Origin of the sequence: Microbacterium sp. NPDC079176 (assembly GCF_040686675.1) — a bacterium.
Classification (GTDB): Bacteria; Actinomycetota; Actinomycetes; order Actinomycetales; family Microbacteriaceae; genus Microbacterium.
This window is the reverse complement of the sequence record NZ_JBFBLM010000001.1, coordinates 332128-389262: the sequence shown is the minus strand read 5'-3', so window position 1 is coordinate 389262 and position 57135 is coordinate 332128. Positions and strand designations below refer to the sequence as shown.

Here is a 57135-nt window from a genome sequence, read left to right as displayed (position 1 = left end):
GCCGGGTCGACGATGCCCGCCACGCCACGAGAGACCAGGGACAGCGGGGTGTCGGCGAGGCCGCTGCGGCGCAGCTCCTCGGCGATGCCGGGCACCTCGCGGGTGATCACCCGACGGGTGCCCTCCGGCGTCTCATCGCGCGGACTGACGCCGGTCCCCCCGGTCGTCACGATCAGCCTCACGCCGCGGGCCACCGCTCGGCGCAGCGCATCCGCGACCGAGGTGGCGCCGTCGGCGATGACCTCGGCATCCGGGCAGTGCCACCCGGCATCCCGCAGCAGCCCGACCGCGATCGGCCCTCCCCTGTCTTCGCGTTCACCCGTGAAGGATCGATCCGAGACAGTGATCACGCAGGCGGGGAGCGACGTCATGGCTCCCACACTAGGGCGAGACCCGGGGTCACGCACCGGCATCAGGCGACTCGGATCAGCGACCGCTGCCACCCCGACGAACCGTTCGGCGCGATCGGCGCCCGCTCTTCGATCTGCAGGTCGCCGTTCTTGTTGATGGCTCGCACGGCCACGTAGTGCGTGCCCGGCGTGGCATCCCACTCCATGAACCACTGCACCCAGGTGTCCTCGTTGATCGGTGCCGACAGCGTCGCCGGCATCCAGTCGCCCTCATCGATGCGCACCTCGACCCGCTCGATGCCGACCGACTGCGCCCACGCGACGCCCGCGATCGGGATGCGGCCGGCCTTGACCGCCTCGCCGACCTTGGGAGTGTCGACGCGCGAGGCGAACTTGATCGGCGCCTCGGCGCTGTATCCACGCGGGGTCCAGTAGGCCTCGTCCTTGTCGAACGTCGTCACCTTGAGCTCGGTCAGCCACTTCGTCGCCGAGACGTAGCCGTAGAGACCGGGAACGACCATGCGCACCGGGAACCCGTGCTCGAGCGGCAGCGGCTCGCCGTTCATGCCCACCGCGAGGATCGCATCGAGGTTGTCGTCGGTCAGCGCCGACAGCGGCGTGCTCGCGGTGTATCCGTCGACGCTCTTCGACAGCACCATGTCGGCTCCGGACTTCACCCCTGCCTTCTTGAGAACATCGCGCAGCGGGACGCCGAGCCACTTCGCATTGCCGACGAGGTCGCCGCCCACCTCGTTCGAGACGCAGGTGAGGGTGATCGCATACTCGTCGAGCCCCATGTCGAGGAGGTCCTGGAAGCTCATCTCGACGCGCTGATCGACCATGCCGTCGATCACGAGACGCCAGGTGCTGGGGTCGATCGTGGGCACGGTCAGCGCGGTGTCGACGCGGTAGAAGTCCTTGTTCGGGGTGAACAGCTTGCTCAGGCCCGGGATGTCGAGCTCGGCGCCCTTCGGCACCGTGACCGTCGACTTCGGCGCCGGGAGCTTCAGCGCCTCCCGGATCGACGCCACGGAGGCGACCGTCATGCTCACCGTGCGCGACGCGATGCCGACGACGACCGCCGAGACGCTCGCGATCCCGGCGAGGATGAAGAACTGCCGACGCCCCAGATCCTTCGGCGGCTGCGCGGCATCCTGGCCCACCGTCCCGGTGCCGGTCGCGGCGAGACCCTCACCCTTGCGGTCGGTCATCACGGCGGGAACCGCCGAGGCCTTCCACGTCTTCAGACGGCGGATCAGGAGCACCATCAGGATCGACCCTGCGATGGTGCCGAGCACGGGTGGCAGGAAGGCGAGGGGCGTGACTCCCGCCCTCGTCACGATCGCCGCGGTGGAGAGCGCGCCCGCGACCACCAGGGCGATCACGCCGAGCGGGGGACGGAGCAGCTGAAGGATTCCGGCGATCGCCGACGCGATCACCACCGCGAGACCGAGACCGACCAGCAGCGCGATCTTGTCGTACTCGCCGAAGGTCGCGATCGCGAATTCCTTGAAGGGCTGCGGCACGATGTCGATCACGAAACCGCCGACCGCGAGGATCGGGCTCGCTGAGCGCGCGAAGATCAGCGCGAACAGCTCTGCGGTGGCGAGGAAGACGGCACCGCTGATCACACCCGAGAGTGCTGCCCAGAGGATGAATCGTCTGCCCTTGCTGCGCTGTGGGTCTTTGCTGCGCTGTGCCATGATCTGCTCCTTCGCACCGCCGACGGTGTGGTCAGCGGTTGTTCGGAGCGAAGGCGCGAACGGATGGTCGCGAGCGCCGGTGCGTCAGAGACGCCGCGCGGTGATGGTGTCGCGGTCCTGCAGCTGGCGCAGAGTGCGCAGGCACCGGGAGCACAGGATCTCGACGCGACGCGGGTGGTTCTCCCCGCAGACGCAGTCGACCGTGACGCGCCACTTGGCCTTGCGTCCGCAGGCGGCATAGGCCTCGTCGTCGCCGTGGTCGCACTCGCACAGCTGGCGTCCGCGGTCGAGACCGGGGAGCTCGACGAGGGTGCGCTCGAGGTCGGCGACCGGGGGCTGCTGCGTCTTCACCACCTGCCCATGCTCCCGGAGCCCGCCGCCGCGCGCAACACCGCGCCGCTCGCGTGCGCCGCGCACCGGAGACGACGAGCGTCGGGTCAGACCTGCACGACGTGCGGCGGGGGCGGCGGCGCGAGCTGGCGCTGCGGCACTCCGTGCGCCTCGCGATGCAGACGCTCCATGCGGCTGTCGAGCTCGGCGGCGGCCTCGGCCGCATCGGTCAGGCTGTCGACGAGGTGCGAGGGCACCTGGTTCGAGAACTTGTAATAGATCTTGTGCTCGAGGCTGGCCCAGAAGTCCATCGCGATGGTCCGGAACTGCACCTCGACCGGCACCGCGAGCGCCCCGGTCGACAGGAACACCGGCACCTCGATGATCGCGTGCAGGCTCTTGTAGCCGTTCTCCTTCGGCGTGGCGATGTAGTCCTTGACGGTGCGCACGGTGACGTCGTCCTGCGCGGTGAGCAGGTCGAACAGGCGGTACACATCGGCGACGAAGCTGCACGTGACTCGCACGCCGGCGATGTCGGTGATCTCGGAGCGGATGCGTTCGAAGTCAGGCTCGACGATGCCCTTGCGGGCGATCTTCTCGACGATGCTGTCGGGGGTCTTCAACCGGCTCTTGACGTGCTCGATCGGGTTGTACGCGTGGTGATGGGTGAACTCGTCACGCAGGATCGAGATCTTCGTCTCCACCTCCCGCATCCCGAACTCGTACTCGCGCAGGAACCGCTGGAACTCATCGCGGAGCTCCCGAGTCTGCTGGATCGCATCGTCGGTGAGCTGAAGGGACGTCATGCATCCGACGTTACGCGTTCGTGATCGGCGCAGGCTGTGCATCGCCGATGAGAAATTCGGTCCGGCGCGGTCTTGACGATGTCTGAGGCCGGGTCTACAACGGACGACATGGCTACCGCAGGCGAGAAGTGGACAGAGGCGTACGTCGAGGCGTGGCGATCGAACGACCCGCAGCAGATCGCGGCGCTCTTCAGCGAAGACGCGATCTACCTCACGAGCCCCGACGCCGAGCCGCGGGTCGGTCGGGCCGACATCGTCGCCGGCTGGCTCGAGGACCTCGACGATCCGGGCACGTGGTCGTTCGAGTGGTGGATCGTCCGCGAGGATGACGACTTCGTGGCGATCGAGGGGCGCACGCAGTACCCGTCTGAAAGGGACTATCTCAATCTCTGGATCGTCCGACTGGATGCCGAGGGCCGGGCGACCGCGTTCACCGAGTGGTACATGCCGCGCCCTCATTCCGAGTGACCGCCTCGGCCGCGTAAGGATTCCGTTAGGGACACCGGGGCACCCGTAGGGATTCCGTGAGGAACGCGTGAGGAAGCCGTTCGCGGGCGTAATGTCGCCCGACGTGTCAGATGAAACCCGGGACAACCTCGACGCTCCTCCTCGCGTGAAGCGCATCCTCATCGGCGACCCGCTGACGAGCGCACAGGTCGACGATCAGCTGCTCCCGAAGAAGATGGCGTTGCCGATCTTCGCGTCGGACGCCCTGAGCTCGGTCGCCTACGCGCCGCAGGAGCTCGTGATGATCCTCCTCATCGGCGGACTGACGTTCCTGTCGTTCACGCCGCTCGTCGCGGTCGCGGTCGTCGTGCTGCTGATCGTCGTCGTGCTCAGCTACCGGCAGCTCATCAAGGCCTACCCCTCGGGCGGCGGCGACTACGAGGTCGCCTCGAAGAACCTCGGCGAGATCCCCGGCGTCATCGTCGCGGCCGCGCTGCTGGTCGACTACGTGCTGACGGTCGCCGTGTCGGTGGCATCCGGCGTCGACAACATCATCTCGGCGGTGCCGGGCCTCGATCCGCTGCGCGTCGAGCTGGCGGTCGGATTCGTGATCCTCATCATCCTGGTGAACCTGCGAGGAGTGCGCGAGGCCTCGCTCGTCTTCGCGATCCCGACCTACGTGTTCATCGCCTCCGTCGGCTTCATGATCGTGACCGGGCTGTTCCGCACCTTCCTCGGCGATGCGCCGGTCGCCTCGAGCGCCGAGTTCGCCGTGCACTCCGAAGACCTCGGCCAGGCCGCGGTGATCCTTCTGATCCTGCGGGCGTTCTCGAGCGGATGCTCGGCCCTCACCGGCGTCGAGGCGGTGTCGAACGGCGTGCCCGCCTTCCGCACCCCGAAGGTCCGCAACGCCCAGACCACGCTCGTGCTGATGGGTTCCATCGCCGCGTGCCTGTTCGCCGGGCTCACCGCCCTGGCCCTGATCACCGGCGTGCACTACGCCGAGAACCCGTGCGACCTGATCGGCTTCGACTGCTCGAACCCGCAGCCGAGCCTGATGGCGCAGATCGCGTCTGCGACGTTCGGCGGCGGCAGCATCCTGTTCTTCATCATCCAGGCGGCGACCGCCTGCGTGCTGCTGCTGGCGGCCAACACCGCCTTCAACGGATTCCCGCTGCTCGGCTCGGTGCTCGCCCGTGACGGATACGCCCCCAAGTCACTGAACACCCGCGGCGACCGCCTCGTGTTCTCGAACGGCATGATCGTGCTGGGGATCGCGGCGATCATCGTGCTCGTGGTGTTCCAGGCGAAGCTCACCACGCTGATCCAGCTCTACATCATCGGCGTCTTCGTGTCGTTCTCGCTCGGGCAGATCGGCATGGTCCGGCACTGGCGCCGCGTGCTGCGCGGGCCGCTCGAGACGACTCCCGGGTCGGGCGTCGACGGCGCCTCGGCATCCGACCGCCGCTCTGCGAAGATCGGGCTGGTCATCAACTCGGTGGGCGCCGCGATGACGGTGGCGGTGCTGCTGATCGTGACGATCACGAAGTTCACGCACGGCGCCTACCTGGTGTTCTTCGCGATCCCGGTGCTGGCGTTCCTGATGATGGGTGTGAAGCGGTACTACCGCGACGTCGAGCATGAGATCGCGATCGACGACACGACGAAGTTCGGCGCGACCGGCGACCTGGCGATCGTGCTCGTCAACCGCCTGCAGAAGCCCGTGATCAAGGCCATCGACTATGCGATCGCCGCCAAGCACGGCAAGACTCTGGCGGTGCACGTCGCCGTCGCATCCGACGATGCCGCGCAGCTGCAGAAGGACTGGGCAGACCACCTGGTGCCGATCCCGCTGGTGATCGTCGAGTCGCCGTTCCGGTCGTTCGCACAGCCGGTGACGCAGTTCATCAAGCAGTACCGCGAGAAGCACGGCTCGTCCGTGGTCACGGTCTATCTGCCGCAGTACATCGTGGGGCACTGGTGGGAGACGTTCCTGCACAACCGCCGCTCCCGCCGCCTGGCCAACCAGCTGATGCTCGTGCACGGGGTCTCGATCACGCTCGTGCCGTGGCTGCTCGACTCGTCGGAGCTGATCTACGGCCGACGCTCGCGCCCGCTGCCGGGGCAGGAGCGCGCAGGGCGACCGGTCGTCGTGAACGGCCGCCGCGCGCACCGCCCCGAGGGTCCGCCCGAGAGCTGACGCCGGTCAGGATGCCGCGAGCACACCGCCGAGGATCTCCGCCGCCTCGGGGAATCGCGTCGGGTCGGCGTTCGCGTAGTTGAGTCGCACATAGGCTCCGGAGGGCTCCGCGGGGAACCATTCGGATCCGGGAGAGATGATGAGGCCGCGGGTCTCGCATCCTCGGACCACGCCGACGACATCGGTGCCCTCCGGAAGCCGCACCCAGAGGTTGAGGCCACCGGCCGGCACCGTCTCGACCGTCGCGGTCGGGGCGTGCTCGGCGAGGCTCGCGAGCAGCAGATCGCGTCGCGCCCTCAAGTGGTCGCGGAAGCCACGCAGGTGGCTCTTCCACGCCGGCTGGGTCACGACGTCGAGCGCGGCAGCCTGCAGCAGCCCGCTCACGTACATCGACTCGGCGGCACGGTCGGCGAGGATGCGCTCGCGCGCCGGGCCCCGCACGATCACCGCGGCGATCCGCAGTGCGGGCGAGACGCTCTTGGTCAGCGAACGGAGATAGACGACATGGCCGTCATCGTCCATCGCCGCGATCGGACGCGGATCGCCGTCGATGGCCAGATCGTGCGCCCAGTCGTCTTCGATGAGGAAGGCACCGTGCCGCCGCACGCTCTCGAGAACGGCGAGGCCGGTCGACGCGGGCCACCTGGCGCCCGTCGGGTTGGCGAACGTGGGCTGCGCGTAGAACGCACGAGCGCCGGTCTCGACGAACGCCCGCTCGACGGCATCCGGATCGGGCCCGTCCGGCCCCGACGGGATCGGCACCAGCACCACCCCGGCCTGCTCGGCGGCGAGAAGAGCACCCCAGTATGTGGGCGACTCGATCAGCAGAGGCTGCCCTGCCCCGACCACGGCTCGGAAGATGGAGCTCAGCCCGCTCTGGCTGCCCGCGATCACGAGCGCATCCCTGGCGGATGCCGGAGTGACGTCTGCGGGGGCGGATGCCGCGAGCTCAGCCGCGAACCAGGCCTGCAGCTCCGGCATCCCGGCGGCGGGCGAGCGAGTGAGCGCTGACGAGGTGCGTGCCGCACGGGTGATCGCCTGACGGACCAGCCGCTCGGGAAGCAGGTCGACCGCCGGATACCCGGAATGCATGCCGATCGCGTCGGGAGCGACAGTGCGCTGCGTCGAGGTGAGCCCGGCGAGTCGCGCGGGAGGAGCCCCGAGCGCGGATGTCTGCCAGCCGTAGTCGGCGGGGCGCGGCGTCTTCTGCGCGCGCACGAACGTCCCCGCGCCTGGTCGAGATTCGATCAGGCCCAGCCGGGCGAGGCGTCCCATCGCCTTCTGCACCGTCACAGGGCTCGCTCCGTACTGCGCGACGAGCGCTCGATTCGAGGGAACCCGAGACCCCGGAGGCGCCGCCTCGATCCACCGACGCAGTTCTCCTACGATCCGGTCACTGCTATCCTGACTCATGAAAGAACAGAGTAGCGTTATCGCTCCTGCTCGCACAGCGCTATCCCGTGCGGGCCTCTGGTGGGGGCTTCTCGGCGTCGCCGCCTTCTCGTTCACCCTCCCCTTCACCCGCATCGCGGTCGGCGGCCTCTCGCCTCTGTTCATCGGATCCGGTCGCGCGGTCGTCGCCGCAGCGCTCGCTGCCATCGCTCTGGCGGCCACCCGGCAGCATCCGCCGACCAGGGTGCAATGGTGGCGACTCGCGATCGTGGCCGGTGGTGTCGTCGCCGGGTTCCCCCTCTTGACGTCGTTTGCCATGACCGCCGCACCGGCGAGCCACGGCGCCGTGGTGATCGGCCTGCTCCCCGCAGCGACGGCCGTCATCGTCGTGCTCCGCACGCGCGAACGGCCGGGACGTGCGTTCTGGTGGTTCGCCGCACTCGGCGCCATCACGGCGGTGGTCTTCGCGTCACTGCAGAACGGGGATCTCGGCGCACTCCACTGGGCCGATCTGCTGCTGTTCGCCGCGGTGCTCGCTGCGGCTGTCGGCTATGCGGAGGGCGGCCTGCTGGCTCGGGAACTCGGAGCCTGGCAGACCGTGTCGTGGGCGCTCGTGCTCGCCGCGCCGCTGATGCTCGTGCTGACCCTGGCCTCGGCGGTCGCCGACCCGCCGACGGCATCGCCGGTGCAGTGGCTCGCCTTCGCCTACCTCGCCGTGGTGAGCATGTTCCTCGGATTCTTCGCCTGGTACCGCGGGCTCGCGATCGGGCCCATGGCCCCGGTGAGCCAGATCCAACTGGTCCAACCCGTGATGAGCATCGCGTGGGCCGCGCTGCTTCTTCATGAGCAGATCGGATGGCCCACCGCGCTCGGCGGCCTGGCCGTCATCGTGTGCGCCGCGCTCGCGGTGCGCACCCGACTGATCCATCCCCGACCCACCACCCGCCCCCTGAACGAGGAGTTCTGATGCGCCACACACCCCGTTACCTGATGACCGACCCGCTCGAGGTGAAGCGCCTGATCCGCGGCAACCCGTGGGCGACCTTCGTGTCCCCCGCGAGCACAGGGCTGGTCGCTTCGCATTACCCCGCGCTGCTGATCGAAGACGAACACGAGATCGTGATCGCGAGCCACTTCGGTCGCCCCGACGAGCAGCTGCATGAACTGGGCGCGCACGAGGTGCTCGTGATCATCCAGGGCCCCCACGACTACGTGTCGCCCAGCCTCTATGCGCCCGGCGACCTCGTGCCCACCTGGAACCACGTGACCGCTCATCTCCACGGCACTCCCGAGATCCTCACCGAGGAGGAGAACTACGCCATGCTCGCGCAGCTGACCGACCACTTCGAGAAGGGAACGCCGCACGGGCGCAGCCTGTCGGAGGACGAGGCCGGCACCCGGCGAGCGGCGAAGGGAACCGTCGGGCTGAGGATGCGTGTCGACCGGTTCGACGCGCGCGCCAAGCTGAGCCAGAACAAGTCTCCCGAGGTGCGAGACACCATCACCGGGCGGTTCGACGAGACGAACGCGGCACTCGCGGCCGAGATGCGTCGAGTGTCCGGCCACGCCCCTCAATAGGCTGGGGAGATGACCGATTCGCCGCACACCGACGTCTGGCCTGTCCGTACCGAGCGGCTGCAGATCCGGCCGATGACGGCACCCGACGTCGACGTCATGTGGGAGTGGCGTCGACGGCCGGAGGTGAACCGGTGGCTCGGACTCGCGCCGGCCACACTCAAGGAGTTCCGCGAGCGGTATCTCGACCCCGGCCGGCTCACGTCGATGTACCTCGTCGAGCTGATCACGGAGAACGACGGGCCCACGCCGATCGGCGACATCATGATCAGGATCGGTGACGGCTGGGCGCAGCTCGAGGTCGCCGATCAGGCGAGGGGCGTCGAGGCCGAGCTCGGCTGGGTGCTCGACCCCGCGCACACCGGTCGCGGCTATGCGACCGAGGCCATCCGCGCCGTGATCGACGTCTGCTTCGGTCCGCTGGGGCTGCGCCGGGTGCACGCCGGATGCTTCGCCGACAACGAGCCCTCGTCGCGTCTGATGGAGCGGCTCGGCATGCGCCGGGAGGAGTTCAGCCGCAAGACCGCTCTGCATCGGTCGGGCGAGTGGCTCGACGGGCTCAACTATGGCATCCTCGCGGAGGAGTGGACACCGACGCGTCAGAGTTCTGTGACCCCGTCGACCACGAACGTGTAGAGGTCTCTCACCAGATCCGTCGCTTCGAGGCGGTCGCGATCGCGCGCTGCGGCGACGAGCGCGTCGACGACCGATCGGAGCATGGCGGGGTTGCGGGGCCGGCTGAGCGAGCGGATGCCGAGCACCAGCGCCGTGCGCTTCGACGCGTGCAGGGCGCTGAGGTGTCGGTTGCGCGAGAACACCGCGAGCAGGTCGAGCAGTTCCCACAGCCCCTCCGCTCCGATGACCTGATCGCTCTCGTCCGACGCCCAGAGTTCGCGGACGGTCGCCGCCCGCTCGGCGAGATCGGCGATCTGCGCCTCGGTCGCCTCCGCGATGCCGAGGTCGGCCGCCGCGATCGACAGGCCGGAGCACTCAGCGGCGACAGCGACGAACCACGCGGGGGTCGGCGTCATGACGACCGACGCCCTGTTCAGACGGTGCTCGATCAGATGCATCGCTTCAAGGGTGCCGAGGGCTGATCGCACGGTCGCCGCGGCGACGGTGAGCCGCTGTGCGAGGGCGGTGACCGATAAGGGATCGCCGGGCGCCAGTTCGCCCGACTCGATCGAGTGCGCGAGCGAGTCGACGACGGCATCGGCTCGGGAGGTGATGACGGGCGGTGGCTGCTCGACCCCTCCCAGCAGTCGCGTGGAGTTCAGCCTGTCGATCCGCCGGTCGGGCATGTCAGTCCCCGGGTAAGAGGACGGCGGGCGTCGAGCCGGCGGAGACGGAGGCGGATGCCGCGGCGAGCGCCGCCGCCGCGCGGAGGGGTTCGATCGTCGATCTCAGGAACAGCGGTTCGATGAGGTCGCGTACCCCGACGCCGTCGCGTCGATCGAGCAGGGCACGCAGCTGATCGAGGGCCGCGCGCATGTAGTCGACGAGTTCGTCGGGCACGCGTTGCGCGGGCACTGTTCGGGTGAGGTGCAGCACCAGCTGACCGTCGAGGATGTCGATCATCGTCTGGTTGTGGGCGTTGAGCACGATCTCGCCCCACAGCGCGTACCAGAGGCTGAGCCCCTCGCGACTCGAGGTTCCTGTGAGCTCGGCGACCAGGAGTCCGTCGATCCTCTCGTGCAGAGAGGCGACCTGCTCGTCGGTGTAGGTCGGCACTGCTCTGACGGCGCAGTATCCGATCATGGCGACGGCGGTCTCGACACGTTCCGCCTGTGCCTCGAGGTCGACCGGCGCGACGCGTGTGAACCGGTTGGTGCTGACCTCGATGAGTCCGAGGTCGGCGAGACGGTTGAGAGCCTCGCGGATGGGCGTGCGGGAGACGCCGTATTCGGCCTGCAAGTCCTGGTCGCGAATCTCTTCGAGGGGTTGCATGCGGCCGGAGATGATCTCTTCGGCGAGCGTGGCGAAGACCTGGTCGCGGATCAGCTGCCGCGGCCGGATCGGCAGAGATGCGCTGATGTCGCCCACGGGCACACTTTATGCCGGTGTCATGCCGACGCACCATACATCAGGCACTGAAGTTTCACCGGATCCGACGGCATGTGCGTAGCGTTGTGGAGTAGGGCAGCGACCCTCACCCGGCACACACTCCCCATGTCGTGCCGCGGACCTCCCCCAGATCCCGTGACGCGAGTCGCTGCCCTTTTCCCTCCCCTGCGGCCGGGATCGGGATGCCGGATCTCAGCCTGCGACCAAGGCGAGCACGAGCGTGGCGACCAGCACCGTCGGCACGGCGACGATCGCTCCCCAGAGCATCAGGCTGCCCCAGCGGATCTCGACACCCAGCGACACCACCCTGTGATGCCAGAGAAGGGTGGCGAGCGATGCCCACGGGGTGATCAGGGGGCCGAGGTTCACGCCGATCAGCAGCGCCATGAGCGCGACCGGATCGCCGGCTGTGGGTTCGAGGATCAGGTAGGCGGGCAGGTTGTTGACCCCGTTCGCGGCGAGCGCGCCCGCCGCAGAGAGACGCAGCAGCTCTGCGGGCGCGTGGCCACTGGTCGCGAGGACCGACAGGAAGTCGAGGATGCCGTTCGCGTGCGCGGTCTCGACCACGACGAACAGGGCCGCCGCCAGGCCGATCGCCTGCCATGGCACGAGCGAGAGTCGCAGCACATGGCAACGCCGGATGCCGAACACGACGATGAGCACGAGCGCTGCGACCGTCGCGGGGATCCACACGTCATGGGTCACTGCGAGCAGCGGCATCAGGAGCAGCAGGATGGCGGACGCCGCCCAGAAGAGCATCCGGTCGGAAGGGGCACCGCCTGTCGGAGTGCGATACCCGCCGAAAAGCGTGCGCCGGTGTCGCAGCGTGAGGATCACGACGGGCACGAGCACCCCGACCAGAGTCGGCGCCCAGCTCAGCGCGAGGAACGCGAGCGGGTCGTCACCGATCGACCGTGCCGCGAGCAGGTTGGTGAGGTTCGACACGGGCAGGGCGAGGGACGCCGTGTTCGCCAGCCACACGGTGACGAGGGCGAACGGCAGCGGGGGGATGCCGACGCTCTGCGCGAGCACGACCACGACCGGCGTCACGATCACCGCCGTGGTGTCGAGCGACAGGAACACCGTGCTGATGACGGCGAGCACCACGACCGACAGCCACAGCAGGATGACCCGCCCGTGGCCCCATCGAGCAAGACGCTGCGCGACGACGTCGAACACCGCAGCGTCCCGGGCCAGCTCGGCGACGACCGTGATCGCGATGACGAACCCCAGCACCGGTGCGATGCGAGCGCCGAGCGCCCCGGCATCCGCGGGTGGAAGGATGCCCGTGACGATGCAGACGAGTGCGACGGCGATGAGCGCCAGGACGATGATCGTCCCCGCTCCCAGCCGCCGTCGCGTCGCACTCACTCGCTGAGTGTAGATCCGGTGGGGGTGTGTTCCTCAGTCCTCGTCCCAGGGGAGCTTCACCACCGGCAGGATGTAGACCCGCCCCATCACGGCGGTCGGATGCTTCGCCATGAAGCTCGCCGCCTCGTCGATCGACTCGGCGGTGACGATGTCGTAGCCGGCGAACCATTCCTTGAACTCCGGGAACGGGCCGTCGGTGACGAGCACCTTGCCGTCTCGCACCGCCACCGACTTGGCTTGGTCCGCCCCGGCGACGGGTGCGCCCTCGCCCAGGCTGCCGGCCGCCCTGCCCTCATCCGCCCAGTCTTCGAGAAGGCGCTGATCCTCTCCCTGCGGCATCGTGCCGCCGGTCGGGTCGGTCATGTGGATCACGAGGTACTTGTTGCTCATCTGCTCTCTCCATTCGTCGTGCGCCCGGACTCCCCGGGTGCGAGGGGCGCCGCGAGCTCGTCGCGGCGTCGGGTCAGGTGGATGATCTCCGCGGTGTTGTCGGCGAGGGCGATCGCGCGCTCGTAGGCAGCCCGAGCATCGTCCGGCCGGTCCGCAGCGCGCAGCAGCTCTGCACGCGTCACGTGGAAGGCATGGAACTGATCCAGCGCATCGCGCAGCGTCTCCACGATCAGCAGTGCTCGTTCGGGCGAGTCCCTCTCTGCGACGGCGACCGCCCTGCTGAGGGTCACGACCGGGCTGGAATCGATCCGCTCGAGCTGCTCGTAGAGTCCGACGATGCGCGCCCAATCGGTGTGCTCGGCATCCGTCGCCCGCACATGCACCGCGTTGATCTCGGCCAGCAGTCGGTGACGACCGGGGGCCGCGGTGGGTGGCTCGTCGAGCAGTGCGAGGCCTCGACCGATGAGCTCGTGGTCCCACGAGCCACGGTCCTGTTCATCTAGGCGCACCAGCTCGCCGCCGTCGGTGACGCGTGCCGCGGCGCGCGCCTCGCTGAGCAGCATCAACGCCAGCAGACCCGTGACCTCCTCGTCGGCGGGCAGCAGCTCGCGGAGCAGTCCGGTGAGCCGGATCGCCTCGCCCGTCAGTTCGCGACGCAGTGCGGGCACTCCGGCCCCGGACGCGAAATACCCTTCGTTGAAGATCAGATAGAGCACTGCGAGCACTCCGTCGATCCGGAGGCGGAGGTCGTCGGCAGCCGGCATCCGATACGGGATCCGTTCGGTCTTGATCTTCGCCTTGGCTCGGGTGATGCGCTGCCGCACCGTGGACTCCGGGATGAGGAATGCCCGCGCGATCTCTTCGACGGTGAGTCCGCCCACGATCCGCAGGGTCAGGGCAACGCGCGCTTCGAGCGACAGCGCCGGGTGGCAGCAGGTGAACAGCAGACGGAGGCGATCGTCGTCGATGACGCCCGTCGGCTCCGGTGGTTCGGGATCGTGCAGCATGAGAGCCTCCCGCTGCTTGGCGTCGCGGAACGACTCCCGGCGGAGCCGATCGATGGCCTTGCGGTAGGCCGTGGTGGTGATCCAGCCAGCAGGGTTGGGCGGCACTCCCTCGTCCGGCCACCGCTCAGCGGCCGAGGCGAACGCCTCAGCAGCCATCTCCTCGGCGAGGTCGAGATCACCGCACCGTCGGGTGAGTCCTCCCACGATGCGCGCCCACTCGTCGCGATAGACCTGCGTGACGTGCGCACCGGCGTCGGCGTTCACCGAGGCTCCTCGATTCGATTCCGGCGCTGCATCACTCAGACTCTCTCCGTCCGCTCGTTCGAGCAGGTCGCGCTCCGAGCCTGCCGTCAGGATGATCATCCCGGTTCCCCGCTTCCGCCGGAAGAGATGCGCGCCCAGAGGCGGCGAGCGCGCACACGGAGGGAAGGTCGCCGGATCAGACCAGGATGCTCGAGCGCCGTCCGACGTCGCACGATCTGCTCCTCGGCGTGCTCAGCCTCGAGCCGGTAGACGAGGTTCGCCACCATCGGGTCGTTGTACACAGTCACCACCGCACCTCTCGCGTCTGAGGCCCCCCCGGATCGGGGACCTCCTACCCGAACCACGAACGACGAACGACGGATGCGACAACGCGTCGCGAGATAGTCGGATCGACCCCGAGATGTGAGCAAGTCGCATGCATCCCGCACGGCCCCGTAGGCAAAGCGTGAGGATCGCCATATGCCGGTCCGCACGGGAGTTGTATCGAGTCTCGTGCTCGACATCATCTACATCGCGCTGACTCTCGCGCTGTTCGCCCTCGTCTCTCTTGTCGCGAAGGGGGTGGAACGACTGTGATCGTCTTCGAGATCATCGCCGCCGCCCTCGCCGTGGCCGCCGTCGTCTACCTCGTGGTGGCTCTCGTCGCCCCGGAGAAGTTCTGATGGGCGCGGGTGCCGACATCTGGTTCGGCGTCCTGCAGGCCGCCGTCCTCATCATCGCCCTCGTGCTGCTGTACCGCCCGGTGGGCGACTACATGGCCCACGTCTTCAGCACCCCGCGCGACCTGAAGGCCGAGCGCGGCCTGTACCGACTGATGGGCGTCGACCCGGCATCCGAGCAGACGTGGCGGGCCTATGCCCGCAGCGTGCTCGCGTTCTCGGTCGTCGGCCTGCTGCTCGTCTACGGGCTGCAGAGACTGCAGAGCTTCCTGCCCCAGTCGCTCGGACTCCCGGCCGTGCCCGAAGGGCTCGCGTTCAACACCGCGGCGTCATTCGTCGCGAACACCAACTGGCAGTCGTACTCGCCCGAGCAGACCATGGGCTACACCGTGCAGCTCGCCGGCCTCACGGTGCAGAACTTCGTCTCGGCCGCCGTCGGTCTGGCCGTCGCGGTCGCGCTGATCCGCGGCCTCGCGCGCCGCGGCTCGACCACGATCGGCAACTTCTGGGTCGACCTGATCCGCGGGCTCGGACGCATCCTGCTGCCGATCGCTCTGATCGCCGCCATCGCCCTGATCGCGGGCGGCGTGGTGCAGAACTTCGCCGGCTTCACCGACGTGACCACGGTCTCGGGCGGCACGCAGACCATTCCCGGCGGACCCGTCGCCTCACAGGAGGCCATCAAGCTGCTCGGCACGAACGGCGGCGGCTTCTTCAACGCCAACTCGGCGCATCCGTTCGAGAACCCGACCGGCTGGACCAGTCTGCTGCAGATCCTGCTGATCCTCGTGATCCCGTTCTCACTCCCCCGCACGTTCGGTCGCATGATCGGCGACAACCGCCAGGGCTATGCGATCGCCGCCGTGATGGGAACGATCTTCCTGATCTCGACTTTCGCGCTCTCGGCTCTCGAACTCGCCGGCCGCGGCAGCGCCCCCGAACTCGCCGGCGCGGCGATGGAGGGCAAGGAGGTGCGCTTCGGCATCCTCGGCTCGACCCTCTTCGGCAGCGCCAGCACCCTGACGTCGACGGGTGCGGTCAACTCGATGCACGACTCGTACACGGCGCTCGGCGGCATGATGCCGATGCTCAACATGATGCTCGGCGAGGTCGCCCCCGGCGGCGTCGGATCGGGTCTCTACGGGATGCTCGTGCTCGCGATCATCGCGGTGTTCGTCGGCGGACTGCTGGTGGGCCGCACCCCGGAATACCTCGGCAAGCGCATCGGCCCGAAGGAGATCAAGCTCGCGAGCCTCTACATCCTCGTGACGCCGACCCTCGTGCTGGCGGGCACCGCACTGAGCTTCGCGATTCCCGGCATCCGAGCGGATGTCGAAGCGACCAGCATCCTGAACCCGGGCGTGCACGGCATGAGCGAGGTGCTCTATGCCTTCACCTCGGCCTCGAACAACAACGGCTCGGCCTTCGCCGGCCTCACCGCGAACACCCCGTGGTTCAACACCGCACTGGGCATCGCGATGCTGCTCGGCCGGTTCCTTCCGATCGTCCTCGTGCTGGCCCTGGCCGGATCCTTCGCCGCACAGCAGCGCGTGCCGGAGAACACCGGAACCCTGCCCACGCACCGACCGCAGTTCGTCGGCCTCCTCACCGCCGTCACGGTCATCATCACGGCACTCACCTACTTCCCCGTGCTCGCACTGGGACCCCTCGCTGAAGGACTCGTCTGACATGACCCTCACCACCACGCCCTCGGAACAGCAGGATGCTCCGGCATCCGCCCCGACCGCACCGCCCCGCTCATTCGGCTGGGCACAGCTGACGCAGGCCCTGCCCGGCGCCCTGCGCAAGCTCAACCCCGCGTCGCTCGTGCGCAACCCCGTGATGCTCCTCGTCTGGGTCGGTGCCGCATTCACGACCGTGCTCGCGATCGCCGAGCCGTTCCTCGGCGGCCCGGCCGACTCCGGCGGAACACCCGTGCCCGCACCCTTCACCTGGGGCATCGCGATCTGGCTGTGGCTGACCGTGCTGTTCGCCAACGTCGCCGAGTCCGTGGCCGAGGGCCGCGGCAAGGCCCAGGCCGCGAGTCTGCGCAAGACCCGCACCAGCACGATGGCCCGCAAGGTCGTCCGCTATGACTCGGCGACGGATGCCACGGCCGAGCGCACCGAGGCGGTCGACGTCTCATCGGCCGAGCTGCAGCGCGACGACATCGTGATCGTCACGGCCGGCGAGCTGATCCCCGGCGATGGCGACATCGTGGCGGGCATCGCGACCGTCGACGAATCGGCCATCACCGGCGAGAGCGCCCCGGTCATCCGCGAGTCCGGCGGTGACCGCAGCGCCGTCACCGGAGGCACCCGCGTGCTGTCGGATCGCATCGTCGTGCGCATCACCTCGAAGCCCGGCGAGACGTTCGTCGACCGCATGATCGCGCTCGTCGAGGGCGCCAGCCGTCAGCGCACACCCAACGAGATCGCGCTCAACATCCTGCTCGCGAGCCTGTCGATCGTGTTCGTCGTAGTGGTTCTCGCGCTCAACCCGATCGCCTCGTATGCGGCCTCGCCCGTCAGCATCCCGGTGCTGATCGCCCTGCTCGTGTGCCTGATCCCGACCACGATCGGCGCCCTGCTCTCGGCCATCGGCATCGCCGGCATGGACCGTCTCGTGCAGCGCAACGTGCTCGCGATGTCGGGCCGCGCCGTCGAGGCCGCAGGCGACGTCACGACGCTGCTGCTCGACAAGACCGGCACCATCACCTACGGCAACCGCCGCGCCCACGAGGTGCTGCGCCTCGGCGGCGTCGACCCCGACGAGCTGCTTCGTGTCGCTGCCCTCTCATCCCTCGCCGACCCCACGCCCGAGGGCGCCTCGATCGTCGAGCTGGCGCTGAGCCGCGGCATCCGGGTCGACGAGCCCGCGGATGCCGTAGTCGTGCCGTTCACCGCGCAGACCCGCATGTCGGGACTGGACCTCGCCGACGGGACGCAGATCCGCAAGGGCGCAGGCTCGGCGATCGACGCCTGGCTCGGGCTCGACACGGATGCCGAACTCACCGGCCTCGTCGACGGCGTGGCCTCGAGCGGCGGCACCCCGCTGGTGGTCGCCGTGAAGCGTCCAGCGGGATCCGGCGAGGTGCTCGGCGTCGTGCACCTCAAGGACATCGTGAAAGACGGCCTGCGCGAGCGGTTCGAGGAACTGCGCAGCATGGGCATCCGCACGGTCATGATCACGGGCGACAACCCGCTGACCGCCGCCGCGATCGCGAAGGAGGCGGGCGTCGATGACTTCCTCGCCGAGGCCACTCCCGAGCAGAAGCTCGAGCTCATCAAGCGCGAGCAGGAGGGCGGCCGACTCGTCGCCATGACGGGCGACGGCACGAACGACGCCCCCGCTCTGGCCCAGGCCGACGTCGGCGTCGCGATGAACACGGGCACGTCGGCCGCGAAGGAGGCCGGCAACATGGTCGACCTCGACTCGGACCCGACCAAGCTCATCGACATCGTGCGCATCGGCAAGCAGCTGCTCATCACTCGCGGCGCGCTCACGACCTTCTCGCTCGCGAACGACATCGCCAAGTACTTCGCCATCATCCCGGCGATGTTCATGGGGGTGTTCCCGGGCCTCGCGGCGCTCAACATCATGCAGCTGCATTCGCCGGCGTCCGCGGTCACCAGCGCGATCATCTTCAACGCGATCGTGATCGTCTTCCTCATCCCGCTCGCGCTGCGCGGGGTGAAGTACCGGCCGGCGAGCGCCTCGCAGATCCTGCAGCGCAACCTGCTCATCTACGGCCTCGGCGGAGTGATCGCACCGTTCATCGGCATCAAGCTGATCGACCTCGTCATCACTCTCATCCCCGGCTTCTGACCGGCGTCCGTCTTCGTCCTTCTCGCATCGAAAGGCACTCCATGTCCTCCTCCCGCACCGTCGCCCGCACCACCGGCGTCGCCATCCGCGCGATGCTCGTGCTCACCCTCGTGCTCGGCGTCGGCTACACGCTCGTCGTCACCGGCATCGGTCAGCTGCTCCTGCCGTTCCAGGCGAACGGCTCGCCGCTGGGCGACGACAAGGACAGCTCGCTGATCGGTCAGTCCTTCACGGATGCCGACGGCGACGCGCTGCCCGAGTACTTCCAGTCGCGTCCGTCGGCCGCCGGTGACGGCTACGACGGGGCCGCGTCCAGCGGCAGCAACCTGGGCCCCGAGAACCCCGACCTCGTCGCGGCGATCGACGAGCGCCAGGCGGCCATCGCCGAGCGCGAGGGCGTGAGCACGGATGCCGTGCCGGCCGACGCTGTGACGGCATCCGGATCCGGCCTCGACCCGCATATCAGCGTCGCGTACGCGCTGCTGCAGGTGCCGCGGGTGGCGGCCGAGCGCGACCTGCCCGCGCAGCAGGTGCGCGACCTCGTGGAGTCTAGGATTCAAGGGCGGGATCTGGGATTCCTCGGCGAAGAACGCATCAACGTCGCCGAACTCAATCTCGCGCTCGATGAGCAGGAGGGCTGATGACGGCAGAGCGGATGCCGCGGCGCGGCCGACTCCGCGTGCTGCTCGGCGCAGCCCCCGGTGTCGGCAAGACCTTCGAGATGCTGGTCGAAGGGCGTCGGCTGCTCGACGAGGGCCGCGACGTCGTGATCGCGATCGTCGAGACGCATGAGCGCGCGGCGACCGCCGCGCAGACCATCGGCATCCCCGAGATCCCCCGTCGCACCGATCTGCACCGGGGTGTGCCGCTCAGCGAGATGGACCTGGATGCGGTGCTCGCACGCCGACCCGAGATCGCGCTGGTCGACGAACTCGCGCATACCAACACCCCCGGCTCGCAGAACCCGAAGCGCTGGCAGGACGTCGGTGCGCTGCTCGACGCGGGCATCGACGTCGTCACGACCGTGAACGTGCAGCACATCGAGTCGCTGAACGCGGTGGTCGAGAAGATCACCGGCATCGCGCAGCAGGAGACGATCCCGGATGCCGTGGTGCGCGCCGCCGACGAGATCGAGGTCGTCGACCTGGCACCGCAGTCGCTGCGCGACCGTCTCTCCGCCGGACTCGTCTATCCGGCGGAGCGGATCGACGCGGCCCTGTCCAACTACTTCCGGCTGGGCAACCTCACGGCTCTGCGTGAACTCGCGCTCCTGTGGCTCGCCGATGAGGTCGACAGCGCGCTGCGCAGCTACCGGGCCGACCACGGCATCGAGGGCACCTGGCAGGCGCGCGAGCGCGTGGTCGTCGCCCTCACCGGCGGACCCGAGGGCGAGACGCTGCTGCGCCGAGGGGCCCGCATCGCCGCACGCTCGGCCGGGGGCGAACTGCTCGCCGTGCACGTCGCCGCGCAGGACGGGCTGCGCGATGAGACCCCCGGCGCCCTCGCCGCGCAGCGGTCGCTCGTCGAATCTCTCGGCGGCAGCTTCCACCAGATCATCGGCGACGACATCCCCGGCACGCTCGTCGAGTTCGCCCACGGGGCGGATGCCACTCAGCTCGTGATCGGTGTCAGCCGGCGTGGGCGTCTCGCGGCGGCGCTGACGGGACCGGGCATCGGCTCGGAGGTCATCCGCCGCTCCGGCGACATCGACGTGCACATCGTCACCCACGCCGCCGCCGGCGGCCGCGTCGCACTCCCCCGCATCACCGGCGGCGCCCTCGGCTGGCGACGTCAAGCGCTCGGGTTCGCACTGGCGCTCGTCGTCGGCCCGCTGCTCTCGTGGGCGATGTTCGCGTTCCGCAGCCCCGAGTCCATCACGGTCGAAGTGCTCGCCTTCCAGCTGCTCGTCGTGATCGTGGCCCTGGTGGGAGGCGTGCGGCCTGCCGTCTTCGCGGCGGTGCTGTCGGGCATCACCCTCGACTTCCTGTTCGTCGCCCCGCTCTTCACCATCACGATCGCGCACCCGCTGCACGTGCTCGCCCTCGCGCTGTACGTGACCATCGCCATCCTCGTCAGCATCATCGTCGACCAGGCCGCCCGACGAGCCCGCACCGCCCAGCGCGCCGCCGCGGAGGCAGAGCTGCTCGCGGCCGTGGCCGGCAACGTGCTGCGCGGCGACAACGCGGTGCTCGCCCTCGTCAGCCGCACGCGCGAGGCGTTCGGACTCACCGGCGTCCGCCTGCTCACCGCCGACGGCGAGGTGCTCGCCAGCGACGGCGAACCCGTGCCCGACGGACGCGCCACGACCATCCCGGTCGGTGCCGGAGGATCGGCACCCGCCGTGCTCGAGCTGCACGGCGAACCCCTCGACACCCCCGCCCGACGCCTGCTCGACGCGATCGTCGCGCAGCTGACGGCGGCCATCGAGCACACCGACCTGCGTGCCACGGCGCGCGAGGTCGCTGCCCTCGCCGAGACCGACCAGGTGCGCAGCGCCCTGCTCTCGGCGGTCAGCCACGACCTGCGCCGCCCTCTGGCCTCGGCCGTCGCCGCGATCGGCGGACTCCGCGGGGCGCACGCGCTGTCGGCATCCGATCGGGAAGAGCTGCTCGCGACCGCCGACGAGAGCCTCGCGACCCTGTCGTCGCTCGTGACCGACCTGCTCGACGTCAGCCGGGTGCAGGCCGGAGTGCTCGCCGTCTCGACCATGCGGCTCGATGTCGCCGGCCCCGTGCTCGCGGCCGTCGACGAGCTCGGCCTCGGGCCGTCGGATGTCGAGCTCGCGCTCGATGCCCGGCTGCCCGCCGTGTCGGCCGACCCGGTGCTGCTGCAGCGAGTGCTCGTCAACGTCATCGCGAACGCCCACCGTCACGCGCCCGCCGAAAGCCGGGTGATCGTCTCGACGAGCACGATCGGCGACCACGCCGAGATCCGCATCATCGACCGCGGTGCCGGCGTTCCCGCCGAGAAGCGCGACGAGATCTTCCAGCCGTTCCAGCGCCTCGGCGACACCGACAACACCACCGGCCTCGGCCTCGGCCTCGCCCTCTCGCGCGGATTCGCCGAGGGCATGGGCGGTACCCTGACACCCGAGGACACCCCCGGCGGTGGACTCACCATGGTCATCTCGCTGCCCCTCGCAGCAGAGCCCGACATCATGCAGGAGGAGACGGAGTGAAGCTCCTCATCGCCGACGACGACCCGCAGATGGTGCGCGCACTGCGCATCACCCTCGCCGCCCACGGGTACGAGGTCGTGGTCGCCCCCGACGGCGCGGCCGCCGTAGCCGTCGCCGCACAGACTCACCCCGACCTCATCATGCTCGACCTCGGCATGCCGCGGCTCGACGGCATCGAGGTGATCCAGGCGCTGCGCGGCTGGACGACCGTGCCGATCATCGTCGTGTCGGGTCGCACCGGGTCCGCCGACAAGGTCGAGGCCCTGGATGCCGGAGCCGACGACTTCGTCACCAAGCCCTTCCAGGTCGACGAGCTGCTCGCGCGGCTGCGGGCGCTGTCTCGTCGGGCGGTGCCCGCGGGCGGGGAATCCACCGTCGGATTCGGCGATGTGGTGGTCGACCTCGCGACGAAGACGGTCACCCGGGCGGGTGCGCGCGTGCACCTGACACCGACCGAATGGCGCATGCTCGAGCACCTCGCCCGGCATCCCGGAGCCCTGGTCACCCGGCAGGACCTGCTCAAGGAGATCTGGGGCAGCGAACAGGTGTCCGACTCGGGCTACCTGCGGCTGTACATGTCGCAGTTGCGCAAGAAGCTCGAGGCCGAGCCGAGCGCACCGGTGCACCTGCTCACGGAGTCGGGCATGGGCTACCGTCTCGTGCTCTGAGCCAGGTCTGCCGTTCTCGTCATTCTCGGTTCACAACTCAGCATGAGCTGCTGTCAACCGACGGAATCGGCGGGTTCACCTCGTCGCACGCACGATCTGTGCTGAGTTGTGAACGCCGACCGAGCGCAGAATCAGAGGGCGATGTCGGCGCGAGGGCGGCGCAGCACTCCCCAGACACCCGCGGCGACGAGGGCGACCGCGACGACGATCGCGGCGATCGCGGTCACGGTGCTCTCGGGTTCGCCGGTCAGACGACCGACGGCGAGCCATCCGAGACCCCATGCGGTCGCGAGGGCAGGGGCGATGCGCTTGGTGACGAGGGCGCTGGCAACCCCGAGCACGAGCACGACGGCGAGCACGGCGACCGCCCAGATCTCGGCCTGATCAGCCCAGCTCTCGGGCGCGATCTGCGTGAGCCAGGCAGTGGTGTTCGCGACGGTCGCGATGGTGACCCAGCCGAAGTGCAGGCCGTTCGCGCCGTCGACGACGATGCGCTCGGGCCAGGTGCGGGCACGGCTGCGGCCGAGGATCACGATGACGCGAGCGAGGGTCGCGAGCAGCAGGGCGATCACGATGACCGTCAGCGGCAGGGAGAGGAACTGCGCCGTCACGAGCCAGAGCCCGTTGAGGATCATCGACGCGGCGATCCATCCGCCGACAGCTCGCTGGCGCTCATCCGCCCGCTGCGCCGGAAGCGCCTGCCACACCGTGTAGGCGATGAGGCCGATGTAGATCAGCGACCAGATCGAGAAGGCGGGGCCGGCCGGCGCGAGGTATGAGCCCTGCGCCGAGAGCGCTCCATCCTGCAGCTCGCTGACCGAGGTGCCACCGAAGGCACCGGATCCGACGGCCGCTGCGATGAGCATGAAGGTGGCCGAGGCGATGATGATCGTCTGGCGGGCGATGTCCTGCGTCCGGGAGTCCATGCTCGCAACATACGCGCGCGAGGGCGCAAACGCACCAGCCTTGACACCGGGATGCATAAACGCTAGCCAAGCTAGCTAAATCTGCTCTCCCGTTGCGGTCAGGCGGCGACGGCGGCGTCGATCAGCACTTCGGCGGCGTTGCGCGCCTGCACGGCGACCTGCGGGTCGGCGGCGATCGCCGCGGTGCTCTGCGCACCCTCGGCGAGGATCGACAGCTGCGCGGCGAGGGATGCCGGCGCTCCGGCCGCCACGACGAGGTCGGCCATGTACGCCTGGAACGACGCCTTGTGATCGCGCACGATCTCGGCCACCTCGGGGTTCGTGCCACCGAGCTCGCCGAACGCGTTGATGAACGCGCAGCCGCGGAAGTCGTCAGTGCAGAACCAGTCCTCGAGGTACCCGTAGACGGCGAGCAGGCGTTCGCGGGGGTCTGCCCCGGCATCCGCCACGGCTCCCGTGAGTCCCGACTCCCACTCCCGATGCTTGCGCGCGAGGACGGCCGTGACGATGTCGGTCTTGGATGGGAACAGGGCATAGAGGCGACGCAGCGACACGCCGGCCGCAGCCCGCAGCTCATCCATGCCGACGGCCGCGTATCCCTTGCGGTAGTAGAGCTCGTCGGCCGCCGCGAGGATCTGTTCACGCACTGTGTCGTCGGTCATCACCCCAGTGTACTTGACATGAGAACGAGCGTTCTCTACAGTGAAGACATCAGTGAGAACGACCGTTCTCACCGGACCGAAAAGGATCAGGACCATGGGCTACATCACCGTCGGAAACGAGAACAGCACCCCGATCGAGCTCTACTACGAAGACCAGGGATCGGGTCAGCCCGTCGTCCTGATCCACGGGTACCCGCTGAACGGCCACAGCTGGGAGCGCCAGACCCGTGAGCTGCTCGCTCAGGGCTACCGCGTCATCACCTACGACCGCCGCGGTTTCGGCCAGTCCTCGAAGGTCGGCACCGGATACGACTACGACACCTTCGCCGCAGACCTCAACACCGTGCTCGAGACCCTCGACCTGCGCGACGTCGTGCTCGTCGGGTTCTCGATGGGCACTGGAGAGCTCGCCCGCTATGTCGGCACCTACGGTCACGAGCGGGTCGCCAAGCTCGCCTTCCTCGCCTCGCTCGAGCCGTTCCTCGTGCAGCGCGATGACAACCCCGAGGGCGTGCCGCAGGAGGTCTTCGACGGCATCGAGGCTGCAGCCAAGGGCGACCGCTACGCGTGGTTCACCGACTTCTACAACAACTTCTACAACCTCGACGAGAACCTCGGCAGCCGCATCAGCCAGCAGGTCGTCGACGCCAACTGGAACCTCTCGGTCACCAGCGCCCCGGTCGCGGCCTACGCGGTCGTCCCGAGCTGGATCGAGGACTTCCGCGGCGACGTCGACGCCGTGCGCGACGCCGGCAAGCCCACCCTGATCCTGCACGGCACGAAGGACAACATCCTTCCGATCGACGCCACCGCCCGCCGGTTCCACCAGGCCGTGCCCGCCGCGACCTACGTCGAGGTCGAGGGCGCACCCCACGGTCTGCTCTGGACCCACGCCGACGAGGTCAACGCCGCGCTGAAGGACTTCCTCAGCAAGTAGTCCGCGAACGGCCCGAGAGCCCGGCATCCGCCTCAGGATGTCGGGCTCTCGGACGTGTTGACGTCAGCGCTTGACCGCCACCGTGAGCGTCTTGCTCCGGGTGCTCCCGGCCGCGTTCACGAACTCGACGCGGTAGGTGTGCTTCCCCACCGCGCGATCAACGACCGGCACCGTCACCCGTTGCGCGGCGGGGCTGTTCGCGACCATGTCGCCCTCGGAGATCAGCACGCCGTCCTCATACAGGCGATACGAGGTCGCATTGGTGCCCCACCACATGTCGGCGGTGAGAGTGTACGAGCCGTCGCCGTCCCAGTTGTCGGCCGAGAGCACGGGCGTGCCGGGCGCGGCATCCTTCACCGTCACCGTCACGGGCTTCACCGCCGTCACACCGCGCGAATTGACCAGCTCGCCACTGTAGACGTACGAGCCATTCGCCTTGCCGGTCACGGCGATCTGCGCGCTCTGCGCGGAGGTGCCCCCGAAGGCGAGGGGCACTGTCTTGATCAGCACACCGTTCTCGAACACCCGCAGCTTCGTGGCGTTCTGCCCCCACCACAGGTTCATGGTGAGCGTGAAGTCGCCGTCGAGCAGCCCCGTATCGTGACCGTTGTCGTGCGACAGCACTCCGCGAGCGGGCGCGGCGGTCGCCGCATCCTGAAGCAGCAGCGCGTCGACTGCGGCAGCCAGTGCGTCCAGCGCCCCCGTGACCGCTGACGCACTCGGGCTCGCGGCAGCCAGCACGATGTCGGCGCGAGCGATCGCACCGGACAACGCGACCGTCGACGACTCGACATAGGCATCGAGGTCGAGAGCCGCGGCCGCATCGCGCCGCTCTCGCAGCTGCGAGGTGTCGGCACCGGGCACCGGTGCGCGCACGAGTTCGAGATCGTCGATCGTCCCCCACGCCCCCGCCGGAAGCGCCGCGGAGACCCGCACGACAGCCGTGCCGTCAGCGCCCACCTGCAGCGCTTCGGTCGTCGGCGTCGACCACACGCGCCAGCCGTCGAAGCCGAACGCCGCAGCGGCGCCGGCGACCGACGCAGACGACAGCGACAGCGACGCACGCCCGTCGGGCCCCTCCCCGTCGCCCTGCAGCGATGCCCGTGCGACATACGACCCCGCGGGCAGTCCGGAGACCGTCTGCGAGAGGTCGAACGAGTATCCGGTACCCGCATAGAAGTGCGCCGAGTGCGTGCCGCTCCGAGGGTCGTCCCACGCGCGCAGCGTGAGTCCCGATCCGGTGACGCTCCACATGCTCGTGTCCGCGTCCTCGAATCCGGGGTTGCGCAGGTAGTTGCGCGCCGAGACGGTGACGGTGGCCGACGCCGCGAGGCCGGCATCCGTCGCGCCCGAGATCACGTACTCGCCGGCGCCCTCGATGAATTCGGCCGCCGATGACCAGGTGACGGGCTGCTGCTCCGACGACCCGTCGTTGTAGAGCACCGTGACCTCGTCGGGCAGCTCGACGGCATCGCCCTCGGTCACCTGCAGCGCGACCGCCTGCACCGACTCGACGGCCCGCGGGGCCTGGGCGCCGGTGCGCACGTACGAGAAGATGTTCAGCGCATCGGATGCCGTGCCGTCGAAGCCGAACAGCGCCTGGTTGTCCCACGCGGATCCGCCGAACCAGTGCCCCGCGTCCTCGGGCTCGTACTCGCCGGCGAAGCTCGACGCCCAGCCCGATCCGTCGCGCTCCCACAGCGTTCTGTTCTGCTCGAGCTGTGCGGGCGGACCCACCGGCAGCCATGCGGGCTCCCAGTAGTAGACGCCGAGCCCCGCCTCACCCACGTCGGCGACGGCCTGCACGACCGCGCGCACGGCATCGGCCTGACCCTGCACGCTCACCGGGTACTGCGTCGCCTCGGACGCCAGGTCGACGACGTTGCCGTGGCCGTCTCCGTCGTCGAGCGTGAACGCCCACGAGGTCTCGGCGACCATGACCTTCTTGCCGTAGGTCTCGGCGACGTGCGAGAGCACGGCCGTGAGGTTCTCGGGAGTCCCGTGCCAGAACGGGTAGTACGACGACGCGAACACGTCGTAGTCGACGTCGCGGCGATCGAGCTGCGCGGCGACGTCGGCGTAGAACCCGGCGCGCTCGGGGTTGGTGAAGTGCAGGGCGACGAGCGTGTCCGGCGCCTCGGCCCGCACGGCGGCGGAACCGGCCGAGAACACCTTCGCCATGTCATCCCAGCCGCGCACTCCGGCGACTCCGCCGTTCGTCTCATTGCCGACCTGCACCATGCGGAGGTCGACACCCGCATCGACCAGGCGACGCACCGCATCGCGCGTGAAGGCACCCACCTCGGTCGCCACCTGGTCGGCGGTCATCCCCTCCCACGCCTTGGGCGCCTGCTGCTTCGCGGGGTCGGCCCAGAAGTCGGAGTAGTGGAAGTCGACGAGCACGCCGAGGCCGGCATCCGTCGCTCGCTGCGAGATCTCGATCGCCCGATCGACGTCGACATCGCCCCCGCCGTAGCCGTTGCCGTTCGCGTCGAACGGGTCGTTCCAGACGCGCACGCGGACGTCGGTGACCCCGGCGTCCGCGAGGATCTCGAACAGGTCGCCCGGCGCGCCCTGGGCGTCGCGGAACACCACGCCCGACTCCTCGAGCGACAGCACCGACGAGACGTCGACGCCGCCGATGAAGTCGTCCGGCAGGTTCTCGACCCGGGGGACGGTGATGGTGGCCTCCACCGGCCCGTCGACCGAGACAGCCGCAGGAGCGAGAGCGGATGCGGCCGGCGAGACGGCCGACGCCGGCAGCGCGACGCCGATCAGGGCGACGGCGGTGACCGTGGCCAGGGCGGTGGAGAGAAGGGAACGCGTGCGACGGTGCATGACGGCCTTTCGAGCGGTGGAGGTGCGGATCAGCCCTTGACGGATCCCTGGGTGAGCCCGCCCACGATGTACTTCTGCAGCGAGAAGAACAGCGCGAGCACGGGCACGGCGGCGACCACGACGCCGGCGGCGAAGAGCCCCCAGCGTGAGGTCAGCTGGTTCGAGACCCACTGGTACATGCCGACGGCGAGGGTCCAGTTGTCCTCGGACGTGAGGATGATCTTCGACAGGATGAAGTCGCCGAACGCCGCGAGGAACGCGAGCAGGGCGACGACCGCGAGGATCGGCACGACCAGCGGCATGATGAGCCGCCAGAAGATCTGCGCGTGGCTGGCCCCGTCGATCTTCGCCGACTCGTCGATCTCGACCGGGATCGTGTTGAAGAACCCGTACATCAGGAAGGTGTTCGCGCCGAGCGCGCCACCGAGGTACACGCAGATCAGGGCGATCTTCGAGTTGATGCCGAGCGCCGGCACGACGTCGCCGATCGTCTGCAGCATCAGGAAGATCGCGATGAACGCGAGCGCCTGCGGGAACATCTGCAGCACGAGCAGGGTGGTGAGGCTGGCGCGTCGTCCGCTGAACCGGAACCGGGAGAACGCGTACGCGCCGCAGGCGCCCATGAGCACCGAGCCGACTGCGGTGACGCCGCCGATCAGCAGGGTGTTGCCGAACCAGACCCAGTAGCGGGATTCACCCAGAGCGATGTAGTTCGCCGGGTCGAACGCGCTGAACAGTGCACTGGATGCCGCAAGGCTGCCGTTCGGGTTGAGCGAGGCCGAGAGGACGTAGACGAGCGGGAACGCGGCGAAGAACAGCACGCCGGCGGCGAGGATGTACTTCCAGCCGACCTCGCCCCACCAGCGACGCCGACGTGCGCCCACGCGCGCGGCCTCGGCATCCTTCGATGAACCGGTCACGATGACTCTGGTCTCACTCATCACTGGTACTCCTCGAGCTTGCGGGTCTGTCGGAAGCTCAGCGCTGAGATGAGACCGACCACGATGAAGGCGATGATCGACAGCGCACTCGCGAGGCCGTAGTCGGCCGCACCACCCGAGACGCCTGAGACGTCGTAGATGGCCGAGACGAGGATGTCGGTCGAACCCAGTGCGTAGGGCGCTCCGGCGATCGCCGGCCCGCCGTTGTTGAAGGTGTAGATGACGGTGAAGTTGTTGAACGCCACCGCGAACGAGGCGATCAGCAGCGGAGCGGTCGAGACGAGCAGCAGCGGCAGCACGATGGCGCGGAAGCGCTGCAGCTTGTTGGCCCCGTCGATCTCGGCGGCCTCGAGCGTCTCGCCGGGGAGCGACTGCAGGGCTCCGGTGCAGACGAGGAACCAGTAGGGGTAGCTCAGCCAGACGTTGACGAAGATCACCGCCGCACGGGTCAGCCACGGGTCGCCGAGCCAGTTGATCTGCGACCCGAAGAAGAACAGGTCGTTGATGACGCCGAACTCGGCGTTGAACATGCCGCGGAACAGCAGCGCGGCCATGAACGCGGGGAACGCGTAGGGCAGGATGAACAGCGCTCGCAGGAACCGGCGACCCTTGACCCGCGGGTCGTTGTAGACGATCGCGAGGCCGAGCCCCACGGCGAAGCTGAGGACGACCGACAGGATCGCGAACGCGAAGGTCCAGACGGTCACGCTCAGCAGAGTGCCCGCGAGATTCGCGTCGGTGAAGAGCTTCAGGAAGTTGGCGAAGCCGACGTTGACCGACCAGCCCGTCGGCAGCGCCGTGCCGTCCTCGGCCACGAACGCGCCGAGTTCTGTGGCGGTGTAGACCGTGCCCGACTGCGTGTCCGTGATGGTCTGCGCCTCGGCATCCCACACCAGCGTCGGTTCGTACACCGAGCCGGTCGAGCCCTCCCGTGTGCGGATGGAGCCGTCGTTCGGGTCGTCCGACACGGGCACCCTGAGGTCCTTGATGGTCGCGCCGAGTGCCGGATCGGTCAGCACGGTCGCCCTCGGGACGACCTCCCACCCGGGCACCTCGCTGGGGGCGCCGGTCGCGCCGATCTCGGCACCGGATGCGGTGGTCAGCGGCTCGGTGGCCGAGCCGACCTGCACGTCGCCGTCGTCATCGACGATCGCGAAGCCGAGCTCTGCGCCGCGCTGCACGATCGACAGCGGGTAGTCGGACGAGCCCTCGATGCGGCGCTCGCCCTGGATCAGTGCGGCCTCGACCGCCTGCTCCTGGGTGCCGACGTGACCGGTGCCGTAGTTCGTGAAGGCGATGTAGGCCGTGTAGCCGAAGATGAAGATCTGGAAGACGAGCAGGAAGATCAGCCCGGGCAGCAGGTACTTCAGCGGCAGCGCCCTGCGGGTGAAGTACACCCAGTCGGCGATGATCACCAGCAGCACGACGACGCCGAGCACGATCCACGACTCGGCGCTCCAGGCCGAGATGGCCGTCATGATGCCGAAGGCGTTGACCAGCGCCATGAGCGCGAGCTTGATGAGGAAGCCCCAGCCGAGACCGCGGAAGCGGCGGGCGTGGGACTCGCGCGAGGGCTTCACCACGGGAGTGGGCGCCTCGGCGGGCGGTGCCTGGATCGTCATGTGTGCGTCCTGTCTGAGGATCGCAGGACGGGGAGGGGTTCGGGCCCCTCCCCGTCCGGCGGGGTCAGCCGGCGAGGGTCGTCTCGAGGTCGGCGACCATGGTGTTCCACGTCGACACCGGGTCGGCGCCGTTGATGATCTGCGCCTGCGCGGCGTTCCACAGGTCCCAGACGGAGCCCATCTCGGGGATCGACGGCATCGGGACGCCGGTCTGCGCCGAGGCCACGAATCCGGCCGTGATCGGGTCGGACGACACCTCTTCGGCGAGCGTGGTCCACGCCGGGATGCGCGGGTCGGCCTCGTACAGCGCGCGCTGCGCGTCTTCGGTGCCGAGGTAGTTCACGAGGAACTCCTGCGCGAGCAGCGCGTTCTTGCTCTTGCTGGAGAGGTAGAAGCCCTGCACGCCGACGAACGGCGCAGCGGTCTCGCCACCCGCAGACGGGATCGGGTTCACGGCGACGTTGACGCCCTCGAACGCGCTGATGGCCCACGGGCCCTGGATCGTGTACGGGGCCTTGCCCGACGCGAACAGCTCGTTGTTGATGTCGTAGTCGACCGTGGTCGAGATGTAGCCGGTGCCGTTCGACCCGTTGGCTCCGAGCCACGTGGCGAACGCCTCGCCGGGCGCGCCGCCCATGCCGACCTCGCTCGTGTACGAGCCGGTGTCGTCCTGCACGAAGACGGGGGCGCCGAACGAGGTCTGCAGTCCGTACATCGTGTATCCGTCGCCGGTCTCGCCACCCGTGTTGATGACGAACGGGCGCTCGGTGCCGGCGGCGACGCCCTTGGCGATCATGTCGTCCCAGCTGGCGGGAGCCTCCGCGCCGACCAGGTCGACGTTCTGCACGAGAGCGATGGTCTCGAGCGAGTACGGCATCGCATACAGCTGACCGTCGTACGTCATGGCGTCGAGCGCGACCTGCTCGAACTCCGACGCCTTGTCGCCCAGGTCGATCGTGTCGACGACACCGGCCGCGACGAGCGCGCCGAGCCAGTCGTGGGCGCCGACCGTGATGTCGGGGCCCTCTCCGGTCGGGACCTGTGCGATGAAGTCGTTGCGGAGGTCCTCGAAGTTCTTCTGCACGAGGGTGACCTTCGCGCCGGTCTCCTCCTCGAACGCCTCTGCGGCGGCGGTGATCGCGGCTTCGCGCTCGGCGTCCGTCCAGATGACGAGTTCCGCGCCGTCGCCGGATGCGGCGTCGTCGCCGCCTTCGGGTGCGCCGGCGGAGCAGCCCGCGAGGACCACGGCCGCGGCCAGAGCGAGTGCGCCGACTCCGATGTGCTTGCGCATGCGTTTTCCTATCTGTCGTGGCCGACGATGCGCTGCGCGTCATCGCGACCGGTGAGTGGGTGGTGCTGGGTGAAGCGGGTGGTGCGGGGTGAAGCGGTTCGTGCGGTTCGTGCGGTTCGTGCGGTCAGTGGGAGGTGCGGATGACGGCGACGCCGCCCGCCGCGATGGTCAGGGCGCCCGAGACCTCGGCGCCGCTGAGGAGCTCGATGCCCGAGGCATCGAGCTCGACGTCGTCGTCACGGTGGTTCACGGCGATCCGGTAGACAGCGTCGGCGCCGTGACGCGTGATGACCTCGAGGCCGTCGGCGACACCCGACGGGGTGATGTCGGCATCCGCGTAGACCTCGTGGAGAAGGGCGCGCATGCCCGCGGCATCCAGACGGGTGCCGACGTACCAGCCGGTCCCGGCGCCATGCGCGTTGCGGGTGATCGCCGGCTCGCCCTCGCCGGGTCCGCCCGAGAAGTTCGCGACGACCTCGGCGCCTTCGAGCGCGATGTCCTCCTGCCAGACGTCGGCGACGATGCCCTCGTGGTCGACCCAGTCGAGGCCGTGGCTCTCGCCCTCGCGCAGCGGCAGGAACTCCTCGACCGTGAGGCCGAGCGCCTCGCGCAACGGCGCGACGAAGCCACCGGCGTGCACGGCGTCGTTCTCGTCGACGATCGCCGAGAAGAACGACACGAGCAGGGTGCCGCCGTCGTTGACGTAGGCGGTGAGGTTGGCGGCATCCGCCGTGCTCAGCAGGTACTGCGCCGGAGCGACGACCAGGCGGTAGCCCGAGAGGTCCTGGCCGGGCAGGGCGAAGTCGACCGTGATGCCGTCACGCCAGAGCTGCTCGTAGAAGCGGCGCACCTGGGCGGCGTGCGTGACGTCTTCGGACGGGCGCCACTCGAGGTCCTGCGCCCAGAACGATTCGAAGTCCCAGAGGATCGCGACGTCGGCCTTCACGACGCTGCCCTGCACCTCGTCGAGGCGCCCGAGTGCTGCACCCAGATCGACGACCTCGCGGAAGACCCGCGACTCGGTGCCGGCGTGCGGCAGCATCGCCGAGTGGAACTTCTCCGCACCGGAGCGCCCGGCGCGCCACTGGAAGAACAGGATGCCGTCGGCCCCGCGACCGAGGTGCGTGAGCGAGTTGCGCTTCATCTCTCCCCGGCGCTTCGCGATGTTGCGGGGCTGCCAGTTCACGGCCGAGGTCGAGTGCTCCATGAGGATCCACGGCTTGCCGCCGCCCACCGAGCGGCTGAGGTCGGCGGCGATCGCCAGGCCGATGTGAGCGTCTTCATCGGCGGCCCACAGGTAGTGGTCGTCCGAGACGATGTCGACCTCGCGGCCCCACGCCCAGAGGTCCGTGGTCCAGCTCTGGTTCGCCATGAAGTTGGTCGTGATCGGCTGGTCGGCGTGCGCGCGGATCGCGTCGCGCTCGGCGATGAAGCACGCGCGCAGCTGGTGATCGGTGAAGCGCGCGAAGTCCAGGCGCTGGGCGGGGTTCACGACGCTCGGGGCGATGGCCGGGGCGCCGACGTGCTCCCATGCCGAGTAGTGCTGGCCCCAGAAGGCGGTGCCCCACGCGCTGTTCAGTGCGTCGAGCGAGCCGTACTTCTCCTGGAGCCAGAGCCGGAAGGCGGCGACCGCGTTCGGCGAATAGTCCTCGCCGACGGGAACGCCGTACTCGTTGTGCACGTGCCACAGCACGACGGCAGGATGCTGTGCGTAACGCGCCGCGAGAGCATCCGCGATCCGCACGATCGCCTCGCGGTAGGCCGGCGACGAGTGCGAGGCCATGCCGCGCGAGCCGAAGCCCATCGTGCGGCCCTCGCGGTCGATGACGTGCGCGTCGGGGTGGCTCGCGAAGAACCAGGCGGGCGGCGAGGCCGTCGGGGTGCCGAGGTCGACCCTGATGTCGTTCTCGTGCAGGAGGTCGAGCAGCTCGTCGAGCCAGGCGAAGTCGAACTCGCCCTCGGAGACCTCGATGAGCGCCCACGAGAAGATGCCGACACTGACCAGGTTCACCCCGGCCTCGCGCATCAGGATGACGTCTTCGCGCCACGTCTCGGGCGACCACTGCTCGGGGTTGTAGTCGCCGCCGTAGGCGATTCCGCGCAGGTCGGGCCAGGCGTGGGGCGAGGTCATCGGCACTCCATCGGGTCGGTGTGGTCGTGGTGCGGGTCCCGACGTGCTGTCGCTCATTCGACTGGGACCGGTCTCAGGTTGTCACGGGGACATGACTGGGACCGGTCTCAGTTCTACCCCAGGTTCGGCGTCGACCACAACCGCTGTTACCGAACTGAGACCGGTCCCAGGTTGGACTATCGCTGGACAGGATGCTGTGGGTAGAGTCACAGGCGATGAGTGATGTCAGCGCGAAGCGCAAGCCGACGATCCGCCAGATCGCGGCGCAGGCGGGGGTGTCCCGCAGCACGGTCTCGCGAGTGATCAACGGCGGGCACTGGGTGTCCCCCGACGCCAGGCAGGCCGTGGAAGAGGCGATCCTCGCCACCGGCTACACCGCCAACCACCATGCCCGCAGCCTCGCCACCGGCCGCGCCGGATCGCTCGCCTTCCTTCTGACCGAGCCGCAGCAGCTGCTGTTCGACGATCCGACCTTCGCGCTGCTGCTGCGCGGGGCCGCCGAAGCGCTCGCCCAGCGGGCCATGACCCTCGTGCTGCTCGTCGCCGGGACCCCCGCCGAGCGCGAGAGCGTCGCCCAGTTCCTCAGCGCGGGACACGTCGACGGCGTCATGCTGATCTCGTCGCACGAGTCCGACCCGCTGCTCGATCAGCTGATCGAGGTCGGCATCCCGACTGTGTGCTGCGGCGTGCCGCTCGGGCACGAACGCGAGCTCTCGACGATCTCCGTCGACGAGATCGCCTCCGCCCGCACCATGGCCGCGCACCTCGTGACCCAGGGACACCGCCGCATCGGCATGATCGCCGGCCCCGACGACACCCCCGGTGGCCGCTATCGCCTGGTCGGATTCCGCGAAGAGCTCGGCGACCTCTACGACGAATCGCTGGTCGAGCGCGGCGACTACTCGTACGAGTCAGGACTCGCCGCCATGACGCGGATGCTCGAGCACGACGTCGACGCGGTGTTCGCGGCATCCGACCGGATGGCGGCCGGAGCCATCGCCGCCGCCCGCCGCGCAGGGCGCCGCGTGCCCGAGGACATCGCGATCGCCGGCTTCGACGACTCAGGCCTCGCCGCCACCCATGAGCCCCCCATCACGACCATGCGCCAGCCGTGGGATCAGATCAGCGCGAAGATGGTCGCCGTGCTGCTCGAGGTCATCGCGGGAGCATCCCCCCGCTCGGTCATCCTCGACACCGAGCTCGTGGTGCGCGACAGCGCGTAGGCGGCATTCGCTCCCGCTGCCGCCCCCGCTCGTGCGCGCGCTGCGAAGGTGATCTCCCGCAGCGAAGGGCCGAAGGCCGCGTGAGGCCCTTCGCAGCGCGATATCTCCTTCGGTGCGTGCGATGGCTGATGACAGGACGCGTCGACGAGGTCTCGCTCGCCCCCTACGGCCGGTCGAGCACCTCGCGGAGCGTGGCGGCGAATGCCTCGGGCTGCCCGGCATAGCCGAACTCGCCACCCATGAAGCCGCCGTGGTGACTGGGGAAGACGGTCGCCTGCTGTCCGAGCTTCTCGGCCAGGGCGAGCGCGGTGCGGCCGGTGTAGCCCTTCAGCGACTCCTCCCCGACAGCGACGACGATCCGAGTCGGGGATGCCTTCAGCGCTTCGAGATCTGGCTCGTAGAGCGGCACCGCCCACGAGAGTTCGGACAGCAGTGGATCATTCCGCGAGCCGTCGTCCTCCGTCGGCATCCCGAATGCCGCGGGGTCGGGGGCCGGTTGGGCGAGGAACTCCTCGGTGACCTCGCCCTCCCACGACGTCATCGCGACGAACGCCGCCATTCCGGCACCCCATCCTCGCTCCTGATATGCCCGGGTATAGGCGATTCGCGCTCGATGCACCGCTTCGGCATCAGGCAGCACGCTGTCGATCGGCGGCTCGTGGGCGACCAGAGTCACCACGTCCTGAGGGTGCGCAGTGACCAGAGCGAGTGCGCTCACGGCTCCACCGCTGCTCGCGAACATGTCGACAGGGCCTGCACCGAGCGCCTCGATGATCGCGTGGACATCCTCGGCCTGGACTTCGGGCTCGTTCGTGACTCCGCCGTCCTTGCGCACGCTGCGGCCCAACCCTCGTGGGTCGTAGGTCACGACGGTGCGATCGCCGAACAGCTTCACCTGCGCCTGGAAGCCGCTCGCATCCATCGGCTGGCCGATCATCATCAGCGGAGGGCGGCCATCCTTCGTCGGGAGTGGCCCATGCACGTCGTAGACGAGGTCGACGTCCGGGAGCTCGAGGGTGTGCTGCGTCATCGGGTGGCCTCCTCGGCGTCGAACGATTCCACTGGGATGCTACGGCGCGGCATCCGCTGGCGCCAGCGCTTCGACACTTCTTCGTGACAGCCGACCGCACCCCGTCTCAGCCGACCGCATCCCGTCTCAGCCGACCGCATCCCGTGTCAGCCGACCGCATCCCGTGAAGGAGATCTCGCTCGGCGAAGGATCGGATGCCGGATCCGCGCCTTCGTTACGTGAGATCTCCTGCGATGCGCGAGCGCGAACGAGAACGCGAACGCGAGCACCCCCCGAACCGACTGGCGTCAGCCGCGCATGGCGACGCCGCGTCGCCAGTAGCCCATGAAGGCGACCTGCGAGCGGTCGATGCCGAGATCCTTGACCAGGTGGCGGCGCAGCGTCGTGACGACGCCGCTTTCGCCGGCGATCCAGAAGTAGCGCTCGGCGGGAGCATCCGCCGCCGCGATCTCCTCTCCGAGACCCGAGTAGTCGGGGGTCTCCCAGAGCAGGGCCTCCGTGTCGATGTCCTTCACGTCGATCTCGTCGGCAGCATCCGCATCTCCGAGGTACTCCAGCACGGCGGGAATCAGCCGCACACCGTGGGGCTCACCCGCATCGCGAGGCAGCCAGTGCACCTCGACCCCGGCAGGCGCGTCGATGCGCAGGACGTCGGCCGGCGACGGCACCTCGATGAACGCGCAGCCTCGAAGGTCGCTGGGGGCGTCTTCGAGGATGCGCGCGATCGCGGGAGCCGCCGTCTCGTCACCGGCGAGGACGACCGACGTCGCGGTGCCCGGCTCGTACTCGGCGCCGCCGTGTGCGGCCGCGGCGACGCCTCGACGTGGTCCGACGACGAAGAGCTCCTTGCCGACCGCGGCCGCATCGGCCCAGCGCGACGCCGGGCCCGTGAGTCCGGGCGCCAGGTGCAGCACGAAATCGACATCGAGCTCGGTGCCCGCATCCGTCACCCGCAGGTCACGCACCGAGTAGGTGCGCATGGATCCGCGGTCCTCCTCGGGGACGGCGAGGAAGGAACCCCACCAGTCGTCGGTCTCACGATCGAGATCGGGGAGGATGCCGGATGCCGGCGGGAACACGATCTTGATCCGGGAGTCGAAGACGTCACCCGGCGTTGCGAACTCGAGAAGATCGTCGCCGCCGAACGTGATCCGCACGAAGTTCGGCGACACCCGTTCGACCCCGCGCACCTCGGCGCGAGCGAGCACGTAGGTGGGGCGTTCGGTCGTGGTCTCAGCGGACATGATGCCTTCCGATCGGGGTGACCATCGGCTTCCCGGAGACCGGGTCGATGGTGATCTGGTTCGCGAGGTCGAAGACCTCTTCGACGAGCTGGGCGGTCACGACATCCTGCGGAGCGCCGGTGGCGTGCACCCTGCCCTCCTTCATCGCGACGAGCTCGTCGGAATACCTCGCGGCGAGGTTGAGGTCATGCAGCACCATCACGATCGTGGTGCCGCGCGAGACGCTGAGGTCGGTGAGCAGATCGAGGACCTCGACCTGGTGAGCGACGTCGAGGAACGTGGTCGGCTCGTCGAGCAGCAGGATGTCGGTCTCCTGCGCGAGCGCCATGGCGATCCACACGCGCTGACGCTGGCCGCCCGAGAGCTCGTCGACGCTGCGGTCGGCGAGTTCCGTGGTGCCGGTGGCGGCCAGAGCATCCGCGACGACCTCGTAGTCGTGAGCGCTCCAGCGAGCCAGCATCTTCTGATGCGGATGCCGACCGCGGCCGACGAGATCCGCGACGGCGATGCCCTCGGGCGCGACGGGCGACTGGGGCAGCAGGCCGAGGATGCGCGCGACCTCCTTGGTGGGGCGCGCGTGCACAGACTTGCCGTCGAGCACGACCTGACCCGCCGTCGGCGAGAGCAGACGCGCGAGCGAACGCAGCAGGGTCGACTTGCCGCATCCGTTCGCGCCGACGATCGTGGTGATCTTGCCCGGCGCGATCGCGAGGTCGAGGCCGTCGATGATCGTCCGGTCGCCGTAGGCGAGAGTGACGGACTCCGCCGTCAGAGTGTGCGCCTCGGTCACAGGGAGCCTCCCGAGCGGTTCGTGCGGATGAGCAGGTAGATGAGGTACGGAGCGCCGAGCACGCCGGTGATCACGCCGACCGGGTAGCGCTCGCCGAACGCGAACTGACCGATCAGGTCGCCTCCGAGCACGAGCACAGCGCCGATGAATGCGCTGGGGACGAGCAGGTTCGCTCCCGGCCCCGTGATGCGGGCCGCGATCGGACCCGCCATGAACGCCACGAACGCGATGGGGCCGGTCGCGGCGGTGGCGAACGCCAGCAGTGCGACTGCGCCGAGGATGAAGAGCAGACGAGTCGTGTTGACCCGCACCCCGAGACCGGATGCCGAATCGTCGCCGAGCTGCATCGCCCCGAGCGCCCTGCCCTGCAGGAGCATCAGCGGCACGATGATGACGGCGGCGATCGCGAGCGGCATCACGCGTTCCCACGAGGCGTTGTTCAGGCTTCCGGTGAGCCACTGCATCGCGGTCTGGATGTCCCAGTTCGCCGCCCTCGACAGCATGTACGAGATGATGCTCTGCAGCATCGCCGCGACACCGATGCCGATCAGGATCAGTCGAGTGCCCGCGAAGCCGTTCTTGATCGACAGCAGGTAGATGACTCCTGCCGTGACGATCGCACCGCCGAGCGCGAGCAGCGAGACGATCGGCCCGTTGAGCGACAGCACGATGATGCCGAACACCGCTGCGGCGCCGGCGCCGTTCGAGATGCCGATGATGTCGGGCGAGGCGAGCGGGTTGCGCAGCAGCGTCTGGAACGAGACGCCGGCGATGCCGAACGCGAAACCCGCGAGGATCGCGAGCACCGCGCGGGGCAGGCGCAGCTCGCCGACGGTGAACGACGCCCCCGGCACGGTCTCGCCGAGGATCACGCGGATCACCTCGTCGAGCGGATAGAACGTGTTGCCGATCATGAGCGCCACGGCGAACAGCACGAGCAGCAGCGCACCGAGCACGATCGTGGCCGTGGCGTGGCGGCGGTGGCGCGAACGGCGGCCCGCGACGAGCGCGGCGACCTCGTCGCGGGTGCGGTCGGATGCTGCGGGAGTGTGGGCGGCAGCCCGGTCGATGGTGCTCACAGTTCACGCACCTTCTGACGACGGACGATCCAGATGAAGAACGGGGCGCCGATGATGGCGGTGATGATGCCGACCTGGATCTCCTCCGAGGTCGGCGCGATGACACGGCCGACGATGTCGCTCGCGAGCAGCAGGGCGGCGCCGGCCATGGCCGAGAACGGCAGCAGCCAGCGGTGGTCGGTGCCGATCAGCATCCGGCAGACATGCGGGATCACGAGACCGACGAATCCGATGGGCCCGGCGATCGCGGTGGCTGCTCCGGCGAGGATCACGGCGCCGACCGCCGACATGAGGCGCGTGCGGAAGACGTGCTCGCCGAGTCCCTTCGCCATGTCGTCGCCGAGAGCGAGGGAGTTCATGCCCCGGGCGCTGGCGAAGCAGATCAGTGCGCCGAGCGCGAGCACCGGGGCGGTGATCGCGATGCGCGGCCACTCGGCACCGCCCACTCCGCCGATCTGCCACGACTGGAACGCCTGCAGCAGGTCGACGCGCGGCAGCATGACGGCGCTGATGAGCGAGGCGAAGGCGGCCGAGGTGGCGGCACCGGCGAGCGCGAGCTTGAGGGGCGTGGCACCGCCGCGTCCGAGCGAGCCGACGGTGTAGACGAACGCCGCGGCCAGGGCGGCGCCGATGATCGCGAGTGCCATCTGGCTGTAGGCGTCGGTGAGACCGAGGAAGGCGAGGCCGAACACGACGGCGAGCGAAGCGCCGTTCGAGACGCCGAGGATGCCGGGGTCGGCGATCGGGTTGCGGGTGACCGCCTGCATCGTCGCGCCGGAGAGTGCGAGCGCTGCACCGACGAGGATCGCGAGCACCGTGCGCGGAAGGCGCTTGATGATCGCCGCCTGGGCGAGGGTGTCATCCTGCCCCGCGAGGGCGGCGAAGATGTCGTCGATGCTCACGGAGCGCACGCCGAAGCAGATCGACAGGATGCAGAGCACGAACAGCACTCCCAGGCCGACGAGCAGCCAGAGCGTGCGCGCCCATGCCGGGCGTCGCAGATCTGCGACGCCCGGCAGGGGAACGGTGACAGCGGTCACGGGAATTCAGTGTGCGAAGGTGACGCCGACGGTCACTTCGCGGCGAGCGGTGCTGCCAGCAGGCCGAGGTAGTCGGACAGGCCCCACTGGATCGACAGCGGCGACGGGTTCGCCGAGGCCGCGATCGGGGTGGAGTCGGGCAGGATCACGATGTTGCCGGCGGCGATCGCGGGGATCTTCGACAGCAGCGGGTCGGCCTGCATGGTGGCGATGAGCGAGTCGTCGCCGTAGGTCACGAAGACATCGACGTCGTCGAAGGTGTCAGCCTCTTCGGAGCTCACAGAGAGGTAGAACTCCTTGCTGTCTGCGTTCTCCTCGACGATCGACGGAAGCGGAAGACCCAGGTCGTCGTGCAGGTAGCCGGGGCGCGTGTCGATCGCGGTGTAGTAGCCGACCTGGCTCAGGTCGCTCGGGTCGACGTAAGCGAACAGCACTTTCTTGTCCTTGAGGGCGCTGTTCTCCTCGAGGGCGGCCTCGGCGTCGGCGTGCAGCTCTTCGATGAGGGCGTCACCCTCCTCCTCGAGGCCGAGCGCCTTCGAGTTCATCTCGATCATGTCGTCGACCGGGGTGCCCCAGGCGACCTCGGGGTAGGCGACGACCGGTGCGATCTTCGAGAGCTGGTCGTACTCCTCCTGCGTCAGACCCGAGTACGCCGCGAGGATGACGTCGGGCTGCGTGTCGGCGACGGCCTCGTAGTCGATGCCGTCGGACTCGTCGAACAGCACGGGCTCTTCGCCGCCGAGCTCGTCGAGCTTGTCCTCGACCCAGGGGAGGATGCCGTTGTCGTCGTCGTCGCCCCACGTGGCCTTGCTCATGCCGACCGGGACGATGCCGAGAGCGAGGGGAACCTCGTGGTTCGCCCAGGCGATCGTCGCGACGCGCTCGGGCTTCTCCTCGATCGTGGTCTCGCCGAACACGTGCTCGATCGTGACGGGGAAGGCACCGTCATCGGCGGGGTTGCCGCCGGCGGAGTCGGAGTTCGAGTCGGTCGACGACGTCGCGCAGGCCGTGAGGCCGACGGCCAGAGCCGCGGCGACACCGGCGGCGATGAGACGAGAGGTGCGCACAGGCGTTCCCTTCGGGTTGGGATGAGGGGGTGCGGCGCGGAGGGGCGCCAAGGCTTTGGTAAGCCTGGCCTAATCTAACAGAAAGTTAGGCAAGCCTCATCTTGGGCCCCTAGCCCGGGCGGCATCCTCGCCTCTCGTGCGGGGTCGACATCGCACCGCATCCGCCCGATGTGGAGGGGCACGGGCACGGGCACGGGCAGAAAGTACCCGGACATGCAGAAAGCCGGCCGGATCCGTGAGGATCCGACCGGCTTCAGGAAGCCTATGCGCGCTCAGAGAGCGCGGATGTTCGCAGCCTGCATGCCCTTGGGGCCACGCTCAGCGTCGAATTCGACCTTCTGGTTCTCACGAAGCTCCTTGAAACCGGAGCCGGTGATTGCCGAGTAGTGGGCGAAGAGGTCGTCCGTGCCGTCATCGGGAGCGATGAAGCCGAAGCCCTTTTCCGCGTTGAACCATTTCACAGTGCCAGTGGCCATGTGTTTTCTACTTTCTGTTTTCAAACGGCCGCTTGCGCGGCCCGCGCCGTGACGGAACGTCCGACATACGCGCCTGCTCAACGTACCACGGCAGGCTGACCGGTGTCCCGGAAGTTCGGATTCTTCTGAAGAACAGCCGCCTCGGTGCGGGTGCTCACCCCGAGTTTGCGCAGCACGGCCGACACGTGGACGCTCACCGTCTTGACGCTGATGAAGAGCCGCTCCCCGATCTGGCGGTTGCTCAGACCCTCGGCGATCAGCTCGAGCACCTGCCGCTCGCGGGCGGTGAGCGGGTCGGCATCCGGTTCGACGCCGGCGGTGCCGGATGCTGCGGTGCCGGATGCGGTGCCGGATGCTGCGGCGAGGCCAGCCGCCGCTTGGAAACCACCGACGATCCGCCCCAGGGGAACGTGGCCGAGGCGCTCCGCCTGGCGCATCGCGGCCGAGAGCACGGCGCTCGCCTCCCCTCGGTCTCCTGCGTCGACGAGTGCGCGAGCGAGAGCCAGACGCGTGGTCACCGCGAACGTCACGGGCACATCGCGGTCGTCTGCGTGCTCGACCGCCTGGCGCAGGGCTGCGACGGACGGGAAGAGGAATGCCTCGAGGATCGTCTCCCACCTGTCGCCTCGCAGCTGCGAAGGTTGGGCGCGCCACGCGTCGCGCACGTCTGCGACCGCCGCCTCGACCTCGACGCCGGATGCCCGCAGCTCGGCGATGAACCATGCCGCCTCGAGCAGCAGTCGACGCTGATGCAGGGACACCGGCCCCTGATCGGCGAGCATCGCCCTGACCTCACCGAGAGCACCCGCGAGGTCGCCCCGCCCCTCGGCGACGGCCACGCGCATCATGACCTCGTCGTACCAGATCTGACGTTCGACCCGACCGGTCACCTCGAATGCGGGGTGCCACTCGCGAAGGATCTCGGCCGCCTCCTCGTGTCTGCCTCGCCAGGAGAGCACCCGCACGCGCGTCATCGTGGAGTACATGTGCGAGATGCGCAGGGTCCGCTGAGCGAGCTCGCGCGCCAGCATCCCCTCGACCCGTTCGATCTCGCCCATCTCGAGCAGTGGCACGGCCATGTTCTGCGTCATCAGCGCGCCCGTGGTGCGCTCGACGCCGAAAGCGCGCGCAGGCGCGAGCCCCTCTTCAGCGACCCTGACGGCATCGCGATAGCGCCCCAGCAGGCCGAGCAGATCCGAATAGTTGACCCGGTATCTCATCTCGGCGTTCGTGCCTTTGGCGAGCTGCAGGGCGAGCGCGTACTCGCGGTGCCCCGCGTCGAGGTCGCCGAGGTGCGCGCGGGCTCCGCCCCGGACGTTCGCGGCGATCGATGCCTCGTCGTCCGACCCGGCGCGCGCGGCCCGCTCGCCCGCCTCCGCGGCCAACGCGATCGCCTCGTCGAGTCGCCCCGAGATCATGTAGCGACTGGCGAGCTGGTTCAGCACCGAGGCGCGCAGCCGGTCGTCGTCGACGCCCGCCTCGAGGATCTCGAGCGCCTGCTGCAGCAGCGGGACCGCGCCGGCGCGGCCGAGGTTCATCGTGTAGTACGCCTTGTCGCGCAGCAGCCGGGCGTGCATGCGGGGGTCGACCGTCGTCGGATCGACCTCGGCGAGCGCGAGGTCGACCACGGCGAGCGCCCGTTCTCCGTCTCCCGCGTTGCGCAGCACGGAACCGAGAGTGCGCAGCACCTCGAGGCGCGCCACACCCACGACGGCCTCGGCATCCGGCACCTGGATCCACAGGTCGAGGGCGAGCTCGCCGAAGCGGGCAGCGCTCGCGAAGGCGAACCGCGACTTGGCGTCGGCCATCGCGGTGACGGCCGCGGCGAGCGCTCGCCGGTCGTCTTGCGCGAGCTGCCAGTGATAGGCGAGCGCGGCGGAGTCGGCGGTTTCGGCCCCTGAGCAGTTCTCCTCGAGCGCCTCGGCATACGCCCGATGCAGCCGCGCTCTCTCGCCCGGGAGCAGATCGTCGTGCACGGCTTCGCGCAGCAGCGCATGCCGGAACCGGTAGTCGTCGTCGACCACGACGAGGATGCCGCTGAGCGTCGCCTCGCGGATCGCCTCGTCGAGGCGGGCTTCGGGCAGACCCGCGAGGCGGGTGACGAGCGGGTGGGTCAGCGGACGCTCGGCTCCCGAGACGACCTGCACCACCCGCCGGGCGTCATCGCTGAGACGGTCGAATCGGGCGAGCAGCAGGTCGCGCAGACTGCCGGGCAGGGGACCGGTCGAGCACCCGGCGAGCTCTTCGACGAAGAAGGGCACGCCCTCGGCTCGATCGTGGATGCGATCGAGCGCCGCGTCTGTCACGGGCTGCCCGGTGAGCGATTCGACGAGCGCACGGACAGCCGAGGTGTCGAGCCGATCGATCGCGACCCTCTCGAGCAGACGCGCGCGTGTGGACTCGCCGATGAAGCGGCTCACGGCATCGCCGCGTCGCACGTCGTCGGAGCGGCAGGTCAGGATCAGGAGGATGCGGCCGTGCCCGAGGGTGCGCAGCAGGAAGGAGAGCAGCGCCAGGGTCGACTCGTCAGCCCAGTGCAGGTCTTCGACGACCAGCACCTGCGGCGCGTGTTCGGCGGCCGCCTCGATGAGCGCCGCGATCGCATCGCGCAGGCGGTCAGGGCTGGTCTGCGATCGCTCAGTGGGGTTGAGCTCGGGCAGCAGCATGCCCAGCGCCTCGACGCCGACGCCGATCTCCTCCCGCACCCGGTCGGCGCCCATGCTCGCGACGATCGACCGGAGGATGCCGGCGAGCGGCCCGAAGGGCGTGCGCGACGCCCCGAGATCGAGGCACCAGCCGACATGCACGTCTGCGCGGTTCGCCACCTCGGTGCTGAACTCGCGCAGCAGTCGCGACTTGCCGATGCCCGCCTCACCCTCGATGAGCGCGGCCACCGGGACCCCGTCGACCGCTCGCCGGAACAGCTCGCGGATGGTCGCGAGCTCGGTCTCTCGGCCGACCATCGCGGCGCTGGGAGCGGACGGGGGCATGAATTCATCGTGCCACTCCCCTCCGACATCCGGCGTCGCGCTGCCGTCTGCCCGCAGCGGAGCGACGGTCACCGGGCGGGTGCCGGTTCGCGGCCCGCCGATGCGCGGCGCTCGGGCTGCCGTGCAGCATCCGTCGCCGCGTCGCGCGATGCGTCGGTCGCGTGCAGCCGGCCGGCCAGACGCCGGACCGGGCCGGGCTGTCTGCGGACCAGCTGATCGCTGCGCTCCTCGATGACGCGACGGCGTTCTGCCGCGCGAGCGAGCTGCTCCTGGTAGAACTCGGTCGATCTGTAGGCGAGATACGGGTGCTCGAACATGACATCTCCTCGGTGTGCGATGTCCTCAGAATCCGCTCTGAGTCACCCCGACGACATCGGGAGGATGCCCTATCTTCCGTTCGTGAGTTCCCTAGTCGACGCCGGGCGTGCCGTCCTCCGGGCAGCGAAAGAGGTCCGAGCGGTGATGGGGGCACCACCGCTCGGACCTCAGCTCAGGGGTCGATCAGGCGTCGACGTCGCCGCGCCACGCACCGGTCTCGGTGCCGCGCTTCTCCATGAACTCCTTGAAGTTCTGGAGATCCTTCTTCACCGCGTGCGAGCCCGCGCCCACGAGCGAGCCGACCTTCTCGAGAAGCCCCTCGGGCTCCCAGTCGATCTGCACGGTCACGCGGCTCGTGAGGTCTTCGAGCTTGTGGAACGTCACGACGCCCGCATGCTCGGTCTCACCGCCGATGCTGTTCCACGCGACTCGCTCGTCGGGGTGCTGCTCGGTGATCTCCGCGTCGAACTCGCGCGTCGCGCCGCCGACGTTCACCTTCCAGCGGGTGTGGGTGTCGTCCAGCTGGACGATCGACTCCACCTCATCGAGGAACTGCGGGAAGCTCTCGAACTGCGTCCACTGGTTGTACGCCACGTCGATGGGAACGTGTACGTCGATGGTCTCGATGATCTGCACCATGTGATGCTCCTCACTGTTCGTCGGTCGTGTCATCCCATTCAGCGGCGTTCGACGACTCTTGGCGACGGGGTTGACATCTCCCCTGACGGCACTCGCTAGCCGAGTAGCGTTGCAGGCATGCGCATCCACGCCGCGATCCGCGCCTCGAAGCGCTCACCCCTGCTGCAGGTGGTGAAGTCCGCCGCGGCGACGATCGCCGCATGGATGCTCGCGGGATGGGTGGTTCCGGGACAGCTCCCCGTCTTCGCCGCGATCGCCGCTCTGCTCGTCGTGCAGCCCAGCGTCAACCAGTCGCTGTCGAAGGCGCTCGAACGCAGCATCGGCGTGATCGTCGGCGTGGTGATCGCGGTGGCCCTGGGCCTTCTCCTGGGGTCACCGAGCTGGATCGTGCTGCTCGCCATCGTGGTGGCCATGCTCGTCGCGTGGGCCTTCCGGGCGACGCCCGGAACCGGCAACCAGGTGGCCATCTCGGCGATGCTCGTGCTCGCGCTGGGCTCGACTCCCGACTATGCGATCGCGCGCATCTTCGAGACCCTGATCGGCGTGGTCATCGGCATCGTCGTGAACGCCCTGATCGTGCCGCCCGTGCTGGTCGCCCCGGCCCGACGCGATCTCGGGCTGCTGGGCAGCGAGCTCGCCTCGAGCCTCGACCGACTCGCCGATGCGCTGCCCGAACCCCAGACTCCCGCCACGCTGCATCAGCTCATGCTCGAAGCCAGACTGCTGCGCCCGATGAAGGACGCGGCAGAGGCATCCATCGCTGCGGGTGAGGAATCCCTCACTCTGAACCCGCGCCGGTCGACGCACCGTGAAGAGCTCGTCGAGATGCGCGCACTGCTCGAACGGCTGACGCCCATCGTGACGCAGACCATCGGGATGACGCGCGCCTACTTCGACCACTACGACGACTCCATCGGGGAGGAGCCGGCCGTCACAGCCATCGCGGAGCAGCTGCGGCGCGCAGGGCACGATGTGCGACTGGCTGTGCAGATCGCCGACGTGTCCCCGGAGCCCGAGACACTGACCTCGGCGATCCCGGCACTGACCGCCCCTCTCGTCATCCGGCCGCCCTCGTCGACGCACTGGATCCTCATCGGGTCGCTGATGGAGGACCTCAGGCGCATCCGGGCGGAGCTCGTCGACGAGGAATGACAGGGCGACGCGGCGGCGCCGGTCAGTCCTGCTCGGGGTCGTCGGCGAGCACGTCGCCGTCGTCGTCGTCGCTCTCGTCGCCCGAGCCGGAGGGGACGACCGTCGGCGGCTCTCCCTTGTTGTCCTCGGCGCCGAGGTTGTCGTTCTCCTCGGGGCCGGGCGACGGCTCCGTGCTGATGTCGTTGCGGTCGGTGCTGATGTCGTCGCTGTCGCGAGTCATGGCATTTTCCCTTCGTCGGAGTTCGATCTCCTGCGAGGTTAGGGCCGCATGCCCGCAGAAAGCCCGGGCCTTGACAAGCGCTCCGGGCCTACCCTGGTGACATGTCCGACATGACCGTTCCCGAGGCTCTGGCCGAGCTCGCCGCCCTCGAGGATCCGAAGATGCGCGCCGCGAACGAGAAGCGCGGCGACGACCACGGCATCAATCTCAGCCGCATGCGCACCCTCGCGAAGCGCATCAAGACAGACCAGCCCCTGGCGAAAGAGCTGTGGGCGACAGGCGACACCGCCGCCCGGCTGCTGGCGCTGCTGATCTGCACGCCGCGCGCGTTCACCGCCTACGAGCTCGACGCGATGCTGCGACAGACTCAGGCCCCCAAGGTCAACGACTGGTTCGTGAACTACGTCGCGAAGAAGACCCCCCTCGCGGAAGAGCTGCGGCTGCGCTGGTTCGACGACTCCGACCCGACCGTCGCCGCGGCCGCATGGTCGCTCACGACGGTGCGCGTCGCGAAGGATGCCGAGGGCCTCGACCTCGATCACCTGCTCGATCTGATCGAGCGCGATCTGCAGAACGCGCCCTCGCGGTTGCAGTGGGCGATGAACGAGACGCTCGCCAACATCGGCATCTTCCACCCGGCGCTGCGGTCCAGGGCGCTCGAGATCGGTGAGCGCCTGCAGGTGCTCGCCGACTACCCCACCGCGCCCGGCTGCACCTCGCCGTTCGCGCCGATCTGGATCGGCGAGATCGTGCGGCGGCGCGAGGGCTGAGACCCGACGCGAGGGCTGATCCCCGCATCCGGCGACTCAGCCCTGCGTCCCGCGACTCAGCCCTGCGTCCGTCAGCGAGCGCTGCCGACTGCGGCCCGCGGTGCCGTCAGCATCGCTTCGGCGTCGGTGAACTCCTTCTCGATGTCGTCGTTGCGCGTGTAGGTGACGAGGCTCACCACGACGGCCGCGACGAACGCGAACACGAACGCGGGGAGCAGCTCGTACAGGTCGGTGTCGAGGGCCTTCCAGACGAACACCGTGACCGCTCCGACGAACATGCCCGCGAGAGCACCCCAGTTCGTGAGCTTGCGCCAGAACAGGCTGAGCAGGATGATCGGGCCGAACGCGGCACCGAATCCTGCCCAGGCGAACGACACGAGCCCGAGGATCGAGTCGTTCGGCGTGATCGCGAGGATGATCGCGATGATCGCGACGACGAGCACCGCCAGGCGGCCCAGCAGCACCAGCCGCTTGTCGGACGGCGGGGTCTTGCGCACCACCTTGTAGAGGTCCTCGACCAGCGCAGACGAGCACACGACCAGCTGGCTCGACACGGTGCTCATGATCGCCGCGAGCACGGCCGCCAGCACGAGTCCGGCGACGAACGGATGCAGCAGCGTCTGCGACATCAGCAGCACCACGGTCTCGGGGTTGTCGAGGGTGATGCCCTGCTGCGCCATGTAGGCGATGCCGACGAGGCCCGAGATGATCGCGCCGAACATCGAGACGACCATCCAGGAGATGCCGATGCGACGCGCGCTCTTCGCCTCCTGCGGCGAGCGCAGCGCCATGAAGCGCACGATGATGTGCGGCTGCCCGAAGTACCCGAGGCCCCACGCCAGGGCCGAGGCGATGGCGAGGAAGGTGCCGCCGGTGACGGCCCCTCCGCCGAGCAGCGACAGGAATCCCTCTCCGGCGTTCTCGGTGATGAGCGTCGACGTCTCCTCGAGTCCGCCGATCGCGATGACGGCGGCGACCGGCACGACGATCAGCGCGATCACCATCATCAGCCCCTGCACGACGTCGGTGAGGGAGGCCCCGAGGAATCCGCCGAAGAGCGTGTACAGCAGCGTGATGCCGCCGACCAGCAGCATCCCGAACAGGTAGTCGCCGTTGAACGAGCTCTCGAAGAAGACGCCGGCGGCGACCATGCCCGACGAGATGTATAGCGTGAAGAACACCAGGATGATGAGCCCCGAGACGATGCGCAGCGACCGGCTGGTGTCGCGGAGCCGGTTCTCGAAGAAGCTCGGGATCGTGATCGAGTTGCGAGACACCTCGGTGTAGGCGCGAAGCCGTGGGGCCACCAGCAGCCAGTTGAGGTAGGCGCCGATCGTCAGCCCGATCGCGATCCAGGCCTCGATCAGTCCAGCGGCGTAGATCGCGCCGGGAAGACCCATCACGAGCCAGCCCGACATGTCGGCCGCACCGGCGCTGATCGCGGCGACCCACGACGGCAGGTTGCGTCCGCCGAGCATGTAGTCCTCGTGGTCGGAGGTGCGCTTGTAGGCGAAGTATCCGATGAGCAGCATGCCGGCGAAGTACAGCCCGAGCGCCCCGTACAAGAAGATCTGATCGGACATCGTCGTCCCTTTTCCGCGGTGCCGATCACCGCTCGGTACCGATGATCTCAAGGCGGACGCTGTGGTCCGGGCGCGCCACGCAGCGACCGCTGGTTACGCTGAAGCCATGAGCACGCACATCGCCGCACAGCCCGGTCAGATCGCCCCCGTCGTCCTGTTCCCCGGCGATCCGCTGCGGGCGAAGTGGATCGCCGAGACCTTCCTCGACGACGCCGAGCTGTACTCCGAGACCCGCGGGATGCTGGGCTTCACCGGCACCTGGGAGGGCCACCGCGTCTCGGTGCAGGGTTCGGGCATGGGTCAGCCGTCGATGGCCATCTATGCGACCGAGCTGTTCGAGGAGTACGACGTGCAGACGATCGTTCGCGTCGGCTCGTGCGGGGCGCTGACCGAGAAGCTGCAGGTGCGGGACATCATCATCGCGAACGGCGCCTGCACCGATTCGGGCATCAACAGGGTGCGCTTCCACGGACTCGACTACGCACCTGTCGCGGACTTCGGACTGCTGCGCGCGGCGGTCGAGGCGAGCGAGGCCGAGCCCCTGGACTCGGCCGTCCACGTCGGTCTGCTGTTCTCGAGCGACCAGTTCTACAGCAGCCGGCCCGAGCTGACCGAGCCGTTCGTGCAGCACGGCGCCCTCGGAGTGGAGATGGAGGCCGCGGGGCTGTACACCCTCGCCGCGTACCACGGGCGTCGCGCTCTGGCCATCTGCACGGTGTCGGATCACATCGTCACCGGCGAGCAGACCACCGCTCAGGAGCGCGAGCAGACCTTCGGCGACATGATCCGCATCGCGCTGCGCGCCGCGACGTCCGTCTGAGTCGTTGCGGGCCGGCCGGCGCGCTCGCTTGCAGGCTCACTCGCTCGCTCGCTCCCTTGCAACGAAGGAGATCTCACGCTGCGAAGGACCGCATCCAGCATCCGCTCCTGCACAGCATGTGTTCCCCTTCGCAGGAGGTGCCCCGCCGGAGGTGGGATGATCGACAGACCATGCCTGCGATCCTCGACCACACGACGCTGACCGACGGATCCGATGCGGATGCCGTCTACACGGCGTTCGTCGAATGGGCCGAGTCGACCGGCATCAGCCTCTACCCCGCCCAGGACGAGGCGGTCATCGAGATCGTCTCCGGCAACAACCTGATCCTGTCGACGCCCACCGGCACCGGCAAGTCGCTCGTCGCGGTCGGCGCGCATTTCGCCGCGCTCGTCGAGGGGCGCCGCTCGTTCTACACCGCCCCGATCAAGGCGCTCGTGAGCGAGAAGTTCTTCTCCCTCGTCGACGTCTTCGGCGCCTCGAACGTCGGCATGATCACGGGCGACTCCTCGGTCAACCCGGATGCCCCGATCATCTGCTGCACGGCCGAGATCCTCGCGAACCTCGCACTGCGCCAGGGCACGGATGCCGCGGTGCATCAGGTCGTCATGGACGAGTTCCATTTCTATGCCGACCCCGACCGCGGATGGGCCTGGCAGGTACCGCTGCTCGAGCTGCCGCAGGCGCAGTTCATCCTCATGTCGGCCACCCTGGGCGACGTGTCGCAGCTGTCGAGCGACCTCACCCGCAGGACCGGCCGTGACACGGCATCCGTCACCGGCGTCGAGCGCCCGGTTCCGCTGCACTACTTCTATGAGACGACGCCGATCCACGAGACGATCGACGACCTGCTGGGCACGGGCCAGGCGCCGATCTACGTCGTGCACTTCTCGCAGGCCGCTGCGATGGAGCGGGCCCAGGCCTTGTCGAGCACGAAGGTCGCCACGCGCGAGCAGCGCGACGAGATCGCGGCCCTGATCGGCGGTTTCCGCTTCACGACCGCCTTCGGCAAGACCCTCTCCCGCTTCCTCCGCGCGGGCATCGGCGTGCACCATGCCGGGATGCTCCCGAAGTATCGACGTCTGGTCGAGCAGCTCGCCCAGCGAGGTCTGCTGCGCGTGATCTGCGGCACCGACACGCTCGGCGTCGGCATCAACGTGCCGATCCGCACGGTGCTGCTGACCGCTCTGACCAAGTTCGACGGCACCCGGATGCGGCAGCTCAGCGCCCGCGAGTTCCACCAGATCGCCGGGCGGGCGGGCCGCGCGGGCTTCGACACGGCCGGCACCGTCGTCGCCCAGGCTCCGGAGCACGAGAGCGAGAACGTCGCCGCGATCAAGAAGGCCGGCGACGACCCGAAGAAGAAGCGCAAGATCGTGCGCAAGAAGGCTCCCGATGGCTTCGTCTCGTGGGGCGAGCCGTCGTTCCGCAAGCTGATCGACGCCGAGCCCGAGACCCTCACCTCGCACATGCAGATCACGAGCGCCATGATGCTCAACGTGATCGGGCGCGGCGGCGACGTCTTCGGCAACATGCGTGCACTCGTCTACGACAACCACGAACCTCGCAAGCGTCAGCGTGAGCTCGCTCTGCGCGCCATCGGCATCTACCGCACGCTGCTCGAATCGGGCGTCGTCGAGCAGACGGCCGACGGCGAGATCCGCCTGACCGTCGATCTGCAGCCGAACTTCGCCCTGAACCAGCCGCTGTCTCCGTTCGCTCTCGCCGCCTTCGAACTGCTCGACCGCGACCCCGCTGCCGGCACCGGAACCGGGTCGTATGCCCTCGACATGATCTCGATCGTCGAGTCGACGCTCGATGATCCGCGGGCGATCCTCGGACAGCAGGAGTTCCTGGCACGGGGCGAGGCCGTCGCCGTCATGAAGCGCGAGGGCATCGAGTACGACGAGCGCATGGAGCTGCTCGAGGAGATCACATATCCGAAGCCTCTCGACGAGCTGCTGACCGCCGCGTTCGAGACGTTCAGCGCCGCGCAGCCGTGGATCCGCGACTTCGAGCTGCATCCGAAATCCGTCGTCCGCGACATGTACGAGCGAGCCATGTCGTTCGGGGAATATGTCGCGTACTACAAGATCGCACGGTCGGAGGGCGTCGTGCTGCGCTACCTCTCCGACGCCTATCGGGCGGCCTCGCAGACCATCCCCGAAGAGGCGAAGGACGAGGATCTCCGCGACCTGATCGAGTGGTTGGGCGAGCTGGTGCGCCAGGTGGATTCGAGCCTGCTCGACGAGTGGGAGGAGCTGGTCAACGGCGTGCTCCACGGCCCGGACGACGAGCCGATCGTTCCGCCGGCGCCGAAGAGACTGACATCGAACGTCCGCGCCTTCCGCACTCTCGTGCGCAACGAGCTGTTCCGTCGGGTGCAGCTGGCCGCCCGCGAGGACGTCGCCGCCCTCGCCGAACTCGACCCGACCTTCGGTGCCGACGCCTGGTCGGATGCGCTCGACGGATACTTCGCCGATCACGACGAGATCCTCACGGGCGCGAACGCCCGCAGCTCTCAGCTGCTGCTCCTGACCGAGGGTGCGACGGAGTGGACCGTCCGTCAGATCCTCGACGACCCGGCGGGCGACCACGACTGGGGCATCTCGGCCACCGTCGACCTCGCCGCCTCCGACGAAGAGGGCGCGGCCGTGGTCACCGTGACGGGCGTCGACCGCCTCTAGGCGACCCGCTCGAGGCCGGCCCTCCGGCGCGCACCGTCACCGCCTGGCACCTCAGCGGCTCGCACGAGGCGCGACACGAGGTCGACGTACGACACATCGGCCGCCGCGAACATGCGCGGCGCCTGCGAGGCCGCGGTGAGCCCCGGCATCGTGTTGACCTCGTTCAGCACCGGGCCCTCGGCGGTGAGGAAGAAGTCCATCCTGGCGACCCCGGCGCATCCGAGGGCGTCGAACATGGTCAGCGCCGCACGCGTGAGCGAGGTCGACTCGGCCGTCGACAGCTGCGCGGGCACGGTGAATCGCGCGCTGCCGTCGTACTTCGTGGCGGTGTCGAAGAGGCCGGCGGCGTGGATCTCGAGCGGCGGCGCCGCCCAGCGCACGCCACCGGCTTCGCGCAGGACGGCGACATCGATCTCCCTCCCCTGCACGACCTCTTCGATGAGGATGCGGCGGTCGAACCGCGCCGCCTCGCGGAGCGCCGGCCCCAGTTCATGCTCTCCCCGCACGAGCGAGACGCCGTAGCTCGAACCGGCCGACACCGGCTTCACCACCACGGGCCCCTCGAACTCGGCATCGCCGCAGTCCGCCGCATCGACGACGCGTCCCCGTGCCGTGCGCAGCCCTGCCGCTTCGGCGACGAGCTTGGTGGCCCACTTGTCCATGCCGATGGCGCCGGCCCGCGGACCCGATCCGACCACGCGCGCCCCTGCGAGACCGCACAGTGCCGCGAGTGCTCCGTCCTCCCCCAGGGGTCCATGCACGGCGGGGAATACGACGTCGCAGTCGGCGAGGAGCGGCATCGCGAGAGCGAGGGATCCGGCGGCGGTGGCACCCTCCGAGACGCCCGCCACCTCCCACACGCCCTGCCGCGAGATCGTCACCGTGCTCACGTCGTATCCCCCGAGCCGCAGGGCCTCTGCGACCGCTGCCGCAGAGGCGAGCGACACCTCGTGCTCGGCGTTCTGCCCTCCCCCGATCACCAGCACTCTCATGCGATGGCTCTCTCGACGCGGGAGCCGATGCCCGTCACGACGGTGTGCGGGATGCTCCCCGCCCACCGCGCCCACTCCTGCATCCTCGGCACCGCGCCCCCCTCGGGTCCGAAGACCACCGCCGTGGTGCCCCTCGGCATCGAGAGGTCACCCGTGTCGATCACGATCTGATCCATCGACACGCGACCGACGATCGGGCACCGGATGCCGTCGACCGCCACCCCTGCGCCCGCACCGAGCTCCCGCGGGATGCCGTCGGCATACCCGACCCCGATCACGCTCAGATGCGAGGTGCGCGTCGTCACATATGCGCCGCCGTAGCCGATCGCGGTGCCCGCCGGCACGACACTGCTGTGCACGACCGATGCCGTCAACCGCGCCGCCCCCTGCAGCGGCACCGTCTCCGACGGATCGATGCCGACCAGCCCGGCGCCGACCCTGACCATGTCGAAGTGCGTGGCGGCATCCGTCAGCGTCCCGGACGTCGCCGCGAGATGCACGAGCAGAGGACCGAATCCGGCACGCAGCACGGCATCCCTCGCCTGTCGCATCCGGAGCACAGCGGGCGCGTTCTTCGCCGGGTCGGCGGCGTCGGCGTCTGGCAGGTGCCCCATCACCCCGACGACGTCGATGCGTGCACGACCCGAGTCGCGGCCCGTGCGAGCCACCCGCAGCAGCTCGGCCCAGTCCTCGAGCGGTACGCCGCCCCGCGACATGCCCGTGTCCATGTGCAGATGCACGCGAACGCACCCGTTCGGCAGCGCCGACGCATCCGCGATCAGCTGCCGCAGCTCCTCGACCGAGCCGACAGCCAGATCGACGCGATCCGCGACGACCTGCGCGACGTCGACCCCGGCGGGGTTGAGCCAGGCGAGGATCGGCACCTCGACACCCGCCGCACGCAGCGGGGCAGCATCCTCGGCATCCGTGATCCCGAGCCACTCGGCCCCGGTCGCGATCGCCGCGAGAGCGACGGTCACGGCGCCGAGGCCGTAGCCGTCGGCCTTGACGACCGCCATGATGCGGGCATCCGTGGCCGATCGGATCCGCTCGACGTTCGCTCCGATCGCGTCAGGGATCGTGTGCAATGTCGGCGGGTGAACGCGCGAGAGGGTGAGGCGTGGAGTGGTGAGCGCCGTGGTCATCGCTGCGTCCTGGGATCGGTGGTCGGGTCGTCGTACATCAGCGGGCACCCGTTCGCCGGGGCCGCCGGCCGCAGCTCGAAGTGCCAGCGCTCATTCGCGTAGATCTGGCAGAGGCCGAAGTCCGCGCCGTGGCGTGCCAGCCAGTCCTGAGCGGCGAGAGGGCCGAGGTCGACCGCGTCTCCCGATACGTGCTCGGAGTTCTCGGGGGTGGCGACCCAGCGCGCGGCCTCCTCTTCGGAGCCGTACTCGACGACCGCATCCTGACGCAGCACCTGCTGGTAGTCGGCCGACCGCCAGCCGCTGTTCACATGCATCCGCACGCCGTCGTGCTCGGCAGCGGATGCGGCAGCGCGCACGGCGGCGAGCAGGTCAGAGTCGAGATTCGTCACGGCGGGCGTGTCGTCGAACACCGAGACGGCGCCCTCCTCGCGGATCATCCCGTCCGCCTCGCTGAGGGACGACGGCGCGACGGTCGGCGCGACGGATGCCGACGCCAGAGACTGCTGACCGATCAGCACGACCGAGACCGTGAGAGCGACGGCGAGCAGGGCGGCACCGATGATCGCGGTGAGGCGTCGCCGTGAGGAGGTGGAGCGAGTGTTCATGTCCTCAGTCAAGAAGGAGGCGTGTTGCGACGACGTATGCGATTTCTCATATGCTCCCGATATGTCCGGGTGCGTAAGCTCTGAGCACATGGGAGCTGTGTCGTGCGTGTGCTGATCGTCGAGGACGAGCCCTATCTCGCGGAGGCTGTGCGAGACGGCCTGAGGCTCGAGGCGATCGCGGCGGACATCGCCGGCGACGGCGACACGGCCCTCGAGCTGCTCAGCATCAACTCCTACGATCTCGCGGTACTCGACCGCGACATCCCCGGTCCGTCGGGAGACGATGTGGCGAGGTCGATCGTGGCCTCGGGCAGCGGCATCCCGATCCTCATGCTCACCGCGGCCGATCGCCTCGACGACAAGGAGTCGGGTTTCGAGATCGGCGCCGACGACTATCTCACCAAGCCCTTCGAGCTGCGCGAGCTCGTGCTGCGCCTGCGGGCGCTCGACCGTCGTCGCCACCGCGCCAGGCCGCCCGTGCTCGAAGTCGCAGGGCTGCGTCTCGACCCGTTCCGCCGCGAGGTCTTCCGCGACGGCAAGTACGTGGCCCTGACGCGCAAGCAGTTCGCGGTGCTCGAGGTGCTCGTCGATGCGGGCGGCGGAGTCGTGAGCGCCGAGCAGCTGCTCGAGCGCGCGTGGGATGAGAACGCCGACCCGTTCACGAACGCCGTGCGCATCACGGTCTCGTCGCTGCGCAAGCGACTGGGCGAGCCGTGGCTGATCCTCACCGTCCCCGGCGTCGGCTACCGCATCGGAACGGATGCCGATGGCTGATCCCGTTCGGCCCGTGAGGCGCCGAGGCATGAGCGCCCGCTGGAAGCTCACGCTGAGCTATGCGGGCGTCGTGGTCGTGTCAGGCATCGGTCTGCTCGCGGCCGTCGCCGTATACCTGCTGCGGTATGTACCGGATGCCGCGATCATCGCCGACCGCTTCGTGCCGAACCGCTCGGACCTGATCCGCGCATTCATTCCGGCTGCGATCGTGATGATGCTCGTGCTGCTCGCGATCGGAATCGGCGGCGGATGGATCATCGCCGGACGGATGCTGGCCCCCCTCGACCGCATCGGACGGGCCGCGCAGCTCGCCGCGCAGGGGTCGCTGTCGCACCGGGTCGCCCTCGAGGGACCGCGCGACGAATTCCGTGATCTGGCCGATGTCTTCGACTCGATGCTCGAGCAGCTCGAGGCGCACATGGGCGAGCAGCAGCGGTTCGCCGCCAACGCCTCGCACGAGCTGCGTACCCCGCTCGCGATCTCGCAGGCGATGCTGGAGGTCGCCCGCAACGACCCCGACCGCGACGTCGACGCGCTGATCGACCGACTGCACGAGGTCAATGCGCGCGCGATCGAGCTGACCGAGGCCCTGCTGATGCTGAGCCGTGCCGAGCGCCGCGCGTTCACCCGCGAGCCGGTCGACCTGTCACTGCTCGCCGAGGAGTCGACCGAGACGCTCCTGCCGTCGGCCGAGCGACGTGGTGTGTCCATCGACGTCGGCGGTGACACCGCGAACGTGCTCGGATCCCCCGCCCTGCTCCAGCAGCTGATCACGAACCTGGTGCACAACGCGATCGTTCACAACCTGCCCGCAGGCGGCACGGTCATCGTGCGGACGCATGTTCTGCCGCAGGCGGTGGCGTTGGTGGTCGAGAACACGGGCGACGTGCTGCCCGCCCATCTCGTCGCCACGC

At 69.0% G+C, this 57135-nt stretch carries 52 protein-coding genes (2 of these 52 cut by a window edge); 19 read left to right on the top strand and 33 right to left on the bottom strand.

The genetic code is table 11. The annotated features are described in order from the left end of the window. The 4 genes from AB0P11_RS01910 to AB0P11_RS01895 all read right to left on the bottom strand — a co-directional run. A protein-coding gene (locus AB0P11_RS01910; protein WP_363519291.1) for a MogA/MoaB family molybdenum cofactor biosynthesis protein crosses the window boundary here: on the bottom strand, window positions 1–371 show its 5' portion. Its footprint begins 118 nt before the window's first position; 371 of the gene's 489 nt are visible here — the first part of the coding sequence; it begins with the start codon at window positions 369–371; its stop codon lies beyond the left edge, outside the window. Window positions 372–412: 41 nt separating this feature from the next. Further along, window positions 413–2053: a molybdopterin-dependent oxidoreductase gene (locus AB0P11_RS01905; protein WP_056276389.1), complete on the bottom strand. Its 1641-nt coding sequence runs from the start codon at window positions 2051–2053 to the stop codon at window positions 413–415. Between the two features lie 84 nt (window positions 2054–2137). Further along, complete coding sequence (locus tag AB0P11_RS01900; RefSeq protein WP_053098553.1) at window positions 2138–2407, bottom strand: hypothetical protein; 270 nt, start codon at window positions 2405–2407, stop codon at window positions 2138–2140. Window positions 2408–2490: 83 nt separating this feature from the next. Next, the gene (locus AB0P11_RS01895) at window positions 2491–3189 is read right to left on the bottom strand and encodes a GTP pyrophosphokinase family protein (RefSeq protein ID WP_053098552.1); all 699 of its coding nucleotides are present in this window, start codon (window positions 3187–3189) and stop codon (window positions 2491–2493) included. 108 nt (window positions 3190–3297) lie between these two features. Here AB0P11_RS01895 and AB0P11_RS01890 point away from each other — a divergent pair, with 108 nt between their 5' ends. Both AB0P11_RS01890 and AB0P11_RS01885 read left to right on the top strand, forming a co-directional pair. After that, complete coding sequence (locus AB0P11_RS01890) at window positions 3298–3657, top strand: nuclear transport factor 2 family protein (protein WP_056276387.1); 360 nt, start codon at window positions 3298–3300, stop codon at window positions 3655–3657. Window positions 3658–3748: 91 nt separating this feature from the next. Continuing rightward, a complete protein-coding gene (locus AB0P11_RS01885) occupies window positions 3749–5836 on the top strand; it encodes an APC family permease (protein WP_053098550.1) in 2088 nt (695 codons plus the stop codon). 6 nt (window positions 5837–5842) lie between these two features. Here AB0P11_RS01885 and AB0P11_RS01880 read toward each other — a convergent pair whose 3' ends face one another. Beyond that, window positions 5843–7249: a PLP-dependent aminotransferase family protein gene (locus tag AB0P11_RS01880; RefSeq protein WP_285363778.1), complete on the bottom strand. Its 1407-nt coding sequence runs from the start codon at window positions 7247–7249 to the stop codon at window positions 5843–5845. Between AB0P11_RS01880 and AB0P11_RS01875 the strand changes: the two genes are divergently transcribed. Genes AB0P11_RS01875 through AB0P11_RS01865 form a run of 3 tightly spaced genes read left to right on the top strand, consistent with a single transcriptional unit; the run spans window position 7248 to window position 9439 of the window. Next, window positions 7248–8195, top strand: a complete 948-nt coding sequence (locus AB0P11_RS01875; RefSeq protein ID WP_056276382.1) for a DMT family transporter — start codon at window positions 7248–7250, stop codon at window positions 8193–8195. The two genes, AB0P11_RS01880 and AB0P11_RS01875, sit on opposite strands and share 2 nt — an antisense overlap. Continuing rightward, complete coding sequence (locus AB0P11_RS01870) at window positions 8195–8806, top strand: FMN-binding negative transcriptional regulator (protein ID WP_056276380.1); 612 nt, start codon at window positions 8195–8197, stop codon at window positions 8804–8806. Before AB0P11_RS01875 ends, AB0P11_RS01870 begins: the two co-directional genes overlap by 1 nt. Before the next feature lie 9 nt (window positions 8807–8815). Then, the gene (locus tag AB0P11_RS01865) at window positions 8816–9439 is read left to right on the top strand and encodes a GNAT family protein (RefSeq protein ID WP_363519284.1); all 624 of its coding nucleotides are present in this window, start codon (window positions 8816–8818) and stop codon (window positions 9437–9439) included. On the opposite strand, the gene AB0P11_RS01860 is transcribed toward AB0P11_RS01865, so the two are convergent. The 6 genes from AB0P11_RS01860 to AB0P11_RS01835 all read right to left on the bottom strand — a co-directional run bounded on the left by AB0P11_RS01860 (window position 9403) and on the right by AB0P11_RS01835 (window position 14186). Continuing rightward, the gene (locus tag AB0P11_RS01860) at window positions 9403–10104 is read right to left on the bottom strand and encodes a GntR family transcriptional regulator (protein WP_363519281.1); all 702 of its coding nucleotides are present in this window, start codon (window positions 10102–10104) and stop codon (window positions 9403–9405) included. The two genes, AB0P11_RS01865 and AB0P11_RS01860, sit on opposite strands and share 37 nt — an antisense overlap. Window position 10105: 1 nt before the next feature. Continuing rightward, window positions 10106–10846, bottom strand: a complete 741-nt coding sequence (locus tag AB0P11_RS01855) for a GntR family transcriptional regulator (protein ID WP_363519279.1) — start codon at window positions 10844–10846, stop codon at window positions 10106–10108. Between the two features lie 213 nt (window positions 10847–11059). Next, a complete protein-coding gene (locus tag AB0P11_RS01850) occupies window positions 11060–12238 on the bottom strand; it encodes an SLC13 family permease (protein WP_363519276.1) in 1179 nt (392 codons plus the stop codon). A gap of 33 nt (window positions 12239–12271) precedes the next feature. Then, the gene (locus AB0P11_RS01845) at window positions 12272–12628 is read right to left on the bottom strand and encodes a YciI family protein (RefSeq protein WP_053098543.1); all 357 of its coding nucleotides are present in this window, start codon (window positions 12626–12628) and stop codon (window positions 12272–12274) included. Continuing rightward, complete coding sequence (locus tag AB0P11_RS01840; protein WP_363519273.1) at window positions 12625–13998, bottom strand: sigma-70 family RNA polymerase sigma factor; 1374 nt, start codon at window positions 13996–13998, stop codon at window positions 12625–12627. Before AB0P11_RS01840 ends, AB0P11_RS01845 begins: the two co-directional genes overlap by 4 nt. Next, window positions 13995–14186, bottom strand: coding sequence for a hypothetical protein (locus AB0P11_RS01835; RefSeq protein ID WP_150115145.1), 192 nt, complete (start codon window positions 14184–14186; stop codon window positions 13995–13997). The genes AB0P11_RS01840 and AB0P11_RS01835 overlap by 4 nt, the downstream gene beginning before the upstream one ends. Window positions 14187–14471: 285 nt before the next feature. On the opposite strand from AB0P11_RS01835, the gene AB0P11_RS01830 reads away from it, so the two are divergent. Genes AB0P11_RS01830 through AB0P11_RS01805 form a run of 6 tightly spaced genes read left to right on the top strand, consistent with a single transcriptional unit; the run spans window position 14472 to window position 22232 of the window. After that, complete coding sequence (locus AB0P11_RS01830; RefSeq protein ID WP_056276367.1) at window positions 14472–14561, top strand: potassium-transporting ATPase subunit F; 90 nt, start codon at window positions 14472–14474, stop codon at window positions 14559–14561. Continuing rightward, window positions 14561–16246, top strand: a complete 1686-nt coding sequence (gene kdpA, locus AB0P11_RS01825; protein WP_363519269.1) for a potassium-transporting ATPase subunit KdpA — start codon at window positions 14561–14563, stop codon at window positions 16244–16246. The genes AB0P11_RS01830 and kdpA overlap by 1 nt, the downstream gene beginning before the upstream one ends. Before the next feature lies 1 nt (window position 16247). Then, window positions 16248–18386 (top strand): potassium-transporting ATPase subunit KdpB, encoded by a 2139-nt coding sequence (gene kdpB, locus AB0P11_RS01820; RefSeq protein WP_363519266.1) that lies wholly within the window; start codon window positions 16248–16250, stop codon window positions 18384–18386. A 41-nt stretch (window positions 18387–18427) separates the two neighbouring features. Further along, window positions 18428–19027 (top strand): potassium-transporting ATPase subunit KdpC, encoded by a 600-nt coding sequence (gene kdpC, locus AB0P11_RS01815; RefSeq protein ID WP_363519264.1) that lies wholly within the window; start codon window positions 18428–18430, stop codon window positions 19025–19027. 14 nt (window positions 19028–19041) lie between these two features. Then, window positions 19042–21564: an ATP-binding protein gene (locus tag AB0P11_RS01810; RefSeq protein ID WP_363519944.1), complete on the top strand. Its 2523-nt coding sequence runs from the start codon at window positions 19042–19044 to the stop codon at window positions 21562–21564. Then, entirely contained in the window at window positions 21561–22232 is a 672-nt protein-coding gene (locus AB0P11_RS01805) for a response regulator (protein WP_053098537.1), read from the top strand. Before AB0P11_RS01810 ends, AB0P11_RS01805 begins: the two co-directional genes overlap by 4 nt. Window positions 22233–22363: 131 nt before the next feature. On the opposite strand, the gene AB0P11_RS01800 is transcribed toward AB0P11_RS01805, so the two are convergent. After that, window positions 22364–23158, bottom strand: coding sequence for a TspO/MBR family protein (locus AB0P11_RS01800; protein WP_363519260.1), 795 nt, complete (start codon window positions 23156–23158; stop codon window positions 22364–22366). Window positions 23159–23256: 98 nt separating this feature from the next. Further along, entirely contained in the window at window positions 23257–23820 is a 564-nt protein-coding gene (locus AB0P11_RS01795; RefSeq protein WP_056277669.1) for a TetR/AcrR family transcriptional regulator, read from the bottom strand. Window positions 23821–23914: 94 nt separating this feature from the next. Between AB0P11_RS01795 and AB0P11_RS01790 the strand changes: the two genes are divergently transcribed. Continuing rightward, window positions 23915–24757 carry an alpha/beta hydrolase gene (locus AB0P11_RS01790; protein WP_056276350.1) on the top strand — a complete coding sequence of 281 codons (843 nt, stop codon included), beginning with the start codon at window positions 23915–23917 and terminating at the stop codon, window positions 24755–24757. Window positions 24758–24820: 63 nt separating this feature from the next. On the opposite strand, the gene AB0P11_RS01785 is transcribed toward AB0P11_RS01790, so the two are convergent. The 5 genes from AB0P11_RS01785 to AB0P11_RS01765 form a co-directional block, all read right to left on the bottom strand. Next, complete coding sequence (locus AB0P11_RS01785; RefSeq protein WP_363519256.1) at window positions 24821–27595, bottom strand: glycosyl hydrolase 53 family protein; 2775 nt, start codon at window positions 27593–27595, stop codon at window positions 24821–24823. 29 nt (window positions 27596–27624) lie between these two features. Beyond that, window positions 27625–28536, bottom strand: a complete 912-nt coding sequence (locus tag AB0P11_RS01780; RefSeq protein ID WP_363519253.1) for an ABC transporter permease subunit — start codon at window positions 28534–28536, stop codon at window positions 27625–27627. Then, window positions 28536–30158, bottom strand: coding sequence for an ABC transporter permease subunit (locus AB0P11_RS01775; protein WP_072590577.1), 1623 nt, complete (start codon window positions 30156–30158; stop codon window positions 28536–28538). Before AB0P11_RS01775 ends, AB0P11_RS01780 begins: the two co-directional genes overlap by 1 nt. Before the next feature lie 64 nt (window positions 30159–30222). Beyond that, complete coding sequence (locus AB0P11_RS01770; RefSeq protein WP_056276340.1) at window positions 30223–31449, bottom strand: extracellular solute-binding protein; 1227 nt, start codon at window positions 31447–31449, stop codon at window positions 30223–30225. Window positions 31450–31573: 124 nt separating this feature from the next. Beyond that, the gene (locus AB0P11_RS01765; RefSeq protein ID WP_285363761.1) at window positions 31574–33580 is read right to left on the bottom strand and encodes a beta-galactosidase; all 2007 of its coding nucleotides are present in this window, start codon (window positions 33578–33580) and stop codon (window positions 31574–31576) included. A gap of 215 nt (window positions 33581–33795) precedes the next feature. On the opposite strand from AB0P11_RS01765, the gene AB0P11_RS01760 reads away from it, so the two are divergent. Beyond that, entirely contained in the window at window positions 33796–34803 is a 1008-nt protein-coding gene (locus tag AB0P11_RS01760; protein ID WP_285363760.1) for a LacI family DNA-binding transcriptional regulator, read from the top strand. A 163-nt stretch (window positions 34804–34966) separates the two neighbouring features. Here AB0P11_RS01760 and AB0P11_RS01755 read toward each other — a convergent pair whose 3' ends face one another. The 10 genes from AB0P11_RS01755 to AB0P11_RS01710 form a co-directional block, all read right to left on the bottom strand. Then, window positions 34967–35833, bottom strand: coding sequence for an alpha/beta hydrolase (locus tag AB0P11_RS01755; RefSeq protein WP_363519248.1), 867 nt, complete (start codon window positions 35831–35833; stop codon window positions 34967–34969). Window positions 35834–36120: 287 nt separating this feature from the next. Continuing rightward, window positions 36121–37077 carry a siderophore-interacting protein gene (locus AB0P11_RS01750; RefSeq protein ID WP_363519245.1) on the bottom strand — a complete coding sequence of 319 codons (957 nt, stop codon included), beginning with the start codon at window positions 37075–37077 and terminating at the stop codon, window positions 36121–36123. Then, window positions 37067–37867: an ABC transporter ATP-binding protein gene (locus AB0P11_RS01745; protein WP_053098527.1), complete on the bottom strand. Its 801-nt coding sequence runs from the start codon at window positions 37865–37867 to the stop codon at window positions 37067–37069. The genes AB0P11_RS01750 and AB0P11_RS01745 overlap by 11 nt, the downstream gene beginning before the upstream one ends. Beyond that, on the bottom strand, window positions 37864–38937 hold the full coding sequence (locus AB0P11_RS01740) for an iron ABC transporter permease (RefSeq protein ID WP_230100876.1): 1074 nt from the start codon (window positions 38935–38937) through the stop codon (window positions 37864–37866). Before AB0P11_RS01740 ends, AB0P11_RS01745 begins: the two co-directional genes overlap by 4 nt. Window positions 38938–38942: 5 nt before the next feature. Beyond that, a complete protein-coding gene (locus AB0P11_RS01735; RefSeq protein ID WP_072590572.1) occupies window positions 38943–39986 on the bottom strand; it encodes an iron ABC transporter permease in 1044 nt (347 codons plus the stop codon). A gap of 32 nt (window positions 39987–40018) precedes the next feature. Beyond that, window positions 40019–41053 carry an iron-siderophore ABC transporter substrate-binding protein gene (locus AB0P11_RS01730; RefSeq protein WP_053098526.1) on the bottom strand — a complete coding sequence of 345 codons (1035 nt, stop codon included), beginning with the start codon at window positions 41051–41053 and terminating at the stop codon, window positions 40019–40021. 272 nt (window positions 41054–41325) lie between these two features. Next, a complete protein-coding gene (locus tag AB0P11_RS01725; protein WP_042538190.1) occupies window positions 41326–41529 on the bottom strand; it encodes a cold-shock protein in 204 nt (67 codons plus the stop codon). Window positions 41530–41606: 77 nt separating this feature from the next. Further along, the gene (locus AB0P11_RS01720) at window positions 41607–44519 is read right to left on the bottom strand and encodes an AAA family ATPase (RefSeq protein ID WP_363519239.1); all 2913 of its coding nucleotides are present in this window, start codon (window positions 44517–44519) and stop codon (window positions 41607–41609) included. Between the two features lie 68 nt (window positions 44520–44587). Then, window positions 44588–44836 carry a hypothetical protein gene (locus AB0P11_RS01715; RefSeq protein ID WP_363519237.1) on the bottom strand — a complete coding sequence of 83 codons (249 nt, stop codon included), beginning with the start codon at window positions 44834–44836 and terminating at the stop codon, window positions 44588–44590. Between the two features lie 184 nt (window positions 44837–45020). After that, a complete protein-coding gene (locus AB0P11_RS01710) occupies window positions 45021–45476 on the bottom strand; it encodes an SRPBCC family protein (RefSeq protein WP_363519234.1) in 456 nt (151 codons plus the stop codon). Between the two features lie 117 nt (window positions 45477–45593). On the opposite strand from AB0P11_RS01710, the gene AB0P11_RS01705 reads away from it, so the two are divergent. Further along, window positions 45594–46628: an FUSC family protein gene (locus AB0P11_RS01705; RefSeq protein ID WP_053098522.1), complete on the top strand. Its 1035-nt coding sequence runs from the start codon at window positions 45594–45596 to the stop codon at window positions 46626–46628. A gap of 22 nt (window positions 46629–46650) precedes the next feature. On the opposite strand, the gene AB0P11_RS01700 is transcribed toward AB0P11_RS01705, so the two are convergent. Continuing rightward, on the bottom strand, window positions 46651–46848 hold the full coding sequence (locus AB0P11_RS01700; protein ID WP_053098521.1) for a hypothetical protein: 198 nt from the start codon (window positions 46846–46848) through the stop codon (window positions 46651–46653). Between the two features lie 101 nt (window positions 46849–46949). On the opposite strand from AB0P11_RS01700, the gene AB0P11_RS01695 reads away from it, so the two are divergent. Next, window positions 46950–47618, top strand: coding sequence for a DNA alkylation repair protein (locus tag AB0P11_RS01695; RefSeq protein ID WP_363519230.1), 669 nt, complete (start codon window positions 46950–46952; stop codon window positions 47616–47618). Window positions 47619–47689: 71 nt separating this feature from the next. On the opposite strand, the gene putP is transcribed toward AB0P11_RS01695, so the two are convergent. Beyond that, a complete protein-coding gene (gene putP, locus AB0P11_RS01690) occupies window positions 47690–49201 on the bottom strand; it encodes a sodium/proline symporter PutP (RefSeq protein ID WP_187248979.1) in 1512 nt (503 codons plus the stop codon). A 106-nt stretch (window positions 49202–49307) separates the two neighbouring features. Here putP and deoD point away from each other — a divergent pair, with 106 nt between their 5' ends. Both deoD and AB0P11_RS01680 read left to right on the top strand, forming a co-directional pair. Then, window positions 49308–50021, top strand: coding sequence for a purine-nucleoside phosphorylase (gene deoD / locus AB0P11_RS01685; protein ID WP_363519227.1), 714 nt, complete (start codon window positions 49308–49310; stop codon window positions 50019–50021). 170 nt (window positions 50022–50191) lie between these two features. Next, entirely contained in the window at window positions 50192–52705 is a 2514-nt protein-coding gene (locus tag AB0P11_RS01680; RefSeq protein ID WP_056276305.1) for a DEAD/DEAH box helicase, read from the top strand. Here AB0P11_RS01680 and AB0P11_RS01675 read toward each other — a convergent pair. Genes AB0P11_RS01675 through AB0P11_RS01665 form a run of 3 tightly spaced genes read right to left on the bottom strand, consistent with a single transcriptional unit; the run spans window position 52702 to window position 55447 of the window. Then, window positions 52702–53697 (bottom strand): D-alanine--D-alanine ligase, encoded by a 996-nt coding sequence (locus tag AB0P11_RS01675; protein ID WP_363519224.1) that lies wholly within the window; start codon window positions 53695–53697, stop codon window positions 52702–52704. The two genes, AB0P11_RS01680 and AB0P11_RS01675, sit on opposite strands and share 4 nt — an antisense overlap. Next, the gene (gene alr / locus AB0P11_RS01670; protein ID WP_363519221.1) at window positions 53694–54842 is read right to left on the bottom strand and encodes an alanine racemase; all 1149 of its coding nucleotides are present in this window, start codon (window positions 54840–54842) and stop codon (window positions 53694–53696) included. Before alr ends, AB0P11_RS01675 begins: the two co-directional genes overlap by 4 nt. After that, window positions 54839–55447 (bottom strand): M15 family metallopeptidase, encoded by a 609-nt coding sequence (locus tag AB0P11_RS01665; protein WP_363519218.1) that lies wholly within the window; start codon window positions 55445–55447, stop codon window positions 54839–54841. Before AB0P11_RS01665 ends, alr begins: the two co-directional genes overlap by 4 nt. 102 nt (window positions 55448–55549) lie before the next feature. Here AB0P11_RS01665 and AB0P11_RS01660 point away from each other — a divergent pair, with 102 nt between their 5' ends. Both AB0P11_RS01660 and AB0P11_RS01655 read left to right on the top strand, forming a co-directional pair. Continuing rightward, entirely contained in the window at window positions 55550–56221 is a 672-nt protein-coding gene (locus tag AB0P11_RS01660; RefSeq protein ID WP_053098514.1) for a response regulator transcription factor, read from the top strand. A 28-nt stretch (window positions 56222–56249) separates the two neighbouring features. Beyond that, window positions 56250–57135, top strand: partial view of a HAMP domain-containing sensor histidine kinase gene (locus tag AB0P11_RS01655; protein ID WP_363519215.1) — the 5' portion only. It continues 191 nt past the right edge of the window; the window shows 886 of its 1077 coding nt (coding positions 1–886); it begins with the start codon at window positions 56250–56252; its stop codon lies beyond the right edge, outside the window.

Coding starts and splice junctions, on each gene's coding strand:
- AB0P11_RS01905 (WP_056276389.1), bottom strand. CDS start 2,053: ATGGCACAGCGCAGCAAAGACCCACAGCGCAGCAAGGGCAGACGATTC.
- AB0P11_RS01895 (WP_053098552.1), bottom strand. CDS start 3,189: ATGACGTCCCTTCAGCTCACCGACGATGCGATCCAGCAGACTCGGGAG.
- AB0P11_RS01890 (WP_056276387.1), top strand. CDS start 3,298: ATGGCTACCGCAGGCGAGAAGTGGACAGAGGCGTACGTCGAGGCGTGG.
- AB0P11_RS01885 (WP_053098550.1), top strand. CDS start 3,749: ATGTCGCCCGACGTGTCAGATGAAACCCGGGACAACCTCGACGCTCCT.
- AB0P11_RS01875 (WP_056276382.1), top strand. CDS start 7,248: ATGAAAGAACAGAGTAGCGTTATCGCTCCTGCTCGCACAGCGCTATCC.
- AB0P11_RS01880 (WP_285363778.1), bottom strand. CDS start 7,249: ATGAGTCAGGATAGCAGTGACCGGATCGTAGGAGAACTGCGTCGGTGG.
- AB0P11_RS01870 (WP_056276380.1), top strand. CDS start 8,195: ATGCGCCACACACCCCGTTACCTGATGACCGACCCGCTCGAGGTGAAG.
- AB0P11_RS01865 (WP_363519284.1), top strand. CDS start 8,816: ATGACCGATTCGCCGCACACCGACGTCTGGCCTGTCCGTACCGAGCGG.
- AB0P11_RS01860 (WP_363519281.1), bottom strand. CDS start 10,104: ATGCCCGACCGGCGGATCGACAGGCTGAACTCCACGCGACTGCTGGGA.
- AB0P11_RS01845 (WP_053098543.1), bottom strand. CDS start 12,628: ATGAGCAACAAGTACCTCGTGATCCACATGACCGACCCGACCGGCGGC.
- AB0P11_RS01840 (WP_363519273.1), bottom strand. CDS start 13,998: ATGATCATCCTGACGGCAGGCTCGGAGCGCGACCTGCTCGAACGAGCG.
- kdpA (WP_363519269.1), top strand. CDS start 14,561: ATGGGCGCGGGTGCCGACATCTGGTTCGGCGTCCTGCAGGCCGCCGTC.
- kdpB (WP_363519266.1), top strand. CDS start 16,248: ATGACCCTCACCACCACGCCCTCGGAACAGCAGGATGCTCCGGCATCC.
- kdpC (WP_363519264.1), top strand. CDS start 18,428: ATGTCCTCCTCCCGCACCGTCGCCCGCACCACCGGCGTCGCCATCCGC.
- AB0P11_RS01810 (WP_363519944.1), top strand. CDS start 19,042: ATGCCGCGGCGCGGCCGACTCCGCGTGCTGCTCGGCGCAGCCCCCGGT.
- AB0P11_RS01800 (WP_363519260.1), bottom strand. CDS start 23,158: ATGGACTCCCGGACGCAGGACATCGCCCGCCAGACGATCATCATCGCC.
- AB0P11_RS01795 (WP_056277669.1), bottom strand. CDS start 23,820: ATGACCGACGACACAGTGCGTGAACAGATCCTCGCGGCGGCCGACGAG.
- AB0P11_RS01790 (WP_056276350.1), top strand. CDS start 23,915: ATGGGCTACATCACCGTCGGAAACGAGAACAGCACCCCGATCGAGCTC.
- AB0P11_RS01785 (WP_363519256.1), bottom strand. CDS start 27,595: ATGCACCGTCGCACGCGTTCCCTTCTCTCCACCGCCCTGGCCACGGTC.
- AB0P11_RS01780 (WP_363519253.1), bottom strand. CDS start 28,536: ATGAGTGAGACCAGAGTCATCGTGACCGGTTCATCGAAGGATGCCGAG.
- AB0P11_RS01775 (WP_072590577.1), bottom strand. CDS start 30,158: ATGACGATCCAGGCACCGCCCGCCGAGGCGCCCACTCCCGTGGTGAAG.
- AB0P11_RS01770 (WP_056276340.1), bottom strand. CDS start 31,449: ATGCGCAAGCACATCGGAGTCGGCGCACTCGCTCTGGCCGCGGCCGTG.
- AB0P11_RS01765 (WP_285363761.1), bottom strand. CDS start 33,580: ATGACCTCGCCCCACGCCTGGCCCGACCTGCGCGGAATCGCCTACGGC.
- AB0P11_RS01760 (WP_285363760.1), top strand. CDS start 33,796: ATGAGTGATGTCAGCGCGAAGCGCAAGCCGACGATCCGCCAGATCGCG.
- AB0P11_RS01755 (WP_363519248.1), bottom strand. CDS start 35,833: ATGACGCAGCACACCCTCGAGCTCCCGGACGTCGACCTCGTCTACGAC.
- AB0P11_RS01750 (WP_363519245.1), bottom strand. CDS start 37,077: ATGTCCGCTGAGACCACGACCGAACGCCCCACCTACGTGCTCGCTCGC.
- AB0P11_RS01725 (WP_042538190.1), bottom strand. CDS start 41,529: ATGGCCACTGGCACTGTGAAATGGTTCAACGCGGAAAAGGGCTTCGGC.
- AB0P11_RS01720 (WP_363519239.1), bottom strand. CDS start 44,519: ATGCCCCCGTCCGCTCCCAGCGCCGCGATGGTCGGCCGAGAGACCGAG.
- AB0P11_RS01715 (WP_363519237.1), bottom strand. CDS start 44,836: ATGTTCGAGCACCCGTATCTCGCCTACAGATCGACCGAGTTCTACCAG.
- AB0P11_RS01710 (WP_363519234.1), bottom strand. CDS start 45,476: ATGGTGCAGATCATCGAGACCATCGACGTACACGTTCCCATCGACGTG.
- AB0P11_RS01705 (WP_053098522.1), top strand. CDS start 45,594: ATGCGCATCCACGCCGCGATCCGCGCCTCGAAGCGCTCACCCCTGCTG.
- AB0P11_RS01700 (WP_053098521.1), bottom strand. CDS start 46,848: ATGACTCGCGACAGCGACGACATCAGCACCGACCGCAACGACATCAGC.
- AB0P11_RS01695 (WP_363519230.1), top strand. CDS start 46,950: ATGTCCGACATGACCGTTCCCGAGGCTCTGGCCGAGCTCGCCGCCCTC.
- putP (WP_187248979.1), bottom strand. CDS start 49,201: ATGTCCGATCAGATCTTCTTGTACGGGGCGCTCGGGCTGTACTTCGCC.
- deoD (WP_363519227.1), top strand. CDS start 49,308: ATGAGCACGCACATCGCCGCACAGCCCGGTCAGATCGCCCCCGTCGTC.
- AB0P11_RS01680 (WP_056276305.1), top strand. CDS start 50,192: ATGCCTGCGATCCTCGACCACACGACGCTGACCGACGGATCCGATGCG.
- AB0P11_RS01675 (WP_363519224.1), bottom strand. CDS start 53,697: ATGAGAGTGCTGGTGATCGGGGGAGGGCAGAACGCCGAGCACGAGGTG.
- alr (WP_363519221.1), bottom strand. CDS start 54,842: ATGACCACGGCGCTCACCACTCCACGCCTCACCCTCTCGCGCGTTCAC.
- AB0P11_RS01665 (WP_363519218.1), bottom strand. CDS start 55,447: ATGAACACTCGCTCCACCTCCTCACGGCGACGCCTCACCGCGATCATC.